General features: G+C 50.5%; 48 protein-coding genes, 2 tRNA genes and 1 pseudogene (2 of these 51 running past the window's edge). 31 read left to right on the top strand and 20 right to left on the bottom strand.

Annotated elements, in window-relative coordinates; translation table 11 throughout:
* The 5 genes in view from lysA to BLR73_RS10225 are tightly spaced (at most 29 nt apart) and all read left to right on the top strand, a layout consistent with a single transcriptional unit that may run on beyond the window.
* Positions 1 to 521, top strand: partial view of a diaminopimelate decarboxylase gene (gene lysA / locus BLR73_RS10245; protein WP_091861738.1) — the final stretch only. 640 nt of this gene lie to the left of the window's left edge; the window shows 521 of its 1,161 coding nt (coding positions 641-1,161); the start codon falls outside the window, past its left edge; it ends in the stop codon at positions 519 to 521.
* A gap of 29 nt (positions 522 to 550) precedes the next feature.
* Complete coding sequence (locus tag BLR73_RS10240; RefSeq protein WP_013064473.1) at positions 551 to 1,219, top strand: glycosyltransferase family 2 protein; 669 nt, start codon at positions 551 to 553, stop codon at positions 1,217 to 1,219.
* The gene (locus tag BLR73_RS10235) at positions 1,188 to 2,267 is read left to right on the top strand and encodes a glycosyltransferase (protein WP_033151184.1); all 1,080 of its coding nucleotides are present in this window, start codon (positions 1,188 to 1,190) and stop codon (positions 2,265 to 2,267) included. Before BLR73_RS10240 ends, BLR73_RS10235 begins: the two co-directional genes overlap by 32 nt.
* Positions 2,264 to 4,237: a fructose-1,6-bisphosphatase gene (locus tag BLR73_RS10230; RefSeq protein ID WP_091861736.1), complete on the top strand. Its 1,974-nt coding sequence runs from the start codon at positions 2,264 to 2,266 to the stop codon at positions 4,235 to 4,237. The genes BLR73_RS10235 and BLR73_RS10230 overlap by 4 nt, the downstream gene beginning before the upstream one ends.
* A complete protein-coding gene (locus BLR73_RS10225; protein ID WP_091861733.1) occupies positions 4,234 to 5,451 on the top strand; it encodes a type IX secretion system plug protein in 1,218 nt (405 codons plus the stop codon). Before BLR73_RS10230 ends, BLR73_RS10225 begins: the two co-directional genes overlap by 4 nt.
* Here the strand turns inward: BLR73_RS10225 and BLR73_RS10220 are convergent.
* From BLR73_RS10220 to BLR73_RS10210, 3 genes are read right to left on the bottom strand one after another with little or no spacing between them, the layout of a single operon-like run.
* Positions 5,420 to 7,870: a helix-turn-helix domain-containing protein gene (locus BLR73_RS10220; RefSeq protein WP_091861730.1), complete on the bottom strand. Its 2,451-nt coding sequence runs from the start codon at positions 7,868 to 7,870 to the stop codon at positions 5,420 to 5,422. The genes BLR73_RS10225 and BLR73_RS10220 overlap by 32 nt on opposite strands.
* 44 nt (positions 7,871 to 7,914) lie before the next feature.
* The gene (locus BLR73_RS10215; RefSeq protein WP_091862016.1) at positions 7,915 to 9,621 is read right to left on the bottom strand and encodes an AMP-binding protein; all 1,707 of its coding nucleotides are present in this window, start codon (positions 9,619 to 9,621) and stop codon (positions 7,915 to 7,917) included.
* Positions 9,622 to 9,676: 55 nt separating this feature from the next.
* Positions 9,677 to 10,258: a helix-turn-helix domain-containing protein gene (locus BLR73_RS10210; protein ID WP_013063601.1), complete on the bottom strand. Its 582-nt coding sequence runs from the start codon at positions 10,256 to 10,258 to the stop codon at positions 9,677 to 9,679.
* Positions 10,259 to 10,391: 133 nt separating this feature from the next.
* Here BLR73_RS10210 and BLR73_RS10205 point away from each other — a divergent pair, with 133 nt between their 5' ends.
* The 5 genes from BLR73_RS10205 to BLR73_RS14185 all read left to right on the top strand — a co-directional run bounded on the left by BLR73_RS10205 (position 10,392) and on the right by BLR73_RS14185 (position 15,238).
* Entirely contained in the window at positions 10,392 to 11,309 is a 918-nt protein-coding gene (locus BLR73_RS10205) for a bile acid:sodium symporter family protein (RefSeq protein WP_091861727.1), read from the top strand.
* A 460-nt stretch (positions 11,310 to 11,769) separates the two neighbouring features.
* Entirely contained in the window at positions 11,770 to 12,339 is a 570-nt protein-coding gene (locus BLR73_RS10200; protein ID WP_091861725.1) for an HU family DNA-binding protein, read from the top strand.
* A 75-nt stretch (positions 12,340 to 12,414) separates the two neighbouring features.
* Entirely contained in the window at positions 12,415 to 12,516 is a 102-nt protein-coding gene (locus BLR73_RS14375; RefSeq protein WP_176763670.1) for a smalltalk protein, read from the top strand.
* A gap of 502 nt (positions 12,517 to 13,018) precedes the next feature.
* Complete coding sequence (locus BLR73_RS10195) at positions 13,019 to 14,626, top strand: AAA family ATPase (RefSeq protein ID WP_176763669.1); 1,608 nt, start codon at positions 13,019 to 13,021, stop codon at positions 14,624 to 14,626.
* 12 nt (positions 14,627 to 14,638) lie between these two features.
* On the top strand, positions 14,639 to 15,238 hold the full coding sequence (locus BLR73_RS14185; protein ID WP_143010938.1) for a hypothetical protein: 600 nt from the start codon (positions 14,639 to 14,641) through the stop codon (positions 15,236 to 15,238).
* A 3-nt stretch (positions 15,239 to 15,241) separates the two neighbouring features.
* Here the strand turns inward: BLR73_RS14185 and BLR73_RS10185 are convergent, their stop codons facing one another.
* The 6 genes and pseudogenes from BLR73_RS10185 to BLR73_RS10160 all read right to left on the bottom strand — a co-directional run bounded on the left by BLR73_RS10185 (position 15,242) and on the right by BLR73_RS10160 (position 22,125).
* Positions 15,242 to 16,714, bottom strand: a complete 1,473-nt coding sequence (locus tag BLR73_RS10185; RefSeq protein ID WP_176763668.1) for a M16 family metallopeptidase — start codon at positions 16,712 to 16,714, stop codon at positions 15,242 to 15,244.
* 198 nt (positions 16,715 to 16,912) lie between these two features.
* Positions 16,913 to 17,416 carry a M48 family metallopeptidase gene (locus tag BLR73_RS10180; protein WP_176763667.1) on the bottom strand — a complete coding sequence of 168 codons (504 nt, stop codon included), beginning with the start codon at positions 17,414 to 17,416 and terminating at the stop codon, positions 16,913 to 16,915.
* Positions 17,417 to 17,461: 45 nt separating this feature from the next.
* Positions 17,462 to 17,980: pseudogene (gene msrA, locus BLR73_RS10175) on the bottom strand (peptide-methionine (S)-S-oxide reductase MsrA); the annotation flags it as partial.
* A 76-nt stretch (positions 17,981 to 18,056) separates the two neighbouring features.
* Entirely contained in the window at positions 18,057 to 20,585 is a 2,529-nt protein-coding gene (locus BLR73_RS10170; RefSeq protein ID WP_233456453.1) for a family 16 glycoside hydrolase, read from the bottom strand.
* Positions 20,586 to 20,681: 96 nt separating this feature from the next.
* Positions 20,682 to 20,757: transfer RNA gene (locus tag BLR73_RS10165), tRNA-Pro, on the bottom strand.
* Between the two features lie 180 nt (positions 20,758 to 20,937).
* Positions 20,938 to 22,125, bottom strand: coding sequence for a serine palmitoyltransferase (locus BLR73_RS10160; protein ID WP_073045081.1), 1,188 nt, complete (start codon positions 22,123 to 22,125; stop codon positions 20,938 to 20,940).
* 163 nt (positions 22,126 to 22,288) lie between these two features.
* Here BLR73_RS10160 and BLR73_RS10155 point away from each other — a divergent pair, with 163 nt between their 5' ends.
* The 3 genes from BLR73_RS10155 to BLR73_RS10145 all read left to right on the top strand — a co-directional run bounded on the left by BLR73_RS10155 (position 22,289) and on the right by BLR73_RS10145 (position 23,710).
* Positions 22,289 to 23,326 (top strand): diacylglycerol/lipid kinase family protein, encoded by a 1,038-nt coding sequence (locus BLR73_RS10155; RefSeq protein WP_033151372.1) that lies wholly within the window; start codon positions 22,289 to 22,291, stop codon positions 23,324 to 23,326.
* 45 nt (positions 23,327 to 23,371) lie between these two features.
* Positions 23,372 to 23,563, top strand: a complete 192-nt coding sequence (locus tag BLR73_RS10150) for a hypothetical protein (protein WP_091861708.1) — start codon at positions 23,372 to 23,374, stop codon at positions 23,561 to 23,563.
* Between the two features lie 75 nt (positions 23,564 to 23,638).
* Positions 23,639 to 23,710 (top strand) — tRNA-Cys (locus BLR73_RS10145).
* A 47-nt stretch (positions 23,711 to 23,757) separates the two neighbouring features.
* On the opposite strand, the gene BLR73_RS10140 is transcribed toward BLR73_RS10145, so the two are convergent.
* The 4 genes from BLR73_RS10140 to BLR73_RS10125 are packed head-to-tail and all read right to left on the bottom strand — an operon-like array spanning position 23,758 to position 27,140.
* Positions 23,758 to 24,150, bottom strand: coding sequence for a YkvA family protein (locus tag BLR73_RS10140; protein ID WP_013064268.1), 393 nt, complete (start codon positions 24,148 to 24,150; stop codon positions 23,758 to 23,760).
* 30 nt (positions 24,151 to 24,180) lie between these two features.
* A complete protein-coding gene (locus tag BLR73_RS10135; protein ID WP_091861706.1) occupies positions 24,181 to 25,044 on the bottom strand; it encodes an N-acetylmuramoyl-L-alanine amidase-like domain-containing protein in 864 nt (287 codons plus the stop codon).
* Positions 25,041 to 26,132 carry a DUF4421 domain-containing protein gene (locus BLR73_RS10130; protein ID WP_233456454.1) on the bottom strand — a complete coding sequence of 364 codons (1,092 nt, stop codon included), beginning with the start codon at positions 26,130 to 26,132 and terminating at the stop codon, positions 25,041 to 25,043. The genes BLR73_RS10135 and BLR73_RS10130 overlap by 4 nt, the downstream gene beginning before the upstream one ends.
* A gap of 15 nt (positions 26,133 to 26,147) precedes the next feature.
* On the bottom strand, positions 26,148 to 27,140 hold the full coding sequence (locus BLR73_RS10125; RefSeq protein WP_073045089.1) for a Gfo/Idh/MocA family protein: 993 nt from the start codon (positions 27,138 to 27,140) through the stop codon (positions 26,148 to 26,150).
* 141 nt (positions 27,141 to 27,281) lie between these two features.
* Between BLR73_RS10125 and BLR73_RS10120 the strand changes: the two genes are divergently transcribed.
* From BLR73_RS10120 to BLR73_RS10045, 16 genes are all read left to right on the top strand, one after another.
* Entirely contained in the window at positions 27,282 to 27,896 is a 615-nt protein-coding gene (locus tag BLR73_RS10120; RefSeq protein WP_091861703.1) for a hypothetical protein, read from the top strand.
* Complete coding sequence (gene hisB, locus BLR73_RS10115) at positions 27,893 to 28,963, top strand: bifunctional histidinol-phosphatase/imidazoleglycerol-phosphate dehydratase HisB (RefSeq protein ID WP_091861700.1); 1,071 nt, start codon at positions 27,893 to 27,895, stop codon at positions 28,961 to 28,963. Before BLR73_RS10120 ends, hisB begins: the two co-directional genes overlap by 4 nt.
* Before the next feature lie 70 nt (positions 28,964 to 29,033).
* Complete coding sequence (locus BLR73_RS10110; RefSeq protein ID WP_013064500.1) at positions 29,034 to 30,647, top strand: ABC-F family ATP-binding cassette domain-containing protein; 1,614 nt, start codon at positions 29,034 to 29,036, stop codon at positions 30,645 to 30,647.
* Positions 30,648 to 30,729: 82 nt separating this feature from the next.
* Positions 30,730 to 31,320: a nucleotide exchange factor GrpE gene (locus BLR73_RS10105; RefSeq protein ID WP_176763666.1), complete on the top strand. Its 591-nt coding sequence runs from the start codon at positions 30,730 to 30,732 to the stop codon at positions 31,318 to 31,320.
* A 6-nt stretch (positions 31,321 to 31,326) separates the two neighbouring features.
* Positions 31,327 to 32,487: a molecular chaperone DnaJ gene (gene dnaJ / locus BLR73_RS10100; protein ID WP_091861694.1), complete on the top strand. Its 1,161-nt coding sequence runs from the start codon at positions 31,327 to 31,329 to the stop codon at positions 32,485 to 32,487.
* A 21-nt stretch (positions 32,488 to 32,508) separates the two neighbouring features.
* A complete protein-coding gene (locus BLR73_RS10095) occupies positions 32,509 to 33,822 on the top strand; it encodes a bifunctional folylpolyglutamate synthase/dihydrofolate synthase (protein ID WP_091861691.1) in 1,314 nt (437 codons plus the stop codon).
* 107 nt (positions 33,823 to 33,929) lie between these two features.
* The gene (locus BLR73_RS10090) at positions 33,930 to 35,021 is read left to right on the top strand and encodes an aldose epimerase family protein (protein ID WP_013065033.1); all 1,092 of its coding nucleotides are present in this window, start codon (positions 33,930 to 33,932) and stop codon (positions 35,019 to 35,021) included.
* Positions 35,022 to 35,058: 37 nt separating this feature from the next.
* A complete protein-coding gene (locus tag BLR73_RS10085) occupies positions 35,059 to 36,336 on the top strand; it encodes an MFS transporter (protein WP_028908425.1) in 1,278 nt (425 codons plus the stop codon).
* Between the two features lie 26 nt (positions 36,337 to 36,362).
* Positions 36,363 to 37,526: a galactokinase gene (galK, locus tag BLR73_RS10080; RefSeq protein WP_091861689.1), complete on the top strand. Its 1,164-nt coding sequence runs from the start codon at positions 36,363 to 36,365 to the stop codon at positions 37,524 to 37,526.
* A 182-nt stretch (positions 37,527 to 37,708) separates the two neighbouring features.
* The gene (locus tag BLR73_RS10075) at positions 37,709 to 38,887 is read left to right on the top strand and encodes an aldose epimerase family protein (protein WP_033151381.1); all 1,179 of its coding nucleotides are present in this window, start codon (positions 37,709 to 37,711) and stop codon (positions 38,885 to 38,887) included.
* A 42-nt stretch (positions 38,888 to 38,929) separates the two neighbouring features.
* The gene (locus tag BLR73_RS10070; RefSeq protein ID WP_013064465.1) at positions 38,930 to 40,675 is read left to right on the top strand and encodes a sodium:solute symporter; all 1,746 of its coding nucleotides are present in this window, start codon (positions 38,930 to 38,932) and stop codon (positions 40,673 to 40,675) included.
* Positions 40,676 to 40,690: 15 nt separating this feature from the next.
* The gene (locus BLR73_RS10065) at positions 40,691 to 41,365 is read left to right on the top strand and encodes an NUDIX hydrolase (protein WP_013064006.1); all 675 of its coding nucleotides are present in this window, start codon (positions 40,691 to 40,693) and stop codon (positions 41,363 to 41,365) included.
* Between the two features lie 5 nt (positions 41,366 to 41,370).
* Positions 41,371 to 42,081: an L-ribulose-5-phosphate 4-epimerase gene (locus BLR73_RS10060; RefSeq protein ID WP_013065512.1), complete on the top strand. Its 711-nt coding sequence runs from the start codon at positions 41,371 to 41,373 to the stop codon at positions 42,079 to 42,081.
* Between the two features lie 39 nt (positions 42,082 to 42,120).
* Entirely contained in the window at positions 42,121 to 43,659 is a 1,539-nt protein-coding gene (gene araA, locus BLR73_RS10055) for an L-arabinose isomerase (protein WP_073045169.1), read from the top strand.
* A 96-nt stretch (positions 43,660 to 43,755) separates the two neighbouring features.
* Positions 43,756 to 45,342, top strand: coding sequence for a xylulokinase (locus BLR73_RS10050; protein ID WP_369821147.1), 1,587 nt, complete (start codon positions 43,756 to 43,758; stop codon positions 45,340 to 45,342).
* Between the two features lie 14 nt (positions 45,343 to 45,356).
* Positions 45,357 to 46,949, top strand: a complete 1,593-nt coding sequence (locus BLR73_RS10045) for an alpha-N-arabinofuranosidase (protein WP_091861683.1) — start codon at positions 45,357 to 45,359, stop codon at positions 46,947 to 46,949.
* 15 nt (positions 46,950 to 46,964) lie between these two features.
* Here the strand turns inward: BLR73_RS10045 and BLR73_RS10040 are convergent, their stop codons facing one another.
* Positions 46,965 to 47,792 (bottom strand): SGNH/GDSL hydrolase family protein, encoded by an 828-nt coding sequence (locus tag BLR73_RS10040; RefSeq protein ID WP_233456455.1) that lies wholly within the window; start codon positions 47,790 to 47,792, stop codon positions 46,965 to 46,967.
* Positions 47,793 to 47,887: 95 nt separating this feature from the next.
* Here BLR73_RS10040 and bglX point away from each other — a divergent pair, with 95 nt between their 5' ends.
* Both bglX and BLR73_RS10030 read left to right on the top strand, forming a co-directional pair.
* Positions 47,888 to 50,134, top strand: a complete 2,247-nt coding sequence (gene bglX / locus BLR73_RS10035) for a beta-glucosidase BglX (protein ID WP_013064472.1) — start codon at positions 47,888 to 47,890, stop codon at positions 50,132 to 50,134.
* A gap of 444 nt (positions 50,135 to 50,578) precedes the next feature.
* Positions 50,579 to 51,988 carry a hypothetical protein gene (locus tag BLR73_RS10030; RefSeq protein ID WP_091861680.1) on the top strand — a complete coding sequence of 470 codons (1,410 nt, stop codon included), beginning with the start codon at positions 50,579 to 50,581 and terminating at the stop codon, positions 51,986 to 51,988.
* Here the strand turns inward: BLR73_RS10030 and BLR73_RS10025 are convergent.
* From BLR73_RS10025 to BLR73_RS10000, 6 genes are all read right to left on the bottom strand, one after another.
* Positions 51,972 to 52,211 (bottom strand): sensor histidine kinase, encoded by a 240-nt coding sequence (locus BLR73_RS10025; RefSeq protein ID WP_255397369.1) that lies wholly within the window; start codon positions 52,209 to 52,211, stop codon positions 51,972 to 51,974. The genes BLR73_RS10030 and BLR73_RS10025 overlap by 17 nt on opposite strands.
* A gap of 134 nt (positions 52,212 to 52,345) precedes the next feature.
* Entirely contained in the window at positions 52,346 to 52,768 is a 423-nt protein-coding gene (locus tag BLR73_RS10020; RefSeq protein WP_091861674.1) for an Hsp20/alpha crystallin family protein, read from the bottom strand.
* Positions 52,769 to 52,941: 173 nt separating this feature from the next.
* The gene (locus BLR73_RS10015; protein ID WP_091861671.1) at positions 52,942 to 54,141 is read right to left on the bottom strand and encodes an anaerobic sulfatase maturase; all 1,200 of its coding nucleotides are present in this window, start codon (positions 54,139 to 54,141) and stop codon (positions 52,942 to 52,944) included.
* The gene (locus BLR73_RS10010; RefSeq protein ID WP_091861668.1) at positions 54,131 to 55,786 is read right to left on the bottom strand and encodes a sulfatase-like hydrolase/transferase; all 1,656 of its coding nucleotides are present in this window, start codon (positions 55,784 to 55,786) and stop codon (positions 54,131 to 54,133) included. The genes BLR73_RS10015 and BLR73_RS10010 overlap by 11 nt, the downstream gene beginning before the upstream one ends.
* Before the next feature lie 269 nt (positions 55,787 to 56,055).
* Positions 56,056 to 57,198 (bottom strand): AraC family transcriptional regulator, encoded by a 1,143-nt coding sequence (locus BLR73_RS10005; RefSeq protein ID WP_091861665.1) that lies wholly within the window; start codon positions 57,196 to 57,198, stop codon positions 56,056 to 56,058.
* 33 nt (positions 57,199 to 57,231) lie between these two features.
* On the bottom strand, positions 57,232 to 57,671 hold the 3' portion of the coding sequence (locus tag BLR73_RS10000) for a DMT family transporter (RefSeq protein ID WP_091861662.1). It continues 493 nt past the right edge of the window; the window shows 440 of its 933 coding nt (coding positions 494-933); the start codon falls outside the window, past its right edge; its stop codon occupies positions 57,232 to 57,234.

Below are 57,671 nucleotides of genomic sequence, written 5' to 3'. Positions count from 1 at the left end.
TTATCAGTCATCGCATCCGTGTTGAGCACATCAACGTGGGTGGTGGACTGGGTATCGACTATGCGCACCCCAACCGTGTGCCCATTCCCGATTTCAAGGCTTACTTCGACACCTATGCCAAGAAGCTGAAACTGCAGCCCGGACAAACCCTGCACTTTGAGCTGGGACGTGCCGTTGTAGCCCAGTGCGGTAGCCTTATCACACGTACCTTATATATTAAGGAAGGTGCAGTTAAAAAGTTTGCCATTGTCGATGCAGGCTTCACCGACCTCATCCGCCCGGCACTCTACCAGGCTTACCATAAGATTGAGAATATCACCAGCGACGAAGCACCCGAGGCCTATGATGTGGTAGGTCCTATCTGCGAGAGCACCGACGTGTTTGCCAAGCAGATCGACCTGAACAAGGCTAAGCGCGGCGATTTGCTGGCCATCCGATCGGCTGGTGCCTATGGCGAGATTATGGCGTCGCAGTACAACTGTCGCCGCCTGCCAAAGGGCTACATGAGCGATGAGCTGTAAGCAAAATGTAAAAATGCAAAAATTATAAAATGAATAAAGACGAACGGAGATTCTCTGTTATCATGACCGTGTACGACCAGGCGTACGAGCTGCAGGAAAACTTAACGGCTTTCCTCACGCAGCAGTACCAGCCTGGCTACGAGGTTGTGGTGGTAGATGAGTCTTCTACCGACGAGACGCCTGATATACTCAAGCTTCTTAAAAAAGATTACCCCAACCTCTATACCACCTTCCTACCCAAGTCAGAAGGGCATGCCATGAGCAAAAAGCAGGCCTATAACATTGGTATCAAGGCAGCGAAAAACGATTGGTTAATCTTTGCCAACGCCAGTCATGCGCCCGTAAACGCAGATATTCTGCAGGCCATCAACGATACCTTTGATGACACCGCCGACCTGACGTTAGGCTATCTTACCAAGAAAGGCATTAAACTGCAGGCATTCGTCGATGTAGATGATGCCAGTGACCATATTACACGCATAGAGCGCCGACTCAAGAAGGTGAGAACCCGCAAGCGCCACCACTACCGCTGGGGGCGTTACGATTTCATCGTTATCAAGAAATCGGTGGCCTTCGATGTGCTGAAGTACTTCGAACTCAAGCCATCGTTTGTTCAGCGTCAGGCTTTGCGTTGGCGCATTTTCTGGAAAAACCAGTTCTGCAGATATGAATATATTACATATCTACCCAAAGAATAACGAGCTGATACAACGTCATGTACAGCTGTTGGTAGAGGGATTACGACAGAGTGCCACCGTGGTAGTGGCCGATAACAGCAAATCCTTCTACCAACAGGCTCGCGACGCCCAGGCCGATATCATCCACATTCATGGCGCCAACCAGATGCTGCACACCAAGGCCATGCGTTGCGCCCGTAAGCTTAATATCCGTACCGTAGTAACACCTCACGGACAGCTGCAGCCCTTTGCCTTGCAGATGCTGCCCGCCCAGCAGCGTGCCGCTATGACGCTGGTACAGCGCGAGTTTATCGAGGGGGCCTATGCAGTGATTACCCTGGGCAAAATGGAGCGACAGAGCTTTATGGAGCTGGGGTGGAACCCACGTGTAGAAGAGGTTCACAATGCCGTTACCACCAACACCATCAGTCCTGCCGAGATGGCTGCCCAAACATTTGCCATCTATCAGAAGATACTCGACTCGAACACCCTCGAACTGATGGACGACCTCACCCGTCGTGCCCTCAAGGTGATTATCAAGGCAGGTATCATGGGCGATAAGCGCTGGGTGGAGCAAGAGGCCAAGGAGGTGGATGCCCGCCTGATTGACTGGCGACGACTGCTGATATATGCCGAGCATGAGAACATCAGCAACTATACCGACTACGGTATCCGCATACTCGACTACACATCGCCACTACTCGACGTAGCGAGGATTGCGGCCTATTTCCCCAAGAAATACCATCGCCCCCAGCCCATCAAGGAGCTGATAGGCGATTATCAGGGCGACGAGACCGATTACCTGATGCGCATCATCCGTCAGGTGCTCAAAGCCCCTACTCTGTTGAACATGATGGAGCTGACACGCGAGCTGTATCGCGACAACGTGAACGACGACCAGCTGGCCGAAGCACTCGAAGACGCCAATCTTACCAAGCGTGCAGCCCGATTGATTCAGGTTCTGAGCGAGCAGGTATTATTAGACGAGGGTTACATGCCCATCGACCCGCTCGACGATAAACAGACCGACGTATTACGTAACAATCTGAAAAACCATCTTAAGATATGAAACATCTTACCGGCAATGAAACTGATCTGCACTACTTGCAACTGTTAGCACAATCGTTCCCCACGGTTGCCGACGCCTCAACCGAGATTATCAACCTCGAGGCTATCATGGCGCTGCCTAAGGGCACCGAGCACTTCCTGGCCGATATTCACGGCGAGAGCGAGGCTTTCCGCCATATTCTGAAGAATGCCTCGGGTAACATCAAGCGTAAGGTAAACGAGCTGTTTGGCAACGATATCCGTGAGAGCGAGAAGAAAGAGTTGTGCACCCTGATATACTACCCCGAAGAGAAACTGGAGCTGATTAAGGCTCAGGAAAAAGATATAGAGGACTGGTACCGCATTACCATCCACCAACTGGTAAAAGTGTGCCGCGACGTGAGCAGTAAGTACACCCGCTCGAAGGTGCGCAAATCGCTACCACAGGATTTTGCCTACATTATCGAGGAGCTGCTGCACGAGAGTCTGAGCGACAACGATAAGGCCGCCTACGTGAGCGTGATTGTAAACACCATCATCTCTACAGGTCGTGCTGATGATTTTATCTGCGCCATCTGTAATGTGATCCAGCGCCTGGCCATCGACCAGTTGCATATTCTTGGCGACATCTACGATCGTGGTCCTGGTGCCCACATCATCATGGACACCCTGCGCCAATACCACTCGTGGGATATCCAGTGGGGCAATCACGATGTGCTGTGGATGGGCGCTTCGGCTGGTAACGATGCCTGTATCTGCAACGTGCTGCGCCTGTGCCTGCGTTATGCCAACCTCACTACCATCGAGGAGTACGGCATCAACTTAGTGCCGCTGGCCACTTTTGCGCTCGACGTATATGGCGACGACCCCTGCCTGGAGTTCCAGCCCAAGCTGCTGCCAGGCAACACGATGGACGAAAAGACCAAGCAGCTCACCGCCAAGATGCACAAGGCCATCGCCGTGCTGCAGTTTAAGACCGAGGCCGAGATATTTACCCGCCGCCCCGAGTGGCAGATGACCGACCGTTGTATGCTCAGTATGGTAAACTACGAAAAGGGCACCTGCAACATCGATGGTAAGGATTACGAGATGAAGAGCTGCAACTTCCCCACCGTTGATCCCCTGCATCCTAACAAGCTCACCGCCGAGGAGGCCGACCTGATGCACAAGCTGCACCACTCGTTCCGCATCAGCGAAAAGCTGCACAAGCATATCAACACGCTGCTGTCGCACGGCTGCATGTACACCATCAGCAACAGCAACCTGCTGTTCCACGCCGCCATCCCGCTCAACGACGATGGTTCGCTCAAGGAGATAGAGATCTATCCAGGCAGGAAATACTCGGGCAAGGAGCTGATGCACAATATCGGCATGATGATTCGCGAGGCCTTCCAGAACGATTCGGTAGATAAGGATTACGCCCGCGATTACTTCCTGTACCTGTGGTGCGGTAAGGAGTCGCCCTTGTTCTGTAAGTCGAAGATGGCCACCTTCGAGCGCTATTTCCTGGTAGATAAGGACACCTATAAGGAGGAGAAAGGCAATTACTTTAAGCTGCGTGACAGCGAGGAGGTTTGCGACCGCATACTGGATGCCTTCGGCGTAAAAGGCACCAACCGCCATATTATCAACGGTCACGTGCCCGTACATGCCGGTAGCGGCGAGAATCCTATCAAGGCAGGCGGCAAGCTCATGGTGATTGATGGTGGTTTCTCCGAGGCCTATCACAAGGAGACTGGTATTGCCGGCTACACCCTGGTATATCACTCGCGCGGTTTCCAACTGGTTCAGCACGAGCCGTTCACCTCGGCCCGCGATGCTATAGCACGCGAAATAGATATTAAATCTACCACACAGATTATCGAGATGTCGGCCCATCGCATGCTGGTGGCCGATACCGATAAGGGCGAAGAGTTGCGCGCGCAGATTGCCGACCTGAAGGAGCTGCTTTACGCCTATCGTCACGGTATAATTACTGAGCGCCGCCGATGATTGCCCGCTGCCTGTTAGCCCTGCTGTGGCTGCTGCCATTAGCCGCACAAGCCGAGAACCGCATTAACCAGACCAACATTAAGACGCTGGTTACGATGGTGAACCAGAACTGGCTGAATGCCCCTGTGATGCGCCTGCATAGCGACGATGTGCTGACGGTAGAGTTCGACGAACTCTCGCACGACTACCATCGCTACGTGTATCGCCTGGAGCATTGCGAGGCCGACTGGACACCAAGCGAAGAGCTGTTCGAGAGCGACTGGCTTTCAGGTTTCAATGGCAACCCCATCGAGGATTACGCACACTCCATAAACACCATCGTACCCTACACCCACTACCAGCTGCAGCTGCCCAACGACCGCTGCCAGCTGCTGATGAGTGGCAACTACCGCCTGTATATTCTGGACGAGGACGACAACAACCGCGAGGTATTGGTAACCGAGTTTATGGTTACCGAGCAGAGCATGCGCCTGAGCCTGAGCAGCACCCCTAACACCGATATCGACACCCGTGTGAGTCACCAGCAGGTTGCGATGGCGCTCGACTATGGCAGCCTGCCCGTTACCAACCCCGATACGCAGATTTACGCCGTAGTGATGCAGAACCACCAGCAGCGCAATATGCGCCAGGGCATAAAGCCCAACATCACCACCCGCAACGGTCTGGAGTGGAGCCACAACCGCGAGCTCATCTTCGATGCGGGCAACGAGTATCGTAAGTTCGAGGTGCTGGATGTGAGTCATCCCACCATGGGTATCGACCACATTACCTGGGATGGCGAGAACTATCAGGCCTACACCTTTGTAGATGCCCCCCGCCCCAACTACCTGTACGACGAGGATGCCAACGGCGCCTTCTGTATCCGCAACAGCGACTACCACGAGGTAAGCACCACTGGCCAGTATGTGTGGGTAAACTACCGCCTGCGTGTACCACGCCAGGGACCTATCTACATCAGCGGCCGCTGGACTACTGCTACAGGTGCCGACGACTACATGCTGTATTACGACCCCGTGAACGAGCTCTACACAGCCAGCATCCTACAGAAGCAAGGCTATTACAACTACCAGTACACCACAGCCGATGGGCAACAGTTAGCCAGCGAGGGCAACTATTACCAAACCGAAAATCAATATCAAGCTTTAGTTTATTACAAGGGCACTACCGACCGCACTTGGCGCCTTAGCGCTTTCTGCGATACTGGTCGGGAGTAACGTGGTGAACCTGGAAGAACTGCGATATCAGGAAGTTTACCGAAATAAATCCGCACTTATCAGCTATCACCTCAAGCGGCTCCTTGGTGTTACGCAACATGCGCTCGGCTTGCTGCAGTCGGGCCTGCTTAATCAGTGGTCGCGGACTCTTGAATATATTGGTGGTAATCACCTGATAGAACGTCTTGGCATCCATGCCGGCGGCATTGCTCAGTCGGCGCATGGTCATCTTTTTCTTCTTGCGCTCAAACTCTACCACATGGGCAATCTTCTTATATATCTTCAGGAAGTCTTCATCCAGTTCTACCTGCGGGTCGGGCTGTGCCGAAGTGTATTCCTCAACCACTGGCTCCAGTACCTCGGCGCTGGTGTTACAACGGTCCACAAAAGCGTAGATACGGTTAATCAGGCCAATCTCCTCGCTGTTACGCATAGCACGCAGGTTGGCATTCTTCATATAGTAGAACAGGTTAATACCCGCCATCACTACCAGCACAAAGGCCAACAGTCCGAACATACCTACCGAACGCCACCAAGGCTCGTTAATCTCGATGGTCCACTCGTAAGGTCTGGTATCCCATACATCGGGTGCTAACGAAGCCTGTACCTGTATGGTGTAGTGTCCTGGGCGCAGCGCTATCAGCGGCAGGTGTAGCAGGCCATCCTTGTCAACCATATCCGAACTGAATGGCGACAGTACGCGCCACTCCTCGTCGAGCCCCAGCACACGCACGCGATAGAACGTCTGTTGCGGACGGAAGTAGTTCAAAGCCGAGAACACCAGCGTCAACGAGTTCTGATTGTAATTCAGATCCAGGCCCCAGACACGACTCAGGGCACGATCCAGTATGCGTTTCCCGTCAATCTCGGTAGTAGGGTTCACATCTATACCGTTAACCATCAGCTTTATCAGCTTAGGATAAATCTTAAACGGATAACTGTTGTCGAGTGTCGACATCTTGGTAGGATCAAACAGCACCACATGGTCGAGCGACTGCATGGCTATCTGCCCGTCGGGCAGCAGCATGGCCTTACCATTCACAAACACCTCGTTAGGCACATGGTCGTACTCGTTGTAGCTGTTGATAAAGTGTACCTTGCCATCCTCGTCAAACAGCACTACCGATATACCATAGCTGGTAGCCACCCAGATGTGGTGGGCTTGGTCTTCTACTATCGAGTGTACAATATTGTTGTACAAGCCATCCTTGGTGGTGTAAACCTGTGGCAACAGGTCGCTTTCGCGGCGATACACCTGCAAGCCCTGCGATGTGCCCACCCACGTCCAGCCTCGCGAATCCTTAAACACGCAGTTCACAGTGCGGTCGCGGAATTTTGGCCACTGGTTTACGTTACTCATCATAGAGCCCAGCTGGTTAGCTATCGGGGTGCCCCAAGCATAAGCATGGAATGGCTGTTTGTAAGGCATCGAGTAAAGAATGCCGCGACTCTCGGTACCGGCCCACATACCACCCTGGCGGTCGAAGGCAATCACGTTGATATCGGTTTCGAGCGGCTGCCCGGACACAATACTCAGTGCCTCGAAATGGGTAGTCTCGTAGCTGCTCTCGTGTACTGTCCAATAACCGTATTCGCAAGGCACATACAGCAGCGAGTCGTGCTTCACCAAACTGTTCAGGTGGTAAGGTGTGCGCAGCAGTTCGGTCCACTCCTTGCGTGGCACGTCGTACTGCATCAGTATGGCCTCCTTCGCACCGTTACGTATCTGGTACACCTTGGTGCTGTCCATCATTACCAGCGACGAAGCCGCATAGTGGCGGGCCATTTCGTCGTTATAGGGTCGGTTCTCGGTCAAGCGCTTACCCTTGGCAATATCGTACATCTCCATCAGTCCGTTCTCGTAGAACAGCATCAGGAACTTGTCCTTATACACCTCCAGGTCCTGTAGGTTCAAGCCCGCACGCGGCTTAATATACTGCTTGGTTGCAACCGAATACAGTCCGTTAGCCGTCAGCAGCCAAACCACACCCGTACGGTCCACAAACAAGTCCATCACGCGCTCTTTCACACCAAACTCGGCAAACACATCCTCAATGCTCGACACAAAGCGTTCGGTAATCAATTCTACACAAGTAACGCTACCCGTGTTCTTCAGCCAGATGTGGTGATACTTGTCGAAGTACAGATGGTAATTACCACGATACTCCGACAGGGCGTAGATGTTCTCATCCAGCGGGTCGATATACGAGAACGAGGCGCCGTCGTAGAAGTTAATCTGACCTGCGGTGGTAATCACCAGTCGGCCAGTCTTGGTGCAAAGAATGGTTTGGGCACCGTTATCGGCCAAACCGTTAGCTGCGGTATAATTACGGAAGATACGCGGTGACACATTAACAGCCCCTGCAGTCAATATCGACAGCAGCACTGTTAGTAGTATTATCGCGTATCTTCTAGTCATTGGTTCTTATTATCAATTGTCAATTTTCAATTCTCAATTGTGGTCTAGACCACCTCAATTCCTTGTTCCTCACATAGTTTCAGGCTCATCTCCTTCAGTTTGAATTTCTGGATCTTACCTGATCCCGTGAGCGGGAATTCCTTGATAAAGAACACGTACTTTGGAATTTTGTATCGGGCTATCTTGCCTCGGCAGAACAGCTGCACATCCTCGGGCGTCATCTCCACACCCTCTTCCAGGATGATAAAGGCACCCACGGCCTCGCCATATTTCTTAGATGGCACAGCAGCCACCTGTACATCGCGAATGCCAGGCATGTGATACAGGAACTCCTCGATTTCGCGTGGGTAGATGTTCTCACCACCACGAATAATCATATCCTTGATACGACCCGTAATCTTGTAGAAGCCCTGCTCGTCTTTCACACCCAGGTCGCCCGAGTGCAGATAGCCGTTCTTGTCGATCACCTCGGCCGTAGCCTCTGGATTCTTATAATAGCCCTTCATCACATTAAAGCCCTTACAGCACATCTCACCCTGCACGCCAACGGGGCATTCCTCGCCGGTCTCTGGGTCGAGCACCTTCACATCTACAAATGGGAAGTCGCGTCCCACAGTAGTACAACGCTGCTCAAAGGTGTCGTTCAGGCAGGTCTGCGTCATACCAGGCGAGCTCTCGGTCAGTCCGTACACGCTGGTAATCGTCATATACATTTTTTCGCTTACCTGCTTCATCAGCTCGATAGGACAGAGCGATCCAGCCATGATACCTGTACGCAGACAGCTCAGGTCGAACATGTCGAACATCGGGTGGTTCAGCTCGGCTATGAACATCGTAGGCACACCGTAAACGGCGGTACAACGCTCTTTGTGTATCGAGGCCAGCACTACCAGTGGGTCGAACTTCTCAACCATCACCTCGGTACAGCCGTGAGTCAAGCAGTTCATCGTGGCCAGCACCACACCAAAGCAGTGGAACAAGGGCACGCATACACACAACTTATCATCCTGTGTAAAGCCCATATTCTCGCCGGTAAAGTAACCATCGTTCGAAATGCCGTAGTGCGTCAGCATCACACCCTTGGGGAAACCTGTGGTACCGCTGGTGTACTGCATGTTGCACACATCGTAGCAGCTCACCTGCTTCTTCATCGTGTTCAGTGTCTCGTCCTCCACGTTCTGTCCCAACAGCAGCAGCTCAGCGGTGTTGTACATACCGCGATACTTCTCCATACCTATATATACTACGTTCTTAAGGTAAGGGAATCGCTCGCTGTTCAGATGTCCGCGCTCGCAGGTCTTCAACTCTGGCAGCATGGTGTAGGTCATATCCACATAGTTACAATCCCATGTACCATCGGTAATGCACAGCACTTCCATATCCGAGTCCTTACACAGATACTCCAGCTCGTTCTGCTTGTAGTTGGTGTTCACCGTTACCAGCACGGCACCAATCTTAGCAGTAGCATACAGGAAGGTGAGCCAGTCGGGCACGTTAGTAGCCCAGATACCCACATTCGAGCCCTTCTTAACGCCGATAGATATCAGGCCCTTGGCCAGATTATCCACACGCTCGTTAAACTTGCTCCAGGTAAAGCGCAGGTCTCTATCCGAATATACTATGTATTCCTTATCAGGAGTAGTCTCAGCCCAGTACTCCAGCCATTCGCCCAGAGTTCTTTCCCACAGCTTGTATCCCTCCGAGCCAGTCTCGGCTGGATAAGTTCTATCAGGCAGCGGTCTGCCCGCCATATCGTATTTTACATCACTCATAATGTTCAATGCTCAATGTTCAATGTTCAATGAATTAAAATGGTATGTAAACTACTGCCAGAATCTTTGCACTCTTGCCAGGGGCACCGTGTACGTGGTGCTTTACAATCGAGTCGTAGAAAATGCTGTCGCCCTCTTTCAGGGTGTAGGTCTCTTTACCATACACAATCTCTACTTCACCCTGCATCACGTAGATAAACTCCTCACCCTCGTGGTCGCTCAACTGAAAGTTGGGGTTCTCCTCGGGGTTAATGTCAATTACGAATGGCTCCATGTGGCGACCAGCCTTCTGCTGTGCCAATGGGTGATACTCCATGTGCTTACGTGCATCAGTAGCGCCGTTGCTAAAGCTGATGCTGCTATCCTTCTCACGATCTTCGGCGCGACAAACAATAGGTCCAAGGGCATCGTTATCATCCATAAAGGTACCTAGGCGAACACCTAAAGCACGAGCAATCTTAATCAGTGGACCCAGCGAAGGCAGGTTCACATCATTCTCAATACTCTCTATCTGCTCTACGGTAAGTCCGCTGCGCTCAGCAATCACGTCGATGCTGAGATTCTTGGTTTCTCTAAGGCCCTTGATTTTTGCGCCTACAACTGAATGATTATTCATCTTACTTACAAATATTTTTTTACCTATTATTTCAAGGGCAAAAGTACATATTTTAATTGGAAAACAAGCGTGTTTTAATAGATTTTAACAAGAAAGTTGTACACTCTGCTAAAATTGTTGTACCTTTGCAGCCATGAAACGCATTTGTAACTTCATAGCCCGTTGGATGGGCGCATTGGTAGTAGTGGTGGCAGCAGTAGCACTGCTGGTGCCCCAGAGTCTTAACTGGATAAGCACCTATACTATTAATCCCATGTTAGGTGTCATCATGTTCGGCATGGGTCTTACCCTATCGCCAGCCGACTTCCGTATCGTGCTCAGTCGCCCCAAGGACATCCTGTTAGGCTGCCTGGCCCAGTTCACCGTTATGCCGCTGCTGGCATTCCTTATTTCGTGGGCATTGCAGCTCCCTAACGAGTTGGCTTTAGGCGTCATCCTCGTGGGCTGCTGTCCTGGTGGCACCGCCTCCAATGTCATCACCTATCTGGCCAAGGGCGATTTGGCCCTCTCGGTAGGCATGACCGCCTGCTCTACCCTCCTGGCGCCTGTGCTCACCCCGTTGCTGGTATGGCTCATGGCAGGCACCATGGTCAATGTAGATACCATCGGCATGCTTACCAGTATTATATATGTAGTCATTGCACCCATTGTGGCAGGCCTGTTGTGCCAGCGTTTCATGCCCCGTGCCACCCGCAGCGTCACCCCCTATCTGCCAGCCCTCTCGTCGGTGGTTATCGCCTTGGTAGTAGGCATCATCGTCAGCCATAATGCCAGTCGCCTGCTGTTAGGAGGCGCCATTGTGGTAGCAGCCGTCGTATTGCACAATCTGTTAGGTCTCAGTGTAGGCTATGCCATCGGCCGCCTGCTGCGCCTACCCCATCCCAAGCGTGTGGCCCTCAGCATCGAGGTAGGCATGCAAAACAGCGGTTTGGCCTCATCCTTAGCCGTACTCCATTTTGCCGCCTACCCCCTGGCCACCATCCCCGGTGCCATCTTCAGCGTATGGCACAACATCAGCGGCGCCCTCGCAGCAAAACTCTATGGCAGATAGCAGTCCAAGCTACACCACCAAGTGGAATGATATCCCAGAAGCAGAATAACTTTTGCAGTTTTGCGGTTTTGCAAACTTGACTTAAAGGTTTTTAGAAATCTATAATACTAAGTCTATTATTATATAATATATATATTATATAATAATAGAGATATTTTACTAAAATATCCAATACCTTAATGTCAAGTTTGCAAAAGTGCAAAAGCGCAAAACCATCATCAGATAGAAAAAGTAGTTTTATGGACTAAAATAACTACCAAAATATTTGCACAATTCAAATATTTTTTGTACCTTTGCAATGTTGTTAAAAGGCAACAAAAAAGAGCGCTCAAGCCATAGAAAATTTTTTAGTAGGCCTACCAGAAAATTTTAGATGGCTACACCCGCTCAAACACGACTAAGGAAGAGGTTTTAAGGAAAAGGAAAGATTGTAACAACCCCTTTAATTTAAAACAAAATTATGGCACTTAAAGTAAAGGCAGTTGAGCGACTGCTTAAGTTTGACAAAGAGAAAGAAGGTAAGTATCGTTATGTACTGAGCCCCGACCTGTACTCTAGTCTGGATCAGGACAAGGTAATCAAGGAGGCTGCCAGTCGCAGCGGTGTGATGGAAGGCGTGATGCAGGCCTGCTGGAATGCTGCTGGCGAGGTAATCAAGGCCTGGGCCACCGAAGGACATTCGGTTGCCATCCCCGGACTGGGTACCATGCGTTTCGGCCTGCGCGGTAAGGCAGTTGAGAACGTAAACGAGGTTAAGGCCGGACTGATCAACACCCGTCGTATCATCTTTACTCCAACGGTTAAGCTGAAGGAGGAGTTGGCTAACACCGCTATCCAGATTACCTGTATCGACCGCAACGGCAAGGAGGTGAAGCGTGTAACCAGTAGCGACAGCGGCGACGTGGAGGATCCTGAGAACGAGAATGGTGGCAACACCAATCAGGGTGGCAATCAGCCAAGCAATGGTGGTGGTAACCAGGGTGGTAACACCGGCGGTGGCAGCGGTAGCCACGAGCCGATTGGAGACTAAGAGCTTGGGGCTTAGGCCCCAGCCTATCCATTAAAGATTAAACATGAAACATTAAGAATTAACCTACTAAACATTATGAGTAAGAGAGAAACAGTAAAGTTCATCGTACAGATGATAGCGAGTATCGCCACAGCGATTGTAACGGCCCTAGGCGCCACGAGCTGCATGGGCATTTAAGTAAGAATCAGAGGGCGTGCTAAACAACAGGCACACCCTCGATTTTGTTTATGTTGTACTTGACCATCTATTAAAACTCTTTTTTCGACCGATTTTCGCGAAAAAATTTGGAAGTTTCGGGGAAATTATCTACATTTGCCGCCGATAAACATAATTCTATCACAAAACAAACAAAATTTTAAAAGCAAAATGAACAGAATGACAATCGATGCAATCATGTGCCGAGCGGTTCTAAGACGAGGGTAAAACCAAATCTGAGAATCGACAGGTGGATTGTGCGTTGTCGCCTTGCGATCTTTGAGGCTGCGCCTCGAGGAGTGAATGCGTTCTTTGACATTTTGCTACAATGTTTGGATGATGTGATAGAGAAATCTGAAAGGAAACCTCTATAATACCAAGGGGCAGGTGTGTAAAAACGTCTGGCCCGATGACTCTTGCGCCCCTTTCACACACAGGGGCATACCTATTTTATATATATGAACGATGTATTGATTTTAGTTTTATGAGAAGCTTGAATAGACTGATTAACGACTTTAGATACCAGACAAATCTTACTATCTGGAAACATATGAACGCTATGGCGGTTAACTATGCCGTCTACTCTAATCGGATAAAGGGCTTTGCCCCGTACTTATACAACTGCGATATTTATATTTATGCCGACTCGATAAACATGGTGGTGGTATGCGTGGACAGCAACAAGCACCGCAAAAAGCAGTGTTACGACGAGACGCAGAACATTGACATGATGATTTACGAACCTGGCTGCGAACCGCGCGAAAGCACCGTTTGGAAGTTGAAGGAAACGATGGAAATCATGAAAGGCAGACTGGAGAATGCACTGGCCAGCCTGAATGTGTACGGGATTCTGATAACAGAGGATGCTATCAACAATGCGTTTGAACTGGAGGATGACTGGGAGAAGAACCACATTAAAGTGATTAGCAACTGTAGTCATCTGAACCTGCGCAAGGCTGATGTAAACGACGATGACGACCTGGCAGGAAAGGTGTACTTCGACATTGTGAACGACGAAAAACTTGATTTGAAACGGACGAAGAAAATCAAGAGCGAATATGGGGATGACGAGGAGTTTGAAAAGGCCGTACGCGACTTTATAAATGGTACTTACGACTACGACGAGGTAGACGAGGAAGAGGAGGAAGAGCCAGCGAAAGAGGAGCCTGAAGCAACGCCGAAGCAGAGCGAAACGATAGACCAGAACCTGGGGCTGAGCGTGAATGTGAAGGTGCTGCCTCCGATTGATAACCCTCGCGAAGAACTGGACAAACTGGTGGGATGCGACGACATTAAGCACCGCATGGACGAGCTGGTAGCACTCACCTGCTACAACAGGGCCATGCAAGAGATGTTTCCCAACAGCAAGCAGCACGAGGTATCGCTGCACAGCATCTTCCTAGGTCGTCCGGGCACAGGTAAAACCACCGTTTGCAAAATATTCGGTTCGCTGCTGCATTACACGGGGGCCTTATCGAAAGGGCATGTGGTGGTGTGCGATCGCGGCACCTTTATCGGCACGCTATGGGGCGACGAGGAGCGTTCGCTGCGACAGGTGATAGAAAAGGCGATGGGGGGTGTACTGATGATTGACGAGGCTTATCTGCTGAACGGCAAGAACGAGAACGACCCGGGCAAGCTGGTGATACAACTGCTGATGAACATCCTGGCCGACGAAACGCAGCGTGATATCGCCATCGTGCTATGTGGCTACAAGGACCAGATGCTGAAACTGCTGGACATGAACCCAGGACTGCAGTCGCGATTTCCCAACAAATTCGAGTTCCAGGACTTCAGCGTGAACGAACTGCTGGAGATAACCAAAAGCAGGATTAAGGACTACGAGTACCAGTTTACTGATGGGGCTTGGGAAAAGTATCGCAACATGATGGCGCAGGCTTATCAGGTTCGTGATCCGCAAACGTGGGGTAATGCCCGATTTGTGGCCAACCAGCTGGAGCGCATCTACATACAGCATGCCACACGATGCGTGATAGAGCAGCCTGAGGGCAAGCAGAACTGGCGCCTTATAACGCCAGAGGATATCGTGCCCATCGAGGTTCCACGTCAGAAAGCAAAAATCGGTTTTTAGTTTTTTATTGGTATGAGAAGAAAGATTCCTTATCGGGTGTGCAGGTGCATGCCCGATGGTGTTGTGACGCATCTTGAAGCACGGCTGTTGAGGGAGATTGTAAACAGGGAGATTCACCCGATACGCTGTGCCGAGAGTTGCAAGGTGAAGTACAAACGTGGCATGCGGATAGGTGACTTGTGTGCCGAAACGGGGCACTTTGGGTGGGCGCGAAAGGTTTGGCGCTTTACCGCCATGCTGATAGAGAGCAAGGACTACGATGACTGGCGGTATGTATGGTTCGACAACAACCGGGTGAAGCTTCGCGATGTGGTATCGGAAACAGAGTATGAGCTACTTGAACGCAGATGTGCCGCCCTCTGGGGGAAGTTGGGTTTTAAGGAGTATGCCTGGTGGGACGAACGAACCGAACGCCTTACCAGCACCAACTTTGGCACCAGCTATTATTACCTGTTTGCCGAAAAGTACGACGGCTACTACGACGACCCCATTGGCGCATGGGAGGATATGCTGGAGCAATACCAAGCCGAGCAGGAAACAGCAAGAATATTCAGCGAAGGGCAAGGCGATTACTATCCACGCATGGATAATTATCGCCTCACCTCGCTTTAGTGCTTACTTACCAGTCAAGAAAGCTTCGAGCTTAGCTTTGATGTCGGCATCGGGATAGCCATTTGGAGTGACACACACAACGCGCAGATCGGCATTGCTGAACAGTTCCTGGCAGCAGTTGCGGATATCCTGATCGCTCACCTCGTGCTTGAAATACTGGTAAGGCATAGTCTCCTTGAGCAGTGGTTTGCCATACACGAAATTATTCTTAATACAGGTATGAGTGTCGAGCACCGTATAGTTACGAACACGGGCTAACTCCTGCTGCTGAAGCTGCTTTCGCTTTTCGATGGGCAACTGGGTGATATGGGCCTGCACGCCGATACGCATGACATCATTGAGATTTTGAATAACCTCATCAGCAAAATCGCCAAACTGTTGCTGGTCGGCATTAGGCTCTAAGCCCTTTACGACAGTCAAGGTGAATACTGGGCGGTTGAAAAGCTTGTGGTTATCATCGAACGCCGACACGACACGTGCATTAAAAGCTGTACCAATCACCTCGCCAAGACGATTGTAAGCCGCAGCCTTACGAAGATCATCGAGATTCTTTGTATCGGATGGCGCCACACGAGGCTTCAGGAAACAGAACTGAATAATACATGCAGGCACATCCTGCTGGATCATCAGCACCAACTGGTTGCTCAGCTGGTTAGGGGTTGGTTCGGGAGCGGGCATACTGGGGCGGCTGCCGAACTGCTGCTTGATGATATCAACAATATTGGCGGGTGCCTTGCCAAACACATACAGGCACTGATTCTGCGGCACATACCAGCGCTGGTAGTAGGCTTCGAGCTGCTGGAGCGTAATGCTGCGGATGCTGGCGATTTGTTTGTTTATCAGTTCATCGAGGGTGCATCCATCTACGAAGGCGGCCTTGAAGTAGTTGGCCTCGGACAGGGCAAGATTGTAACGGCTGTTAGTAATCTCGTTGATGGCCAACTGCTTCTGGCGCTCCAACTCGGCAGCCGAGAAACGGGCATTGCCTGCAATCTGGGCCAGCAGCCCCATACACGACGCCGCGTAGGTGCGCTCGTTATTTAAACGGAACAGATTATACTCTGTGCACCTGTTCTCTATTTCGGAACAGTAGGCGGCCACATTGGGCACAAGGCCATTAACGGCACGGAAATCGGGGAGTGACTGCAGATTTAGTTCGTCGAGCTTATCCTTCAGCACACCGGCAGTGCCGGCAGTGAGGTTCTCGGAGCAAAGCATCCGGCGTAATAAGAGCGCGATGCCAGGGATATCACCCTCGTCGTCGGTACCTGATTTCTGGATGAGTCGCATTTCAAGTTTGTTAACAGGAACACCGTTGTCGCATAAATAATAGCGGAAACCATTGGCGAGAACGCCCTGCTTGATGTTTGAAGGGTTGGTTACGACGAAATCGTTGTACTTAACACTTCCCGACTGAGCCGATGCCTGAACGGTGAATGCACAGGCCATCGCAAAAAGTAGAATTTTTGTTTTCATCATTGTTGCTTATTATAGATAATATTCAGTTTTATAAGTTTTTTACGGTGCAAAGGTATAGCAATCCGACAATTAACACAAGGCATATAGCAGTTGTATCATGAATTAACCCTCATGATAAAACAGCTTAAAATCTAAAAACACATGATAACCAGCCATTTACGGATACAGCTATCAGCTGCTGTACCTATAAATGTATTATGATTGTATAAGGCGGGTTTGCTTGCGAGCGGCGCGCCAACGGGGGAAATACTGATCCATGAGGGCGTGGAAACGGGCATTGTGGGTGGGCTCTAACAAATGGCAGAGCTCGTGAGCGACCACATGCTCGATACACCACTCGGGGAGCAACAGGGTGTAGATAGAGAAACAGATGGCATGGGTTTTAATGTTGCACATGCCCCAACGGGATATCATGGCCTTGTAGGTAATGGCGGATGTGGTGACACCCATCTGCTGGGAATAGCGCTCTACCATGGGCTCGACAATGGCTTTGAGGCGGGCGATGGCCTCGGTACGCTCCTTGCGGGTTTTAAGTGGCAGCTGACCGTAGAAGGCAGCGCGCTGCTGCTGGCGCTGGAGGGTGCGCTTACGGGCCTGCTCAATCCAGTCGAGATGCTCGGCAATGAACTTCTCAACGGTCTTCTTGGGCAGTCCGATAGGTGCAGAAACATGCACATCGCCATTTTTGGCGATGCGCATGGATAATCGGCTTGTAAACCTATATGTAAGCTTTACTTGCATGTATTACTGCTGCTTGCTCTTATCCTTGGCCTGCTTGGCAAACTTAAAGAGCTCGAGGGGCAGGTGGCAGTAGCCATCGGGATTCTTATCCAGGTAGTCCTGATGATACTCCTCGGCCGAATAGAACTTCTGCAAAGGCAGTTTTTCTACAGCCAATGGCTCAGCGTACTGGGCCTGCTGCTCGGCAAAAACCTTCTCGATGACAGGCAGATCATTGGCATCCTGATAATAAACGCCTGTACGATAGCGGGTACCCTCGTCGTGGCCCTGCTTATTCAGACTGGTAGGATCGATGGCCTTGAAGAACATCTGCAACAGGAACTCGAGACCAACTACCGCGTCGTTGTACTTGATACGAACGGTTTCGGCGTGGCCTGTGGTATCGGTATAAACCTCCTTATAGGTTGGGTTCTCGGTGTGGCCGTTGGCAAAGCCCACTTCGGTTTCGATCACACCTTCTATCTGCTTAAAGAAGTGCTCTGTACCCCAGAAGCAACCTCCAGCCAGGTAAATCTCTTTTTCCATTTTTATTATGCTTTTGTTAAATCCGGGTGCAAAGATACTACTTATTTCTGAAAAGCCAGCGAAAGTTACCTACTTATTTTTTGTGGATGACGAGCACGCCAGCCGACAATGCGGGTACGGCGAGCACTACATCGGTGCCTTCAACCTGAGCCTGGGCCTGCTTGAGGGCTATAGCGTGCTTGTTATCCATACTGTTGGCAACGGTAAGCGAGCCGGGGGCATAATACTCGAACGGTGCACGCTCTACCCCAGCCCAATCGCCCTTGATACGCAGGGTGGCGGCAGAATCGGTAGGATTAACCACCTTGACGATGACATCGGCGCCATTCTCGGAGAGCGTGGTGCTTACACTTACATCGCCCGTTTCGCCGCTATAGGCCAGACGGTACTTTGAGAAGTGATTGTACCAAAGCTCGGTAACCTGACAGTTGGGAGCCTTGAACAGATCCTTATAGTCGAAATTGATAAAGGCGTTGTTCCAGTCGGGGGCATCGGTACGGCGGATAAACAGGGCTGCTGCACCCATGGCCACTACATCGCGGGCCTCGCACATATTGAGGAAACCGCCTGCAAAGAGGCCTGTACGCCAGTCGATACTGTTGAGGTTCCACTCGGAGATAAAGAGTTTGATGTTGGGGTTAGGACCATCGGCAATCATCTTGGCGTAGTTGTCGTACTGCTGCCCCAGGCGCACAGGACCGCTGGCATAGCCACCCTGCTGCTCGTAATGATGCAGACTGAGGTAATCGAAATACTGACCGCTACGCTGGATGAACTGCTCGTCCTCGCGGAAACCACCACAGGCGATAATCTTGATGCTGGGATCGACCTTACGCATGGCGGTGCTGAAATCGCGTACACACTGCTCGTAGCGCTCGATACCCATCTCCCACATCTCATTATCAATCTCCCAGTACTTCACGTTGTAAGGCTCTGGATGACCGTTGGCAGCACGCTTGGCACCCCACTCATCAGTAGCAGGGGCATTGCAGTAACGCAACCAGTTAACGGCATCCTGCAGTATCTGATTGTACTCGCTGGCGGGGCGCTCGAACTTAACGCTTACCACGATAACAGGCTCGGAGTTAACCTCGCGACAGAAACGGATAAACTCGTCGGTACCAAAGCAGTTCTGATCGTAATCCATCCACATCCAGTGGTCCCAACGCTGACGGTTCTCCTGCGGACCGATACCCCACTGCCAGTCGTACTGGGCCACATAACCGCCACCAGGCCAGCGCAGACAGGTGGGATGAAGCTCCTTAACGGCCTGCAGGATGTCGGGACGGAATCCACCCAGGTTGATACCACTCTGGGTGGTCATGGTGGCCATATCAACCTGTACGCTACCATTGTTAACCACGATGGCGAAATCGCCGTCGCAGCTGGTTTCGGGCTCTAAGGTAAAGGCGTACTTCTGCCAGCTTTTACCTACCTTACCCAGCGATTGGCGGGCCACAAACTTGCCATTGGTATCGCGCAGGCCTACGATGAGCTCGCCCTTGCCCTTAGCATAGATAGAGCCTACGTATTTCTCGCCCTTAACAATATTCTGAGGGCCTTGGAAGATACCTGCCTGGCCTTTGGTGGCAGTAATCAGCTGCGAATAGCGCATGTTGATGGCATCGTCCTTCACCAATCGGAACTGTCCACCATCGCCAAAGGCGGTCCACTGCTGGGCAACGGCGGGTATCTGCACATCGCCAGGGGTGCCTTGGAACAGCACCTTGCCATCGGTAGCGGTGAGCTGGATGTTGCGATAGGTGGCCTCGGTATAGTTAACCCAGAAGGTAATGAAATGACGATCGGCTACCTCTAAGCCATCGTAGGTGAGCACCTGCACATCGTCCCAGAACACGGTAACACGGTTGCTACGACTCTCGATACGCAGCTTGTGCCACTGCTGACTCTCGTTAACCTGCTCCTTGGTGGCAGGGGCCGACACCAATGGTACGAGCGTGTTGATACGACGGGTACGACCGCCCCAGCCTGGCACCTCACGTTCTTCCATGCGGCAGATAGAGAAATCGGCTGTAGCGGCCTGCTGCTGGAGGGCTGCACGGGCTTCGCCCTCTTTGGCAGCCTGGATCTGAGCCTGTGTTTGGGCGGGAGTGAACATCCTGCTCTCGTAATAAGGATCGTGTATGCGCAGATAATAAGGTGTGCCATCGGCCTTGTTGCGGAAGGCAAAGCGGATATCCATCAGTCCGCCACTCCAACTGCGACGGGCCAGCTTATAGGCGCGCCAGTTTACATCCATCGTGAGATTAAAATCGCTGGTGCCGATGCTGTCGATCTTGAGCGGCTGCTCGTAGCGGGTTGGCGAGTGCAGCACCTGATGATCGTCCATAAACCAACCATCAAAGTAGCCATCGCGCGGATGGATGCCAGGATACTGCTCGGGTTCGAACGAGCGCTCCTGTATCAACTCCTGCCACACGCCATTGTTGGCACTGAAGTAGATGTGCTCAAAAAGCTGTCCGTAAAGCATCTCATCGATGATGCCCGACGGCTTTTTGCTCTGAACGGTGATCTGATACTCACTCTGGGCACTGACAGTTAATCCAACAGCCATGAATGCCAACAAAAGGGTTTTCTTCATCTTACTTTTTTATTTATAGTTATTCAAAAATTTAGTCGGTAAACATAAAAAAACCGCCAACTATAAAAGCTAGCGGTTAAAATCATTTTTTTGCTTTGGTCGAGGTGACAGGACTCGAACCTGCGACAGCCTGGTCCCAAACCAGGAACGCTACCAACTGCGCTACACCTCGGTCGTTTTTTTGTTTTGCGGGTGCAAAGGTACGAAGAAAATTTGGAATACAAAAATATCAAAGCCAAAAAGTGGTGTTTATTTACGTATTTTAACAAATAAGCTGTTTTCATCCCCCAAAACACAAAAAAGCCTCCCAATTTGGGAGGCTAATTATCAATTGTAAATTATCAATTGTCAATTACTTGATAATCCCCTGCTCTACGAAAATCTTCTTCAGAGCAACTACAGAACGGTCGACCTGTTCCTTAGTGTGAGTTGCCATCAGAGCGTAGCGCACCAGTGTATCCTGAGGTGCACATGCAGGAGGAATTACGGGGTTGATAAACACACCAGCCTTGAAAGCCAGAGCGGTTACCAGGAATGTCTTATTAACATCGCGCACGTAAAGAGGAATAATAGGACTCTCGGTCTCACCAATCTCGAATCCTTCCTCGCGGAAACGCTTCAGGGCATAGTTTGTAACATCCCACAGAGCCTGGATGCGCTCGGGCTCCTGCTGAATGATGTGCAGAGCCTCGAGAGCTGCAGCTGTAGCAGCAGGTGTGTTAGATGCCGAGAAGATATAAGTGCGGCAAGTGTGACGCAGATAGTTGATGGTATCCCAATCAGAAGCGATGAAACCACCGATAGAAGCCAAACTCTTAGAGAATGTACCCATGATCAGATCAACCTCGTCAGTAAGTCCGAAGTGGTCGCAAACACCACGTCCCTGCTTACCGAATACGCCGATACCATGAGCCTCGTCAACCATGATAGAGCAGTTGTACTTGTGCTTGAGCTCAACGATAGCAGGCAGGTTAGCCAGGTCGCCCTCCATAGAGAACACGCCATCAACCACAATCAGCTTAACAGCCTCCTGAGGCAGCTTCTGAAGCACGCGCTCCAAGTCGGCCATATCGTTGTGCTTGTAGTGCAACTGACGGGCGAAAGCCAAACGACGTCCATCAACGATAGATGCGTGGTCGCGATCATCGCAGATAACGTAATCGTCCTTGCTCAGCAATGCAGGGATAACACCCTGGTTTACTGAGAAACCTGTTGACAGGCACAGACAATCGTCCTTACCAATAAACTTTGAGATTTCCTTTTCGAGCTTAACATGCAGATCGAGTGTACCATTAAGGAATCGGCTTCCGGCACAACCAGAGCCATACTTGTCGAGTGCTGCCTTAGCTGCATCAATAATACGCTGGTCGCCAGTCAAGCCTGTATAGGCATTAGAGCCGAACATCAGCACCTTGTGGCCACCCATCTCAACTTCCGTTCCCTGCTTTCCTTCAATCTCGCGGAAATAGGGATATACGTCAGCCTCCATAAACTTCTGTGGCTCACGATAATGCTTGAATCTTTCTTGTAACTGTCCCATTCCGATATAGGTATAGTCTATTATTTTCTAAATTTCAGGGTGCAAAGATACACATTTTTCGGTAAAACGTGCAAGTTTTTACTAAGAAATAGTTAGTTTTTGCTATTTTTCTTGTCTTTAGGGGTATTTTTTCGCCCAAATTTCGTAAATTTGCACCATAATTATGACGAAAAAGAGAAAAATTACATTTATTTTGAACCCTAAATCGGGAACCACTTCGAAGGCCGAGGTTCCTGCCTTGATAGGACAGATTATCGACAAGGATCTGTTCGACACCGAAATATGCTTTACTGAATACCGAGGACACGCTGCTGAGATAGCAAAACATAAGGCCGAAGAAGGCGTTGACATAGTAGTGGCTGTGGGTGGCGACGGCACCGTAAATGAGGTGGCACGATCGCTGGTACACACCAATACCGCACTGGGCATTGTGCCCTGCGGCAGCGGCAACGGCCTGGCCCGTCATCTATGTGTGCCCATGGAAATCAAGAAAGCCATCGGCATGATTAACAGTTGTAAGATTGATTCGTTTGATTATGGTGTAATTAACGGCATGCCCTTCTTCTGCACTTGCGGCATGGGTTTCGACGCCTTTATATCGCTGAAGTTTGCCGAAGCAGGCAAGCGCGGTCCCATCACCTACGTAGAGAACGTGCTGAAAGAGGGACTGAAATACAAACCCGAGACCTACGAGGTGAGCGACGATACGGGTGCCAAGAAGTACAAGGCATTCCTGATTGCCTGCGCCAACGCCTCGCAGTATGGTAATAATGCTTACATTGCCCCAGGCGCCACCATGAAGGATGGCGAGATGGACGTGATTATCATGGAGCCATTTACAGCACTCGACGCACCACAGATTGCCGCCGACCTGTTTATGAAAACCATGCATAACAACTCGAAGATTAAGACTTTCCGCACCAAAACGCTGCATATCTCCCGTAAGCAGCCAGGTGCCATACACTACGATGGCGACCCGATTATGACGGATGCCGAGATAGATGTGCACATTGAACCACAGGGTATTAAGATACTGATTAATCCTGAGGCTGAAGAGGATGCCGGACAGCCTAATGCTGTACTGAATGCCTTTAGCGACTTCTTTAATAATATAAATAATGTACGCGAGGACATTGAGCGACAAGGGCACCGCATTCAGGTAATCAACAAAGTTTTGCTACGTAAACTTACAAAACTTTGATCATTCTTGCTTAGGCAAGCGTACTAAAGAAACGATTAGAACATTATGCAGCAGATTGTTGTTTATTTCATCTTAGCTTGCGCGATTGTCTATGCCGCGTGGTGGGTTTACCAGCGGCTGCAAAAAGCCAATGATCCGTGCGAAGGTTGCGACGGATGCCAGCTAAAAGAGCTGAAAGAACACGTAAAACAGTGCAAGAAACAGAAAAAAGCAGTTGCTGCACGAAAAAGTAGCTAAAAAATTTGGTAGTCTCAGAAAATCTCAGTACCTTTGCACCCGCATTTGAGAAAATGTCAGTCATTCTTTTTACCTGGTGCCTTGGATGAGTGGCTTAGTCAACGGTCTGCAAAACCGTCTACGGCGGTTCGAATCCGCCAGGCACCTCTGAAAAATCCTCAGCAAACGCTGAGGATTTTTTTGTGCCCTGATGCTTAATCTTCAGGTGCGAGAATATCGCCAATCTCTTCGATTTCTTCCTCGTCGAACCAGCGGCTAAGCTTACTCTTGGCCTGCTCAACAATCTCGGGGTCGATACCTGTCCAAACCTTCTTCAGCACGTACAGCAGCACGGCCAAGTCGTCGGTAAGTCCGGCAATGGGGATGGCATCGGGAATCACGTCGAGCGGACTGATCATGTACCCCAGAGCACCAATGATGATAGCCTTGTCGGCCTTGCTCACCTTGTCGCTCTGCAGGGTGTAATAAAGTATCAGTGCCGCATAAACCAGTTTAGCACCAGCGCGCTTAGCAATACGCGCAATCTTCTCGGCAAATTCTGTCTGCGAAAACTTGTTCGCATAACTCATAAAATCGGGTAATTCCATCTTTTACTCTCCTTTGGTTAAGTTACTATTTTATTTTGTTATTCTGATAATTCTGATTCCAGTATGCGAGGAATGTTTCTTAAGATACTGATAGAGCGTCATGGGCTCTAACACCACCTTGTGATGCAACTGCGAGGCATTTAGCAGATGCAGTCCGTCGGCACGCCATACGGCAAAACCCAAGTGGGCGATATCAAGTCCGGCTTTATTACAGGTAATAGCAATAATATCGCCATCCTTGATAGCCTTACGCAGCAGCTGACTCTTTCCCACCAGCTTTTTGGGGATATAGCGGTACTTAGCACCCGACACCTGGCGCTCCTGCTTGGCGATAGCGCTTACATACTCAGGATGCTCCTTCAGGGCCTGATAGCTCTTGGGATGGGTGCTCATATAGTTAACCTTGACGGTTTGTACAGCAGTAAAGGGTGGATTGGGCGCCTGCACCTCACTCACCACCCCATCCCGGGTATTATCGGTAATCCACTCGGTAAAGTAATGCAACCTGCTGGGATAGCCATTAATCACGCCACCACGATAGCGCAAACCCACCAACGCCTGCTGATAGGCCAGCCACGAGTAATCCTTGCGCTGAGCACAGAGGGTAAGGGCTGTAACGGTTTCTACCAGTGTGGTGCAATCCAGCTGACGGGTGTTTACCACCAAGCGCTCCTGCTTATCGCCTTCGAGGGTATGAGCCACATAGGGAATGCCCACAAACTTCTGGGCAAAAAACAGCGGCATACAGGTAGATGCGGGCTGCTTCTTGGCCTCGGCCAGCAAGCGGCAGATAGTGGCGCTATCCTGGGGCAGCGCCTTTACGCTGCCAAAACCTGCGGCATAAGATGTGAGGCAGGCGGTAATACCTATGATGATATATATGATACGTTTCATGCTTTACGATATTTCTTTTTCAACAAAAAATTATAGCCTATATAGGCATTGAACGAGCCAAAGATATTATTGGCTGTGAATCGCGAGGTGCGATAGTTGTTGGTGCGCAGGATAGCACTCCAACCGGCATACCAGCGGGTATTATTGTAAACCATACCAAATCGGCCAATACCATCCATATTCACCTTATCAAAGCTGAAGCCCTTCTTCTCGTCGGCTATCTCGCCATAGCTCGACTTATAGCAGAGGGCAAGCTGGGCGCTGGCACAGAACAGCCAGTTTTTGGCAAACACCCAGTTATAGGCGTAGCCACCCGATATCATGAAGTCGCTGTACTTGATATCCTTGAACATCAAGCCTGAATCCAGCTTCAGTTCCTGACTACGATCCATGCGCGACTTGAGTGTGGTCTGCAGCTTATCGTAGTCCATATCGAGCGTGTTCCTGGTAAAGCCGATACCCGCCATCCACGAACCGCAGCTAATCTTCTGACAGGTACTCTGACTGAAGGCTGCCGGATAAGAGAAGCGTCCGTGATTAAAGATGTAATAGGCACTGGCACCGGTGATACCCACATTCACGCCATCGAAAGGCACACCCTCGAACAAGTCGCCATTCATACCGTAGCCCAAACGCACATCGCGTATTTTGTAATCGTTACCCGTACGGCGATAGAAGATGTCAACACCCACCTGCGACGAGTAGATACTCAGGTCGAACTCCTTACGCAAGCCACTCTGACTAAAGCCGATATTCTTGATATCGAACGTGTAGCCCAGGAAGAACCAACGCCAGCCAAAGTAAGGACCGATTTTGGTAAGTCCGTCGGGCGACAGCTTAATCTGCTGACCGTTGCTACTCAAAATAAAGCTCTCGTAAGTACGGGTTATCTGCCCCATCACCGTAAACTCGTAGTGCTGGGGTTCGATATATTCATCGTTCAGGCGGTCGAACTCGCGTACAGTTCGACGTATCAAGCCTAATTCATTCTTTGTACCAACAGTATCTACAGACAGCGTGTCGGGCCCAGCAGCCAAAGCGCTCAGCCCCACCATCATCCATAACAACACCATCAGTCCCTTCTTCATATCACAAAAAAACAATCAGAATTTGCCCAGAATGCGGTCCATCACCCAGTTAACAGGCGTGGCCGACACGCTGGTACACTCGCAAACGCCAAGGCCCTGCAAATGCTCAATCATATTCTTAATAAGCGGATATTGCACGTAAGGCGGATTGGGTACCGTAATGCGCTCTTCGCCCTGATTGGTTTGCAGGCGGATGGGCGTATAATCGAACACCGAAAAACTAACCTGTCCCTCGGTTCCGATAATCTCGATACAATCCTCGCGAGCCGACTCGTGGGCCACATAACACCACGAACCGCTACCCGGCAGACCATTCTCGAACTGGAAACAAGCACTTACCGAATCTTCGGCTTTATACAATCCGCCACGATTACTGCAGATGCCTCGCGCTTCGAGAATCACGCCAAACAAATCCTGCAGGATATCAAGCTGATGGGGCGCCATATCGTAAAAATAGCCACCACCTGCAATATCCGGTTGCAAGCGCCAAGGCAACGGCTCGTGATTGGCAATCGCCTCCAAATCGGCCTGACGTGGGGGTTCTGTATAGCGTATCTGCACATTCAGTATCTTACCAATTCTTCCACCTTCGACAATCTCTTTTACCTTCTGGAAATAAGGCAGATATCTGCGGTAGTAAGCTACAAAACAGGGCACGCCGGTCTGCTCACTGATGCGGTTGATACGGGCACAATCCTCGTAACTGGCTGCCAGCGGCTTCTCGACATACACGGGTTTACCAGCCTTCATAGCCATAATGGCATAAGTGGCATGACTGGAGGGCGGTGTGGCCACATAAACAGCATTCACATCAGGATCATCAATCATCTCCTGCGCATCGGTATACCATTTGGCAATACCATGCTGAACGGCATAAGTACGCGCATGCTTCTCGGTGCGACTCATCACAGCCACCACACTCGAGCCTTCAACCTCGCTGAAAGCGGGACCGCTCTTCTTCTCGGTCACTTCGCCACAGCCTATAAAACCCCATCTTAATAACTTCATTATTAAAAAATTTGCTGCAAAGATACTAAAAAATAGGCACGAATTACACGAATTTTCGCGAATTTATTTATTTTTTCGCGTTAATTCGTGTAATTCGTGCCAAAAAACGTTATCTTTGCACGCGAAAAAATGATATTTGCAATGGATACAGAGAAAAAAAAGATAGAAATGAAGGTGCGTAGCAGTCAGGCTTGCATTCGCGACGGCTACCAGTTGTACAGTGCTAACTTTAGAAAGATATTCCATGCCACTTGGTGGCTGGCCATCGGCTTTGCACTCCTGGCGGCTGTGGCTCAGGCTTTGCCTGTACTGATTTCACCTACCCTACTCTTACCCGCCTCGATACTGGCCATAGTAGCCGTAGGCCTCTGGCTGGCTGCAGCCAAATGGCGCCTGAAGAAGTTGCAGATGCTACCCCCGGTAACCCTGCGCTACGGCTCGTGGCTGGCGCACGTAGGTAAACTGCTGTTAGTAAGCATAGTATGTCTGGTTATCGTAGCCGCTCTAGCACTATTAACCACCCTGCCTACGGTGATACTGATTACTGCCAACTGGCAGTCGCAGGTAGGCATGCTTTACGGCGACCCATCGGGTATGCCCGAGAACGTAAAGTGGCTGAGTATCGCGGTATTCGCCATAGCAGGCTTTATCCAAGCTTACGTATGGCTGACGATGGTGCTGCCCATGTATCTGGTTAAGATTTCAATGTATATGCAGGACAAAGAGAAAGACGAATTCAACAAAAAAACAATATGAAAAAGATTTTATTTATCGACCGCGACGGAACGCTGATTGAGGAGCCTGCCGATGAGCAGATCGACAGCTTTGAAAAGCTGAAGTTTGTAAAAGGAATGATACGCAACCTGGCCTTTATCCGCGAGAAACTGGACTTTGAGTTTGTAATGGTTAGTAATCAGGATGGCTTAGGAACAGAGAGTTTCCCCGAAGATACTTTTTGGCCCGTGCATAATTTCATCCTGCAAACACTCGAGGGCGAAGGCATTACCTTCGACGAGATTCTGATAGACCCTCACTTCCCAGAAGACAACGCACCAACCCGCAAGCCCAATATCGGATTGGTAGAAAAATATATTAACAATCCAGACTACGACATCGCCAACTCGTACGTGATTGGCGATCGCGAAACCGACCGACAATTTGCCCAGAACATCGGCTGCAAATCGCTGATTCTGAGCGACGAGGGTATCACCTGGAACAAGATAGCTGAACTGCTGTTTGCCGGCGAGCGTATAGCTGAAGTTAAGCGCACCACGAAAGAGACCGACATCTGGGTAAAAGTAAACCTGGACGGATCGGGTAAGTGCGACATCAGCACAGGTCTGGGATTCTTCGACCACATGCTGGAGCAGATTGGCAAGCATGGCATGATAGACCTGACCATCCACACCAAGGGTGACTTGGAGGTTGACGAGCACCACACCATCGAGGATACAGCCATCGCCTTAGGCGAATGTATTCTGCAGGCTCTGGGCGATAAGCGTGGTATTGAGCGCTATGGTTACTGCTTGCCGATGGACGACTGCCTGTGCTCAGCCTGTCTGGATTTCGGCGGTCGCCCCTGGCTGGTTTGGGATGCCGAATTCCATCGTGAAAAGATTGGCGAGATGCCCACCGAGATGTTCCTGCACTTCTTCAAGAGTCTGAGCGACGCATCGAAGATGAACCTGAACATCAAGGCCGAAGGACAGAACGAACACCACAAGATTGAAGGTATCTTTAAAGCATTGGCAAGAGCTCTGAAAATGGCTGTGCGCCGCGACATTTATCACTACGAACTCCCTTCAACGAAGGGAATGTTGTAGAAAATTTGGTAATTTCAGATTTTTTTCGTACCTTTGCAGCCCAAATAACATAAAGGTTTAAGAAGTTAAGATGATTACAGTTACAAATCTGGCAATCCAGTTTGGAAAGAAGGTTCTCTACAAGGATGTGAACCTGAAGTTTACAAGTGGTAACATTTACGGTATTATCGGCGCAAACGGTGCTGGTAAGTCAACCCTTCTGCGTGCCATCAGCGGCGAGCTCGAGGCCAACAAGGGTACCATCGAGATGCAGCCAGGCGAGCGCCTGAGCGTGCTGGAGCAGGACCACTTTAAGTATGATGAGTTTTCAGTGATGAACACTGTGCTGATGGGACATCAGCCACTCTGGGAAAACATGAAAGAGCGTGAGGCTCTGTATGCAAAACCCGAAATGAGCGAGGAAGACGGTGTACGTGCCGCCGACCTTGAGATGGCTTTTGCCGAGATGAACGGCTGGGAGGCCGAAAGCGAGGCAGCACAGCTGCTGCAGAACCTGGGCGTTGCCGAGAGTCAGCACTACAAGCAGATGAGCGAGATTTCGAACAACGAGAAGGTACGTGTGATGCTGGCAAAGGCTCTGTTCGGACACCCCGACAACCTGTTGCTCGACGAGCCTACCAACGACCTCGACCTGGATACCGTTCAGTGGCTGGAGGAATACCTGAGCAACCTGGAGCAGTGCGTGCTGGTTGTGTCGCACGACCGTCACTTCCTGGATGCCGTTTCTACACAGACCGTAGATATCGACTTTGGTAAGGTAACCCTGTTCTCGGGTAACTACTCGTTCTGGTACGAGAGTTCGCAGCTGGCTCTGCGTCAGGCTCAGAACCAGAAGATGAAGGCTGAGGAGAAGAAGAAGCAGCTGGAGGAGTTTATCCGTCGATTCAGCGCCAACGTAGCAAAATCAAAGCAGACCACATCGCGTAAGAAGATGCTTGAGAAGCTGAATGTAGAAGAGATTACACCATCAACACGTAAATACCCAGGTATCATCTTCCAGATGGAGCGTGAGCCTGGAACACAGATTCTGGAGGTAGAGGGACTGAAGGCTGTTGACAGCGACGGTACAGTACTGTTCGACAACGTGAACTTCACCATCGAGAAGGGACAGAAGACCGTATTCCTCTCGCACAATCCAAAGGCTATGACCGCCTTGTTCGAGATTATCAACGGTAACCGTCAGGCCGATGCAGGTACCTACAAGTGGGGTGTTACCATCACCACCGCCTATCTGCCATTGGATAACACCGAGTTCTTCCAGAGCGAAATGAATCTGGTTGACTGGCTGAGCCAGTGGGGACCAGGTAACGAGGTAACCATGAAGTCGTTCCTGGGACGAATGCTGTTTAAGGAAGAGGACGTACTGAAGCATGTAAACGTACTGTCAGGAGGTGAGAAGATGCGTTGTATGATTGCTCGTATGCAGCTGAAGAATGCCAACTGTCTGATTCTGGATACCCCAACCAACCACTTGGATCTGGAAAGTATTCAGGCATTCAACAACAACCTGATTAACTTTAAGGGAAACATTCTGTTTGCATCGCACGACCATGAGTTTATCAACACTGTGGCCGACCGCATTATCGAGCTCACTCCAAAGGGCACCATCGATAAGCTGACAACTTACGACGAATACATCTACGACGAGACCATCAAGGCTCAGAAGGAGAAGATGTACGTGTAAAAATTGACAGTTGATAATTGATAATTGATAATTAGGCACGGTTTTTGCAATACGACAAGCAGAAACTTTAAACAACGCTATTATGACAGAAAAAGATATCAACATCGAAAACGAGGAGAACCTGAACGAGGCTCCCGTTGAAGACACTGAAAAAGAGACAGCAGAGGCAACCGAGAATCAGGAGGCTGCTGCCGACGAGGCTGCAAAGGAAGAAGAAGAGGTTGACCCTCTGACAAAAGCCCAGCAGGAGATTGAGGAGCTGAAGACACAGTTGCTCTACAAGGCTGCCGAATTTGAGAATTACCGCAAGCGCACACTGAAAGAGCGTGCCGAGCTGATTCTGAACGGTGGCGAGAAGGTTATCTCGGCCATTCTGCCTGTACTCGATGATATGGAGCGTGCCATTGCCAATGGCGCCAAGACCGACGACCCACAGGTACTGCGCGAGGGTGTGGAACTGATTTACAGCAAGTTCGTAAAGACTCTCGAAGGTCAGGGCGTAAGCAAGATTGAGACCAAGGATGCCGACTTTGACACCGACCTGCACGAGGCCGTAGCGATGGTTCCTGGTATGGGCGACGACAAGAAAGGTAAGGTTATCGACTGCCTGCAGGAGGGATATAAACTGAACGACAAAGTAATTCGCCACGCCAAAGTGGCAGTTGGACAATAATACAATATGGCACAAAAAAGAGACTACTACGAGGTGCTGGGCGTACAAAAAAGCGCCACAGAAGACGAAATTAAGAAAGCGTATCGTAAGATAGCCATTAAGTACCACCCCGACCGTAATCCTGGCGACAAGGAAGCCGAGGAGAAATTTAAGGAGGCGGCCGAGGCATACAATGTACTGCACGACCCAAAGACACGTCAGCAGTACGACCAGTTCGGATTCGACGGACCTAACATGGGCGGCGGTTTCGGCGGTTTCAGTGGCTTCGAGACCAATATGAACATGGACGATATCTTCTCGATGTTCGGCGATATCTTCGGCGGTCACGGCTTTGGTGGCTTTGGCGGTGGACAGCGTCGCCCACAGCAGCATCGCGGCAGCGACCTGCGCCTGAAGGTGAAACTTACACTCGAGGAGATTAATACTGGTGTTACCAAGAAGTTCAAGGTTCGCAAGGATATCCCTTGTCCACATTGTAGCGGTACTGGTGCCGAGGCTGGCAGTCAGAAGGAGCAGTGCCCCACCTGTCACGGTCAGGGTTACATCACTCATACCACCCAGAGCATCTTCGGTATGATGCAGCAGCAGAGCGTTTGCCCCACTTGCGGTGGCGAAGGCATGGTGATTAAGAACAAGTGTAAGCACTGCGGCGGCACAGGCGTTGAGAAGGGCGAAGAGGTTGTAGAGATTAACATCCCAGCTGGCGTAGCCGAGGGTATGGTTGTAAATGTGCCTGGCAAGGGTAATGCCGGCAAGCACAACGGTACATCGGGCGACATCCAGGTGTTTATCGCCGAGGAGCCACACGAGACATTTATACGTGATGGTAACGACCTGATTTACAACCTGTTGCTCGACTTCCCAACAGCTGCACTTGGAGGCGAGATTGAGATTCCTACCATCGAGGGAACCAAGCTCAAGGTAAAGCTCGAGAATGGCACCCAGCCTGGTAAGACCTTACGTTTGCGCGGTAAGGGATTGCCCGTGGTTCAGGGCTATGGTAGCGGTCGTGGCGACCTGGTGGTTAACATCAGCGTTTACGTGCCTAAGACCTTGAGTAAGGAAGAGAAGCATGCCATTGAGCAGTTCAAGGGCAGCGACAACTTCAAGGGCGACAAGCAGACACGCGACTCGATCTTCCAGAAATTCAAGAATTACTTTAATTAATATATAATAAGGTATAAAGCTATGACTTATCAGGAAACGTGTGAATACCTTTACAGTCAGCTACCCATGTTCGAGCGTCAGGGAGCAGGCGGGTATAAGGAAGGACTGGAAAACAGTCATGCACTCGACAAACATTTCGGTCATCCACATCAAAAGTATGTTACTATTCATGTGGCTGGTACTAACGGAAAGGGGTCGTGTGCTCACACGCTTTCTGCTATTTTGCAGATGTGCGGCTATCGTGTAGGTTTGTACACATCGCCACATCTGGTTGACTTCAGCGAGCGCATCCGCGTAAACGGTCAACCCATCAGCGAGGAATACGTGATCGACTTTGTGGAGAAGGAGAAGAGTTTCTTCGAGCCCATCAAGCCCTCGTTCTTTGAGCTTACCACAGCACTGGCCTTTAAGTATTTTGCTGAGATGAAGGTGGATATCGCCGTAGTCGAGGTGGGTTTGGGCGGCCGATTAGACTGCACCAATATCATCACCCCTGCCCTATCCGTTATCACCAATATCGGCATGGACCACACGCAGTTCCTGGGCAATTCGCTCGAGCAGATTGCTATGGAGAAAGCAGGTATCATCAAGAAGGATGTGCCCGTAGTTATTGGCGAGACCACACCCGAGACACGTATGGTTTTCGAGACGGTTGCCGTTGAGAACCACGCGCCCATCGTATTTGCCGAGGATCAGAACCAGATTATCTCGGCCTCGAACAGTGCTGCAGGCTTTGAGTACAACACCAAGGACTTTGGCATTATCAAGGGCGAGCTGGGTGGCAGCTATCAGGAAAAGAACACCAATACCATCCTTTGCGCCGTACAGCAGCTGGAAGCTCTGGGCTACATGCACGCATGCCCATGCGAGACTAATAAGCCCTGCATGAACCGCGAGGTGCGACAGGGATTCCTGCATGTTTGCAACCTGACAGGCCTGAAGGGACGTTGGCAGAAGATCAGCGAGGCCCCACTTACCATCTGCGATACCGGTCATAATGTGCCAGGTTGGACTTATCTGAGCGAGCAGCTCAAGTCGATAAAGTGCAATCACATGCACATTGTATTCGGTATGGTTGACGATAAAGACATACAGGGTGTGTTGGCATTACTGCCCAAGAATGCTACCTATTATTTTACAAAAGCGAACAATAAACGTGCCGTTTCGGAGAACGTTCTGAAGCTTTATGCCCAGACCATGGAGCTGCAAGGCGAGGCCTATCCCGATGTAAAATCGGCTTACGAGGCAGCTAAAGCTGCAGCCGAGAATAACGACTTTGTGTTCGTTGGAGGTAGCAGTTATGTGGTAGCTGACCTGCTAAAGAACTGTATTTAGATTTTTTTAAGACTGCAAAAACTTTTTTTTCGCTGAAACGTTCGTTAGTTTGATTTTTTTTCTGTTACTTTGCAGAAAATTAATTTTTAACTAATAAACATATTCATATGGCGAACACTACAGAGACAGTGAATCTGTGCGGCTTGAAGCGTGAGAACTTCCAGGCCACAATCAACGGTAAAAAAACCGACTTGTATATTCTTAGAAACCGTAAAGGATTCGAAGTTGCCATCTCAAACTATGGCGGTGCCATTTGTGCTATTATGGTTCCCGGCAAGGATGGTAAAGTAGCTAACGTTATCCAGGGTCACGACAGCATCGAGCAGCTGACCAGCGGAAACGAGCCTTATCTGTCGACTCTGATCGGCCGTTGGGGTAACCGTATCTGCAAAGGCCAGTTCATTCTGAACGGCAAGGAGTACCAGCTGGCTCTTAACGATGGACCTAACCACCTGCACGGCGGTTCAGTAGGTTTCAACGCTAAGGTTTGGGACGCCCGTCAGATGGGTCCTCGCTCTTTGGCTCTGCACCGTATCTCTTCTTATGGTGAGGAAGGTTTCACAGGCGAGCTGGATGTAACAGTAGAATTTACCTTTACCGACAACAACGAACTGGTAATCGAGTACCTGGCTACTACCAACAAGAAGACAATCGTTAATCTGACACACCATGCCTTCTTCTCACTGGCTGGTACTGCCGATCCTACACCAAGTATCGACGATCAGATTTGCGAGATCAATGCCGACTTCTATCTGCCTACCGACGCTACTGCTATCCCAACAGGTGAGATCCTGAAGGTTGAGGGCACTCCATTCGACTTCCGCAAGCCAAAGGCATTCGGACAGGACATCAACGCCGATCACGAGCAGATTAAGTTCGGACACGGTTTCGACCACAACTACGTACTGAACAAGCAGGAAGAGGGCGAGCTCTCATTCGCTGCCAAGGTTACCGACCCAAAGAGCGGCCGTACTATGGAGGTTTACACCACTGAGCCAGGCTTGCAGCTTTACACAGGTAACTTCCTGAGCGGCTATAAGGGCGCTAATGGTTGCACCTTCCCACATCGTTCAGCTGTCTGCTTCGAGGCCCAGCACTTCCCCGATTCACCTAACCGTCCATACTTCCCCAGCGTAGTATTGAATCCAGGACAGCGCTACAAGCAGAAGACCGTATACCGCTTTGGAGTGGTAGAATAAGAAATTATCCAACATTTTAAATAAATAGACGACAAATATGACTGAAACAAACAAGAATGGCAAGGTGATTGCCATTGTCACTATGTGCTTCATCTTCGCGATGATCAGCTTTGTAACTAACATGGGCGCTCCCTTTGGCAACATCTGGGGTTTCGAGTATCCTTTTGCCAAAGCTTGGGGTAACCTGATGAACTTTGCGGCTTACCTGTTTATGGGAATTCCTGCAGGTAAAATGCTTACGAAATACGGATACAAAAAGACAGCCCTGATTGCTCTGATCGTGGGTATCGTTGGTTTGTGTTTCCAGTATCTCTCAAGCCTGGTAGGCGCAGGTACTTACGTATTCACATACGATAGCATTCCTGTAGCCCTCAACCTGGTAATCTACCTGCTTGGTGCATTCATCTGCGGTTTCTGCGTATGTATGCTCAACACCGTAGTTAACCCTATGCTGAACCTTCTTGGAGGTGGCGGTAACAAGGGTAACCAGCTCATTCAGGTGGGAGGTACTCTGAACTCACTCACCGGTACACTCACACCGCTGTTGGCAGGTATCCTGGTAGGTACTGTAACAGCCGAGACCAGCATGGGCGACGTTGCTCCACTGCTGTTTATCGGTATTGCCGTATTCGCCATTTCGTTCGTTATCATCAGCCGTGTTAGCATTCCAGAGCCCACACTCGGAAAGGTATCTCCTAAGTACGAGCGCAGCCCATTGGCATTCCGCCACTGCGTGCTGGGTGTTATCGCTATCTTCTTCTATGTAGGTATCGAGATTGGAATTCCTATGGAGCTGAACTTCTACGTAACCGATCTTGGTTTCGAAGGTGCAGCCGCCATCGGTGGTACACTGGCTGCTGCCTACTGGTTGCTCATGATGATTGGTCGTGCTTGCTCGAGTGCTATCTCTGGTAAGGTTTCTACCAAGCTGCAGCTGTCAACAGTTAGCGCTGTTGCTATCCTGCTGCTCGTAGTAGCTATCTTTATGCCTGAGAGCGTAACCATCTCGTTCAGCGGACACGACGTACCTGCCAAGGCCTTCCTGATTCCTGCTTGCGGTCTCTGCACCTCAATCATGTGGGGTGGTATCTTCAACCTCTCGGTTGAGGGACTGGGCAAGTACACTGAGGCTGCCTCGGGTATCTTCATGACAATGGTTGTTGGTGGTGGTGTGATGCCTCTCCTTCAGGAGGCTATCGCCAAGTCAGCCGGTCCTATCTTCAGCTACTGGCTCGTCATCGCTATGTTGGCCTATATTCTGTTCTACGCACTCGTAGGTTGCAAGAACGTGAATCAGGACATCAAAGTCGATTAATATTAACCCTTTAAATTTTAAAGCTTATGGACATTGAATTTGTAAGAAGCCGCTTCATCAAGCACTTTGATGGAAAGACTGGTAACGTATATGCATCTCCCGGACGTATTAACCTGATTGGTGAGCACACCGACTACAATGGTGGTTTCGTGTTCCCAGGTGCTGTCGATAAAGGTATTGTAGCCGAAATGCGTGCTAATGGTACCGACGACACTGTGATGGCATACGCTATCGACCTGAAAGACCGCGTTGACTTCAAGCTCTCTGACCCTGCAGGTCCTAAGGCCTCTTGGGCTCGTTACATCTATGGTATCGCTCTGGAGATGAAGAAGCTGGGTGTTCCCGTTAAGGGCTTTAACATCGCTTTTGCCGGCGACGTTCCCCTTGGTGCTGGTATGTCATCATCAGCCGCTATGGAGAGCTGCTTTGCCTGTGGTTTGAACGATATCTTCGGCGACAACAAGGTTTCGCAGTGGGATATGGTACTGGCCGGTCAGGCTACCGAGCACAACTACTGCGGTGTTAACTGTGGTATCATGGACCAGTTTGCCTCAGTATTCGGTAAGGCTGGTTGCCTGATGCGCCTCGACTGCCGCAGCCGCGAGTTTGAGTACTTCCCATTCAAGCCCGATGGCTACCGTCTGGTACTGCTCGACTCAGTAGTTAAGCACCAGCTGGCTGGTTCGCCTTACAACGATCGCCGCAACAGCTGCGAGAACGTAGTAAAGCACATTCAGGCTAAGCACCCAGAGGGTAAGTTCGAGACCCTGCGCGACTGCACATGGGAGCAGCTGGATGAGGTTCGTGCCGAGGTAGGCGAAGAGGACTACAAGCGCGCTAAGTTCGTTCTCGGTGAGAAGGACCGCGTACTGGCAGTCTGCGACGCACTGAACGAGGGCGACTACGAGAAGGTTGGTGAGCTGATGTATCAGACTCACGCTGGTCTGTCGAAGGATTATGAGGTATCTTGCGAGGAGCTCGACTTCTTGAACGATATCGCTAAGGAGAACGGTGTAACCGGTTCACGTATCATGGGTGGCGGATTTGGTGGCTGCACCATCAACCTGGTTCGCAACGATCTCTACAAGAAGTTCATCGACGACGCTAAGGCAAAGTTCAAAGCTAAGTACGGACACGAGCCAAAGGTTTACGATGTAGTAATCGGCGACGGTTCACGCAGAATTTGCTAACTCCGAACCAACAAAAAACACATTTTTGTGTTTATAAAGGTTAAATATTGGGGGTAAGGTGTGTTTTTTACACCTTACTCCTTATTTTTTTTGCATTTTTGTTTGTTAGTTCAAATTATAATTGTAATTTTACACCCAAATTAGCATTAACAATAACGTAATAATTAAAAACAAGTAAAACAATGAAAGCATTGAAAGCAACATTGATGGGAGTTGGTGCAGCTGCACTGATGCTCTCATGTGCAGGAAGCCAGCAGGCTCCACAGCTCACGGTATCGGGTTTGAACCCAGCCAAGTTCGACACTACTATTCAGTCAAAGCCAGTTAAGCTTTACACACTGAAGAACGAGAATGGTATGGAGGTTTGCATCACTAACTACGGTGCCCGTATCGTATCGCTGGTAGTTCCCGACAAGGATGGTAAACCAACCGACGTTGTTCTCGGATTCGACAACATCGCTCAGTATGCCGATACCATCAACACCCCATCTGATTACGGCTCAAGCGTAGGTCGTTATGCTAACCGCATCAAGAACGGACAGTTCCTGCTGAAGGGCGACACCGTACAGCTGCGCACCAACGATGGTCCTAACTCGCTGCACGGCGGTGGCAACACCGGTTGGATGCACCAGGTTTACGAGGCTGAGCAGATTGGTGACTCAATCCTGAAGCTTACCATCGTAGCTGCTGATGGCGAAAACGGATTCCCCGGCAAGGTAATGGCAGTTACCACCTACAAGCTTACAGCCGACAATGTGCTGGATATGACTTGGGAGGCTGAGACCGACAAGCCAACTATCATTAACCAGACCAACCACAACTACTACAACCTTAGCGGCGACTTTACACAGCCCGCTTACGACATGGTACTGTATGTAAACGCTGATAACTTTACTCCCAGCGACAAGCTTTATATCCCCACAGGCGAGATCAAGTCGGTTGAGGGCACTCCAATGGACTTCCGTCAGCCACACGCTCTGGGCGACAGCATCAACTCGCAGTTCGACCAGATTCAGAACGCTACAGGTTACGACCACAACTACTGCCTGAACACCTTCAAGGACGGTAAGGGCGACGACACACAGGTTTGCGCCAGCCTCTACAGCCCCAAAACAGGTATCCTGATGGAGATGTTTACCAACGAGCCAGGTGTACAGGTTTACAGCGGTAACTTCCAGGGTGTAGGTGCCGATAAGGACATCGCCCGCAAGCATGGCATCACCTATCCAAAGCACGTGAGTGTTTGCTTGGAGAGCCAGAAGTATCCCGACTCACCTAACCATCCTGAGTGGGTACAGCCAACCCTGAACCCAGGCGAGAAGTATTACAGTCATGCAGCTTACAAGTTCTCAATCAAGTAATACGGAGTTCCTAATTATTAACTAATATCAAATTTTATTTCCATGAATTGGAGTTCACATGAATTTATCTGGCTCGACTGGGTTGTACTCATCGTCGGCCTATGTGGAGTGGTGGCAGCCGTATGGTATGCCATCTGGAAAGACAAGAAAGCCCAGCAGGGCGAGGATTCTTCGGCTTACCTTTTTGGTAAGGGTGAGCCATGGTATGTAATTGGTATGGCCATCTTTGCCGCCAACATCGGTTCAGAGCACCTGGTAGGTCTGGCCGGTACAGGAGCAAAGGATGGTGTGGGTATGGCTCACTGGGAGATGCAGGGTTGGATGATCCTGATTCTGGGTTGGCTGTTCGTACCTTTCTATCAGCTGCTCATCAACAAGATGGGTAAGATTATCACGATGCCCGACTTCCTGAAGTTCCGCTACACTCAGCGCACAGGTTCTTGGCTCAGTATCATCACCCTGGTGGCCTACGTGCTCACTAAGGTGTCGGTAACCGCTTTCACCGGTGGTATCTTCTTCAAGTTCTTGCTGGGCATACCTTTCTGGTATGGTGCCATTGGTCTGATTGCCATCACCGCCGTGTTCACCGTATTCGGTGGTATGAAGGGTGTGATGACCCTTTCAACCATCCAGACTCCTATCCTGATTGTTGGTTCGTTCCTGGTTCTGTTCCTCGGACTGAACATGCTGGGCGATGGCAGCATCACCGCAGGATGGAGCGAGATGATGCGCGTATGTAACGCAGCCCACGATGGTTTCGGAACCACTCACATGTTCCACCCCGACCCAGCCGATCCTATGTATCCTCAGTTCCCTGGCTACGTGGTATTCCTGGGTGCCTCGATCATTGGTTTCTGGTACTGGTGTACCGACCAGCACATCGTTCAGCGTGTACTTGGTCAGGTTCCTGGCGAGGACAATAAGGAGGTGATGAAGCGTGCCCGCCGCGGAACTATCGCAGCCGGTTTCTTCAAGATTCTGCCTTGCTTTATGTTCCTGATTCCTGGTATGATTGCCTATGCCCTCTCGCTGAAGAGTGGTAGCGGTATCGAGATGGATATCATGAACCACGAATCTACTGACGGTGCTTTCGCCATGATGGTTAAGAACATTCTGCCTGCCGGTATCAAGGGTATCGTAACTATCGGTTTCGTATGTGCACTGGTAGCTTCGCTGGCCGCATTCTTCAACAGCTGCGCCACCTTGTTTACCGAGGATTTCTACAAGCCCATGAAGAAGGGTATGAGCGAGGCTCACTACGTATTTGTAGGTCGCTGCGCTACCGTTGTTGTAGTGCTGTTGGGTCTGGCTTGGATGCCTATCATGATGAACATGGGTAACCTCTACTCTTATCTGCAGGATATCCAGTCGCTCATTGCTCCTGCGATGGTAGCAGTATTCACCCTGGGTATCTTCTCGAAGAAGATTACACCAAAGGCTGGTGAGTGGGGACTGATTGGCGGTTTCCTGATTGGTATGGTTCGTTTGGTTACCAACGTTGTTACCGAATCGGGTAAGGCAGCCATGGATGGTGCTTTCTGGGATGCCACCACATGGTTCTGGCAGACCAACTGGCTCATTTTCGAGTGCTGGCTGCTGCTGTTCATCATCGTGCTGATGGTGGCTGTAAGCTTCTTCACACCTGCACCTTCGAAAGAGCAGATTGATGCCATCACCTTCTCTTCCGACTTCAAACAGTCGATCAAGGAGAGCTGGGGTGCATTCGATATCATCGGAACTCTCGTTGTTATCGGCCTGTGTGCATCGTTCTACTTCTATTTCTGGTAAAATAGTAATAAGCAAATGACATTTTATAACGAACATTCAAAAGTCTGGTTGTCGGTCGACTGTATCATCTTCGGTTTCGATGAAAAGAAGCTGAAGGTATTGATCGGTCGCCGCAAGATGGACCCGGGACGTGGCGAATGGAGCCTCTACGGAGGCTTCGTTGGCGCCACCGAAAGTGTGGACGAAGCTGCTTCGCGTACACTTTTTGAGCTGACAGGCTTGCGTAACATCTACATGCGCCAGATTGGTGCCTTTGGTAAGGTGGACCGCGACCCAGGCGAGCGCGTAGTATCAATTTCGTACTACGCCCTGATTAATGTGATGGATTACGACGACAAGCTGCGCCAGGAGCATGGAGCCGAGTGGATCGACGTTGAGGAGATTCCACAGCTTTATTCCGACCACAACGAGATGGTAAGCAAGGCTCGCAAGCTGGTTCAGCAGAAAATGTCGCACGAACCCGTAGGCTTCAATCTGCTACCCGATCTGTTTACGCTCACCCAGTTGCAGACGCTCTACGAGGCCGTTTATGGCACCGAGCTCGACAAGCGCAACTTCCGCAAGCGTGTCAAGGAGATGGACTTCATTGAGAAGACCGAACTGATTGACAAGAAAAGTTCAAAACGCGGCGCTTATCTCTATCGTTTTAATAAGCGCGCTTATAACGAAGATTCAAATTTCAAACTGTAAGAACAATGTTAGAAGAACTGAAAGAAAAAGTATTCAAGGCCAATCTCGACCTTGTAAAGCAGAACCTGGTAATCTTTACCTGGGGTAATGTCTCAGGTATCGACCGTGAAAAAGGACTTGTTGTTATCAAGCCCTCTGGTGTTGACTACGATGTAATGAAAGCCAGCGACATGGTTGTTGTAGATTTAGAGAGTGGCAAGGTGGTCGAAGGCGATCTTAATCCATCGTCCGACACCCCCACACACCTTGTATTATATAAGGCATTCCCTAACATCCAGGGCGTGGTTCACACCCACTCTACCTATGCCACAGCTTTTGCTCAGGCAGGTCGCGATATTCCTAACATCGGCACCACTCACGCCGACTATTTCTACAAGGATATCCCTTGTACCCGCGATATGACCGAGGCAGAGGTAAAGGGAAACTACGAGCTGGAGACAGGTAACGTGATTGTAGATGAGATTCTGAACATCCGTAAGATAAACCCTGATCACACGCCCGCTGTGCTTGTGAAGAATCACGGTCCATTCTCATGGGGAACCTCACCCGACAATGCCGTTTACAATGCCAAGGTGATGGAGCAGTGCGCCAAGATGGCTTTCGTAGCCTTCTCGGTTAATCCCAACCTCACCATGAATCCGCTGCTGGTTGAGAAGCATTACATGCGCAAACACGGCCCCAACGCGTACTATGGCCAAAAGGGACAGAAACATTAAAAAGAATCATACATTATTAACTAATAACAACTTAAGAATATGAAAGGTTTTGAGAATTTTGAAATTTGGTGGGTAACTGGCGCACAGCTTCTGTACGGAGGCGACGCTGTAGTTGCAGTTGACAGTCACTCAAAGGAGATGGTTGAGGGTTTGAACGCTTCAGGCAACATCCCCGTAAAGATTGTATATAAAGGCACAGCCAACAGCTCAAAGGAAGTAGAGCAGGTGATGCTGGCTGCCAACAACGACGAGAAGTGCGTGGGTATCATCACATGGATGCACACCTTCTCACCAGCCAAGATGTGGATCAAGGGTCTGCAGCAGCTGCAGAAGCCCCTCTGCCACTTCCACACACAGTATAATGCCGAAATCCCCTGGAACGAGATCGACATGGACTTCATGAACCTGAACCAGAGTGCTCACGGCGATATCGAGTTCGGACATATCTGCACTCGCATGCGTGTAGCCCGTAAAGTGGTTTGCGGCTACTGGAAGGACGAGAAGGCTCAGAAGCAGATTGCCGTTTGGGCTCGCGTGGCAGCAGGTGTGGCTGATGCTCACAACGTGCGCTGCCTGATGTTCGGTATGAACATGAACAACGTAGCCGTAACCGATGGCGACCGCGTAGAGTTCGAGCAGCGCCTGGGCTACCACGTGGATTACTACCCCGTAAGCTCGCTGATGGAGTATTTCAAGAAGGTTACCGATAAGGAAGCCGACGAACTGGTTGAGGAGTACAAGAAACTCTACACCATCAAGATTGATGAGAGTGGCGAGGAGGTTTACTGGGAAAAGGTGAAGAATGCAGCCAAGGCCGAGATTGCCCTGCGCCGTGTTCTGAAGGACGAGGGCGCTACAGCCTTCACTACCAACTTCGACGACCTGGGCGATGCTAACATCGACGATCCTAACTTCTGCGGTTTCGACCAGATTCCTGGTCTGGCTTCACAGCGCCTGATGCAGGAGGGTTACGGTTTCGGTGCCGAGGGCGACTGGAAGACAGCCTGCCTGTATCGCACACTGTGGGTAATCCAGCAGGGCATGCCTACTGGTTGCTCATTCCTCGAGGACTACACTCTGAACTTCGCTGGCGACAAGAGCTCTTGTCTGCAGAGCCACATGCTTGAGGTTTGTCCTCTGATTGCTACCGACAAGCCCAAACTCGAGGTTCACTTCCTGGGCATCGGTATCCGCAAGCAGCAGACAGCCCGTCTGGTATTCACCTCAAAGACAGGTGCTGGTATCAAGGCTACAGTTGTTGACCTGGGTAACCGTTTCCGCCTGATTTCTCAGGAGGTAGAGTGCATCGAGCCACAGCCCATGCCAAAGCTGCCCGTAGCTTCGGCTCTCTGGGTTCCACAGCCCACCTTCGAAATTGGTGCTGCAGCCTGGATTCTGGCAGGTGGTACTCACCACAGCGCTTTCTCTTACGACATCACCGAGGAGTACTGGGAGGATTTCGCCGAGATGCTGGGCATCGAGTATGTTCGCATCAACAAGCAGACCAACATCGCCGACTTCAAGCAGACGCTCCGCAACAACGAGGTATATTACATGCTTAATAAGGCGCTTCGATAATAATAATTAGCAACGGACAACAGGACTAACAGGATTGATTATAATTGGAAGAATAATCCTAAAGTCCTGTGGTCCGTTGCAAAAAAAAAGATCAATATGACAGCAAAAGAAACTATTCAGGCAGGTAAGGCCGTTCTCGGTATCGAGTTTGGCTCAACCCGCATAAAGGCCGTCCTCATCGACGAGGACAACGAGCCCATCGCACAGGGTTCACACGAGTGGGAAAACCAGTTGGTAGATGGTCTGTGGACCTACTCTACCGAGGCTGTATGGTACGGTCTGCAGGACTGCTATGCCGAACTGCGCAAGGACGTACAGAAGCAGTACGACTGCGAGATCGAGGCCCTGGCAGCCATCGGCTTCAGCGCCATGATGCACGGCTATATGGCCTTCAACAAGGACCAGCAGATTCTAGTTCCTTTCCGCACTTGGCGTAACACCAACACCGGCAAGGCTGCTGCCGAGCTCTCTAAGCTCTTCAACTACAACATCCCCCTGCGTTGGAGCATCTCGCACCTGTATCAGTGCATTCTCGACAACGAGGAGCACGTAGCCGACATCAAGTACCTCACCACCCTGGCAGGTTATGTACACTGGCAGGTGACAGGCGAGTTTGTACTGGGTGTAGGCGATGCTTCGGGTATGATTCCTGTTGATCCCGCTACCAAGACCTACGATGCCGAGATGGTTCGCAAGTTCGACGAGCTGATCGCCCCCAAGGGTTTCTCATGGAAGTTGCTCGACATCCTGCCTAAGTCATTGAACGCAGGCGAGAATGCCGGTTTCCTCACCCCCGAGGGTGCCATGAAACTCGACGTGTCAGGCCACCTGAAGCCAGGCTGCCCCGTATGTCCTCCTGAGGGCGATGCAGGCACAGGTATGGTAGCCACCAACGCCGTTAAGCAGCGCACAGGTAACGTATCAGCCGGTACTTCATCATTCTCGATGATTGTGCTCGAGAAGCCACTCTCTAAGCCTTACGAGATGATTGATATGGTTACCACACCTGATGGTAGCCTCGTAGCCATGGTACACTGCAACAACTGCACCAGCGACATCAACGCCTGGGTAGGCTTGTTCAAGGAGTATCAGCAGCTGCTGGGTGTGCCCGTGGATATGAACGAGCTCTACGGCAAACTGTTTAACAAGGCCCTCGAAGGCGATACCGACTGCGGTGGTCTGATGGCTTATAACTACGTATCAGGCGAGCCTGTAACAGGTCTGGCCGAGGGTCGTCCTATGTTCGTGCGCTCTGCCGGCGACAAGTTCAACCTGGCTAACTTTATGCGTGCCCACCTGTATGGTGCCATCGGCGTACTGAAGATTGGTAACGACATTCTGCTGAAGGAAGAGAAAATCAAGGTGGATCGCATCACCGGTCATGGCGGCTACTTCAAGACACCAGTGGTTGGTCAGCGCATGCTGGCTGCTGCTCTCAACTCACCTATCTCGGTGATGGAGACTGCAGGCGAAGGTGGCGCATGGGGTATCGCTCTGCTGGCAGGCTATCTCATCCGCAAGAACGGTAAGAACCTGGCCGACTACCTCGAGGATGTGGTATTCGCAGGCAACACCGGCACCTCGGTTGCTCCTACAGCCGAAGATGTAGCTGGTTTCGAGAAGTATATCGAGAACTACAAGCGCTGTCTGCCTATCGAACAGGCCGCTGTAGATAACAAGTAATTTTTATCAACCACATGAAAAAGTTTATTTTTACCGCGACTATCGCACTGGCTTTTGCCACATCGGCATCAGCCGCTGAAAATGTGAAAGCTACGGTTCATGCCGATCAGGCTGGAGCCAAGATCAACAAGGAGATCTACGGTCAGTTCTCCGAGCACCTGGGCAGCTGTATCTACGGTGGCCTCTGGGTTGGCGAGAACTCTCAGATTCCTAACATCAACGGCTATCGTAAGGATGTGTTCGAGGCTCTCAAGGCGCTGCAGATTCCTGTACTGCGCTGGCCAGGCGGCTGCTTTGCCGACGACTACCACTGGATGGACGGTATCGGTCCAAAGTCAGAGCGCCCCTCTTTGCGTAACAACAACTGGGGTGGCACCATCGAGGACAACTCGTTTGGTACCCACGAGTTCCTGAACCTGTGCGAGATGCTGGGTTGCGAGCCTTACATCTCGGGTAACGTAGGTTCTGGTACCGTTAAGGAGATGGCACAGTGGGTTGAGTATATGACCAGCGATGGCGATACTCCAATGGCTCGTCTGCGCCGTGCTAACGGACGTGATAAGGCCTGGAAGGTAAAGTACTTCGGAATTGGTAACGAGGCCTGGGGCTGCGGTGGTAACATGAGTCCTGAGTACTACAGCGACGAGTTCCGTAAGTTCAACACCTACCTGCGCGATCAGGGCGGCAACCGCCTCTATCGTATTGCCTCAGGTGCCAGCGACTACGACTACAACTGGACCAAGGTTTGTATGGATAAGATTGGTGCCCGCATGCAGGGTATCTCTCTGCACTACTACACCTGCACCGGTTGGAATGGTCCTAAGGGTTCGGCCATCAACTTCGATAACGATCAGTACTACTGGGCACTGGGTAAGTGCTTAGAGATCGAGGAGGTAATCAAGAAACACAAGGCCATCATGGACGAGAAGGATCCTCAAAACAACATCGGCCTGCTGGTTGATGAGTGGGGAACCTGGTGGGACGAGGAGCCCGGCACTATCCCTGGCCACCTGTACCAGCAGAACGCCCTGCGCGATGCCTTCGTAGCAGCTCTGAGTCTGAATGTGTTCCACAAGTACACCGACCGTGTAAAGATGGCTAACATTGCTCAGGTAGTCAACGTGCTGCAGTCGATGATTCTCACCGATCAGGAAGGCACAGGCCACATGGTTCTCACCCCAACCTATCACGTATTCCAGATGTACACCCCATTCCAGGAGGCTACCTATCTGCCTGTTGATCTGCAGAGCGAGACTGTGCAGTGCAGCACAGAGTACTGGAAGGAAAAGCAGAAGACCAGCGACAACACCACACGTCCCTGCCCACTGCTCTCTGCATCGGCAGCTAAGACCAAGGATGGCAGCATCGTTCTGGCCATCACAAACGTAAGTCTGGATAAGGATCAGACCGTAGATTTCAACTTCGCTGGTTTCAATGCCAAGCAGGTTAGCGGCCGCATCCTCACCTCAAAGAATGTAGCCGACTACAACGACTTTAATCATCCTAACGTGGTTGCTCCAAAGGAGTACAAGGACGCTAAGATTAAGAAGGGCGTGCTTACCATGAAGGTGCCAGCTAAGTCGATTGTTGTGGTAACACTGAAATAAAAAATTGCCTCGCACTTAAAATGTGCAAGGCAATGTAAGCAACTGATAGTAAAGGGTACGGGCCAAGCGCTCGTGCCCTTTATCATTGGGATGCAGGCGGTCGTTCTCGGCACTCTTAAAGTACTGCGCGTGCTCGTCCATCAGCGGGTACAGACCACTCATAGCGCCCCAGTCAATCACAGGCAGCGCCCAAATCTCACCAGCCTGTTTTACCGACTGCACGTAGGCATCCACATACTCACCACACTGGTTGGTATAATCCTCGGTAGGCTGCCAGTTCTTGTCGTTGGCATAAAAGCCAGCACGGTGGATAGGTGTCAGCAGTATGATCTGCTTGGTGGGATACATGCGCTTTACCTTATTTAATGCGATGTTGATACGTCCGCGATACGTACTGTCGGTCATCACCGGATAGCGATGCAAACGGTCCACGGGGTGCTTCTGTTCGTGTATGCCAGCCACCACCTTCTCGGGTTTCTGTGTGAACCACTCGCCTATGGGCACACCCGCATTGTAATCGTTGGTACCAATAAAAATCATAATGGCATCAATGCTGTCGCCATGCTCCTCGTAGCACTTATCCGCCTGTCGTGGAATATCGTTCCACTGGCGTCCGCTCACCCCATATACGTAAGGCTTGATATCCAACCAATCGGCCAGATAGCCCCAATACTTTATTTTCGAACCATTGTTACGCGGGTCGGTAATCGAGTCGCCAAAGTAAGCCACACGCTTACCCTGCCAAGGATGTGTAAAAACAGTTTGCGAAAAAGCCTGAATGGCAAAAGCAGCACACAGCAGCACCACCATCAATCGTAGTTGTAGATAATTTTTGTTGTACATCGTTATTAATTTGTTTTTATTATTCGCCGCAAAGGTAATACATTTTGCAAACTTTTTTGTACCTTTGCCCCAAAATCTTTAATTAAAACCCATTTATGAAACTAAAAAGACTACTTGTAGGAGCCCTGCTGCTCCTCTCTGGGCTGCACGTTACGGCTCAGGACACCAAAATGAATGATTTTATCAGCCAGCTGATGGCCAGGATGACCGTCGAGGAGAAGTTAGGACAGATGAACCTGCTGCCAGGCACATCGGCAACCACAGGCGAACTGAAGAACAGTCCGCTGATGCAACTGATAGCCCAGGGCAAGCTGGGCACCATCCTGAATCAGAAAGGTGTGGATGGCATCCGTCAGCTACAGGATGCCGCCGTCAAGAAGAGCCGTCTGGGTATTCCCCTGCTGGTGGGTATGGACGTGATTCATGGCTACGAAACCATTTTTCCTATTCCCCTGGGCATGTCGTGCAGTTGGGACCTGGCTGCCATCGAGCAGGCTGCACGCATCGCAGCCAAGGAAGCCACAGCCGATGGCATCTGCTGGACCTACAGCCCCATGGTGGATATCGCCCTCGATGCCCGCTGGGGCCGTATTGCCGAGGGTAATGGCGAGGACCCGTTCTTAGGCTCACGCATTGCCGAGGCATTGGTACGCGGCTATCAGGGCAACTATGGTCCTGAGAACATGATGGCCTGCGTAAAGCACTACGCCCTGTACGGCGGTGCCGAAGCCGGTCGCGACTACAACACCGTAGATATGAGTCACATACGCATGTACAACCAGTTCTTCCCACCCTACCAGGCAGCCGCCAAGGCAGGGGCTGGCTCGTTCATGACATCGTTTAATATCGTAGATTACACCCCTGCCACAGCCAACCGCTGGCTTATCGACGATGTGCTGCGCAAGCAGTGGCAGTGGGATGGCTTTGTAGTTACCGACTACGGCGCCATCGCCGAGATGATGAAACACGGTCTGGGCAATCTCCCACAGGTATCGGCACTGGCCCTGAAGGCAGGCACCGATATGGATATGTGTGCCGAGGGATTCATCGGTACCTTAGAGCAGTCGCTCAAGGAGGGTAAGGTCACTATGGCCGAGATCGACCAGGCCTGCCGTCGTGTGCTGGAGGCGAAATACAAGTTAGGACTGTTCCAGAATCCCTACCGTTTCCTTGATAAGAAACGCCGCGCCACCGACATCTATACCACCGAACACAAGCAGGCAGCCCGCAATCTGGCAGCCGAGAGTTTTGTGCTGCTTAAGAACCAGGACCAGCTGCTACCACTCAAGAAACAAGGCAAGATAGCCCTTATCGGTCCGATGGCCCACAACCGTGCCAACATGGCTGGCACCTGGGCACCTACAGCCGACAACAGCAAGTACATCACCCTGAAAGAGGCTATGGAGCAGGCGCTGGCAGGTAAGGCCACCGTGAGCTATGCCCAGGGCTGCAACTTTACCAGCGACTCTACGCTGCAGAAGGATGGTGGTTTTTATCGCGCCACCCCGTTCAAGGATAGCGAACTGTTGAAGCGCGAGGCACTGGCCATAGCCAAGGATGCCGACGTGATTGTGTGCGCTATGGGCGAGAGTGCCGAGATGAGTGGCGAGAGCAGCAGCCGCGCCACACTCGAGATGTTTGATGTGCAGCGCGAACTGCTCCAGGCCCTGCTGCAACTGGACAAGCCCGTAGTGGTACTCAACTTTGCAGGCCGCCCCACCGTGCTCAGCTGGGAGCAGGCCCATGTGCCCGCCATCCTGCAGGTATGGTTTGGTGGCAGCGAGGCAGGCGATGCCATCTGCGACGTACTGTTTGGTGATAAGGTGCCCAGCGGCAAGCTCACCACCTCTATGCCTCAGGTCACAGGTCAGGAGCCACTCTACTACAACTATCTACCCACCGGTCGCCCTGTAGGCGAGGATCGCAAGGAGTTCCAGAAGTTCGGCAGCAACTACTTCGATGTACGTAACGACCCACTCTACCCCTTCGGCTACGGTCTGAGCTATACCACCTTTGCTTATAGCGATGTAACGCTTAACGGCCGCACAGCACAGGTAACGGTTACCAATACCGGCAACTACGATGCCGACGAGATTGTGCAGCTGTACATCCACGATGTGGTGGCCAGCATCACCCGCCCCGTAAAAGAGCTGAAGGGCTTTGAGCGCATTCACCTGAAGAAGGGCGAAAGCAAGGTAGTGAAGTTCGAGATTACCGACGACCTGCTGAAATTCTACAACAGCCAGTTGGAATATGTGCTGGAACCAGGCGACTTTGAGATTATGATTGGTCCCGACAGCAGTCTGAAACATCTGAAGAAAGCCGTACTTACCATACAATAAAAAGAGAAGCGCGACACCTTTTTGCAGGTGCCGCGCTTATTCTTTAAGTGTACCATATAGATGGCATTTGTTTCGGTGTACTGGTCTCGACTAACTTATCGTCGATCTGTAATTCTTCGTTTTTTGTTTCGTTCTTAGTTGTCATAAGCATTCCTTTTTGGTGATTTTTAGTTGGTACAAATATAGGCAATTTTCCCGTTCATTGCTCTTCCAACCGCATTAATTTAGTACTTATTAACTATAAGAACGCTGTTTGTAGTATTTACATTCAGATTTTATTCAGCAAGCCTCCTTACGAATCCAACCAGCGCTTCACGCTGGCTACTTTGTTTTTCATAAGAACCATCGGGTTAAAATATAACAAATTCGGTAAAATTCCTTAATAAGCTCGTATATACAGGTAGATTTTTCGTATTTTTGCCGAAAAATTTAAAATTTGTAAATATGAAAACCAATTTTTTAGTATTATCAGCAGGTCTGTGTTTAGCATCTATTCTATCCTCATGCACAAAGGATACAATCCCCACTTACGAAGAAGCACAAAAAGCGGCATACACCAATAGTTTTGTGACCAAGTATGGCCAGATTAGTCCCACACAGTCGTGGGATTTCACTACAGGCGAGCCAAACCTCGCTAAAACCCGTGGTGTATCTACTATCAACGTAGAAGTTTTGGAAAAAGGAGTCGACTGGGGGGATGTGTCGAAACTGAAGCTCAAGCACTTTACGTTTAGCAATGCGGTATGGAACTATGATATTATTCAAAGTGGCATCCAAAAGAATGCAGACTTATTCTACGCTATCAATAGTGAGCTACCCGAGAAGAAAATTTGGGTGGGCAACGAAGTTGCATTAGTTTCACCATCCAGCTCGTTCTATATCTTCCCCTTGCTCAGTGGTGGTCTTAATCGCTACGACCTGAAGGTGAAAGTGGGCAACGAAGATCCTGTTATTATTTTCAGTAAGGACTACAACTTTTTCCAGACCATTAACGGCATGACCACACCTGATGGTAAGACCGTTAATATGCGTGGTGTAAAGATTGAGGCTCCCGTGGGCACACCAATCGAGATTTATCTGGATAATGTGAGAAACGAGAATAACAAACAACTGCCAACCGTTGGTACCACCAATGGTCACGCCGTATATATTGATGTGCCCGACAACGTAGAACTGGAGCTCGACGATATCGAACTGGCCGACAATCATATTGCAAAGTACATTGGTATCGAGGATGCCATTGCTGGCACAGACAACGATTACAACGACCTGGTGCTGGCTGTTGTGGGTAATCCCGATGTGCCTCAGGAGAAAGTCATCACCGAGAACCAGTATCAGGTGACTACTTGCCGCGCCAAGCGTTATATGATTGAAGACCTGGGTGCCATCGGCGACTTCGACTTTAACGATGTGGTAGTAGATGTAGAGGAATACACCGTCTATACGCATAAGGTAACATCCGAGAATGGTGTTAAGACCAGCGACGAGGTTATCAGCACTACCACCGCTCCCACCAAGGCATTCATCCGTGCTCTGGGCGGCACCATCGACTTTGAGTTAACCATCGGTAGCACCAAGTGGGTAAAGAGTGAGTCGGATTACGACACCGCTACGATGTACAACACGCAGGGCAACATCGACTACTCGAAAGCCCTGGCTGAGTTCGAAGTGAGCGGTTATAACTACGACAATAACAACATCACCTTCCGAGCCAACGGCAAAGACGGCCGAATGTACACCGTCTCGTTCCCCAAGACCGGCGAGGCCCCAATGATGATTGCCGTAGATCCATCCACCAACTGGATGACCGAGCGCACCAGCATCCCCAGCTCATGGTTCACCAAGGGAGTGTAAACACAAAGCGGGCACCTGCGGTGTAGGTGGTGTCGAGAACCACATCACCTCCCAAGCGGCGTGCCAAACTGCGAGCCACTGTGAGTCCGATGCCTGTACCATCGTAGTATTCATTAAGCTGCACGAACTCATCGAAAATGCGCTCGGCCTCGGCAGCAGGTATGCCGATACCCGTATCTTCGACGATGAACTGTATGCCGCCGTCAACTACACTAAGTTTCAAAACTACACGTTGTTTCTCAAAATGAAATACAAACATTTTATCCAATAATTCTTGGAAAAAGATGCCAACGAAAAAAGGGAGCAACACCGCTGATGGATGTTGCTCCCAATAGTTTAAGATGCCACGTAATCACTTTATGAAACCTCGATAGCTTTCGTAACTTTCTCCTTAGGTTCGGTCTTTGGCATCGTAATCGTTAGGATGCCGTCCTCAACCTTAGCAGAAATCTTCTCCTTTACCACATCATCTGGCAGCGTGTAGTTCTGCTCGTAGTTCGAGTAGCTGAACTCGCGGCGCAGATAGTGATGGTGCTTGTCCTCATGTTTGTGTTCAGCCTTGTTTTCAATGGCGATGGTGAGGTTGCCCTCGTCGTTGATGGCTACACGGCAATATTCTTTCTTTATGCCTGGAGCTGCAAGTTCCATGGTGTAGGCCTTCTCACTCTCCTTGACATTGACTGCGGGTGCTGTACTGTTGGCACGAGGCATAAAATCAGTGTTCAGGAAATCGTCAAATACTGTTGGGAACCAACTGTTTTTAAACATTACTGGTAACATAATCAATACCTCCTAATTATACTTTTAGTTCAACAATGTTATGAGCACCTTTGCTTTTTAGCTCCAGCGCTCACATACCAAAGTGCAATATACGTGCCCAGTGCCAATTTGTCGTATATATGTGGACAGGATGGCATTGTTTTTAAACCATGATAAACATTACTGCCAATTCTTTAAACTCGTTTAAACATTGATTTATGAATGGGCAAAAAAAGTGTTTTGATTTTCTGCGAAATGTAGCGGAAAAACATTTTGTAGCCGGGGCAGAGATAGTTGCGGCGTTCGGGACCGTTAAGGGTGATGCGCTCTACCAGGCGATCCTTGGGGCAGCCACCGAAACAGAGATGGGCTACATCGCAATGCAGACAGGCGGAGGGCAGGCTGTCGAGCTTATACTCGCCAAACTTGCGGTTGGTTTGCATCATATCGTGGAGCGAACCCTGCAGGATATTGCCAATGCGATACTCGGGAAACACATAGCGGTCGCAACGGTACAGGTCGCCATTCTTCTCAATCACACCACAATGGCCGCAAACGGATTCGTGAACACACAAACCGGCTGGGCGGTGGGTAAGGTTGCCAATGGCAGCCTCGATAACCTGCACATACTTGCGACCTACATCACGGCGGCTCCACTCATCGAAAACGGTACAGAGGAACTTGCCGTAGGCTTCGGGCTGCACAGAGAAGGGGGCCAGGTTGCGAGGCTGATGGCTATAGATGCCTGGGGGCAAAGCCACATTCTTATGGCTATCATTAAGCGGCAGGCTCTCGACAACTGGCAAAAACTGCATGTAGTTGCTAAAGCTTCGTAAAAACTGATACACCTCGGCAGCATGTGTGGCGTTGGCGGCATTTACGGTGGTAAGGGTATTGAAGTCGACACCGTGTTTTAGCAGCAGGTCGAGACCATGCATGGTGCGACTATAGGTGCCCTCGCCCCGTGCATCCTTGCGATAGATGTTGTGCAGATGTTCGGGACCATCGATGCTGATGCCGATACGGAACTGATGATTGCGGAAGAACTGGCACCACTCGTCGGTGAGCAGTGTGCCGTTGGTTTGCAGGGTGTTAAGTATTTGGCGGCCCTCGCCGTATTTCTGTTGCAGCGCCATGGCCCGCTCAAAAAAGGGAATACCGCACATAGTGGGCTCGCCACCATGCCAGGCAAACTCTATCTCGGCATAACGTCCGTGGATATCAATCACCTGACGGATGTAGTTCTCGAGCACCTCATCCGTCATAAGCGAAGGGCCAGCGGCATGGCCACCACCCTTCGCTAAATAATAACAGTACTGGCATCGCAGGTTGCAAGCCGCACCAATGGGCTTTACCTCGATGGCATAGTGTCGCAAGTCGTCACTACTGGTCATACTTATTCTTATCGTACATATCTACACCACCCTTATAGCCTTTCTTGGTTTCGCTACCATCGTCGGTACCAATCTCGCGCTGTATCAGGGCGTTCAGTTTCTGGTTCATCAGCTCTACCAGTTGCTGGTTGGCGTTATTATCCTTAGGCCATGCCAGGTTCTCGGTCTCGTCGGTACCGCACATCAGCAGCTCTACATCGTTGTCGGCCCACAAGGCTTCGTAATCGGCTGGTGTGTTGAACTTAACTGGTGCAAAGTAACGGGCAAACTTATAATCGGGGGTGATGATGCCACGTACAAAACCGCGCTTGTTCATATCGGCACGATAGGCAGGCTTCAGGCTGGGATTCATCACGTAGTCGCCATCAATCATGGATATCATCTCGAAACAGAACAGGGCACCCTCGCTGTTACGGATGTCGGTAGCGGGATTCTTCACAGCAGGCATAAGCGAGTGGCCGTGGAGCTCCTGAGTGATAGCACTAAACTGCTGCACGTTGCCAGCTGTAGCAATATCAACAAATGTGGGTGCCAGGTCGAGATGCGAGGTAAGGTTATAACAATGGCGACCGCCCTTCATCTCGGGGTGATAGATAATCAGGGGCACGTGGATGTTGTTCTCGTAGATATTACCACCCTTACCCTTCAAGCCGTGTTCGCCTTGCATCTCACCATGATCGCTGGTGTAGATAACGATGGAATTATTAAGCAGTCCGGCTTTTTCGAGATACTTGAGCAGCACCAGCATGTGGTTGTCCTCGTCCTGAATGGTGTTAAAGTAATAGTCGCGGAAGGTGTGCCATCCTGTGGTGTCGGTTGGCGATGGACCTACCCAGTCCTGCCACTGCTTGTTGTACTCCTTATGTGCAGCAGGGCGACCAGGTTTGTCGAACGACTCGTTCCACGATGCAGGAACAGGCACATTGTAGCTCTTTTTATAAACAGGATCGTCGGGTGCAGGTGTAGCCTCGCCAGCGATGTACGTGCCCGGTGTTTCGTTAAAGTACATGATATCATGTGGGTTCAGGAAGTTTACAGCCAGGAAGAAACTCTGGCCGTCGTTGTTCAGCTGCTTACCTTTGTTTTTCAGCCAGTCGATGGCATGGTCGGCAATGGTGCCATCCTCTTTATAGCCCTCCCAAACCGAACCGTACATATCACCTTCGGTCCAGTCGCTAAAGCCGTACTCCTCAAGCGACTCGGTATCTTCAGAAATGTGCCACTTACCCTTAAAGGCGGTATAGTAGCCGGCATCGCGCAACATATCGCCTACGGTAGGCAGGTCGCGCGACATATCGTTTACAAAGGCATAGTTGGTGTTATCCAGCATACAGGTTTCGGTGATGTGGCGGCCGGTGTAGATAACCGAGCGGCTTGATGTGGAAACATTGGCACAGGCGTAATGCTTCTCGAACGTGGTTCCCAGCTTGCGCAGGCGTTCGCGAGCGGCATAGTCGCTACCAGCAGGATACTGCTCCATATAGGCTTCCTGGTCGGTAGTGATAAAGATGATGTTGTACTTGCCGTCGGCATTAGGCGTAGGCGTGATTTTGTTTGCAGGGTTGTCGGTCGCATCCAAACAACCAACCAGCAGTGCACTTGTAGGTAGCAGCACCAGCGTTTTCTGAATGTTTTGCTTGTTCATTATCTATCGTTTTTAGAGGTTAAATCATGGCGATCTTTAGGATTGAAAAAACTGTTTACCTTATATAAAAGGTAAAATACGATAACGGCGGTAACACCGAAAAGTACGTAAAGCAGAATCTCTAAAGCCATCATAGGTGTAATAATTAATATTAGCGGATGCAAATATACACCCGCAGGCAGCAAACCACCTTTCCCCTCATCAAAAATATGCTGAGAGGAAAGCAGAAATACGCTAAAAGGAAAGAAATACGCTGAAAGGAAAGCCCCCTACCCTTGCTGGCGATAGGCCGAAGGCGACTGTTTTCCTAACTGTTTGAAGGCTTTGGTCATCGAGGCCGGCGAAGAGAAACCACACTCTTCGGCTATCACCAGTAGGCGCTCATCGGGCTTGGCAGTAATCAAACTGATGGCATGCCGCACACGATGCTGGCAAATCATATCGTAGAACGACTGGTAACCGCTGCGGCGTATCACCTCCGACAGATAGGTGGCATTGGTGCCCAGGCGTGCCGTCAGCAAGTCGCTGGTGATGTGCTGCTCGGTAAAGATACGCTCCTTGGTGAGCAGGTCGTCCAACTTACGGCTCAACTGCATAAAGCGCTCATCGGTTAAACGGAACGTGCCTGCCACAGGTGCTGGTTCAGCCATATCATCGGCTGCAGCCTTAACGATTTCATCGGTACGGTCGGCATAGGGCTGTCGCCAAGGGTTAAGCGTAAAGATGCAGAACCAGATGTTCATACCCGTAAAAAACACGTCGCGCACCGCTTTCACGATGGCATTATCAGCATAGAAGTTGATAGCCATCAGCACACAGATAAATGTGGGCAACCACTGGACGTACTGGGCAAAACGCACGGGGAAATCATCGCTATCGGCATAGGTGTCCTCGTTGGCACGGCGCACGGCCTGTCCTATCTTGAGTGCCATGTGCACCGACAGGGCGAAATAGGCAGCAAACACCACGCTGACAGCCACAAACGCCAAAGGACGATAACCATCGGGCAGCTTCACCATGCCCAGGGCCTGTAGCAACAGGGGGGCCAGCACAAGGGCTGCCGGCATAAACAGCCAGTACCATTTGTGATCCAGCACGCTGGCACGGGCCGCATTTCGCGCCGCAAAGAAATAGCCGTGGCACATCACCAGCATCTGCAGCGAGAAGAACAGCACGGCAAAGGCATTTACATACAGCAGGGCATCGGCATCGCCCACCTGCAACAGGTAGGGCAGCTCCATAATCTGCATCAGGTACAGCACTCCTACCGACCGCTGGGCAGGAAACAGCTCGTGGAAATGCGCGTTGTAGGCTTTGGGGCGATAGTACCACTTAAGAATCCATCCGTACAGGTTGGTGAGGATAAACGCCAGGTTGACTGCAAACAGTAGTAAATATTGAGTTGTAGGCATAAGGTTATGAGTTTTGTTTGTTATTGTACGATTTTAAACTTTTCCTTTATTAATAATGTATATACCTGCCGTGGTGAGGGTGGCGGCCAGGATGTACTTAGGCAGGAAGGGCTCGCCCAGACAGAGGCACGAGGTAACGGCACCTACCACAGGGATGAGCGAATTCCAGATGGCTATCTTACCAACGGGATTGCAGGTAAGCAGCTTGTTGTAGAGGGCAAAGCCGATGGTTGAGATGCCGATGAGCATGAGCAGATAGAACAGTCCGAGCAGGGTTACATGGGGCAGCGTGCCACCCAGCAGCAAGCCGGGGATGATGAGCAGGGCACCACCGATGCCCAGACTGTAGCCGGTTCCCACAAACACATCCACGCGCTGGTTGACACCTCGTGTCATCAGTCCTGCAAAGGCACCGCACAGGGCATTGAGTATAATCATACCATCGCCCAGCAGGGTGAACTGGCCACTACCCT

Source organism: Prevotella sp. khp1, from assembly GCF_900102205.1.
Classification (GTDB): domain Bacteria; phylum Bacteroidota; class Bacteroidia; order Bacteroidales; family Bacteroidaceae; genus Prevotella; species Prevotella ruminicola.
The sequence above is the reverse complement of the archived record's forward strand: the minus strand, read 5'-3'. Positions and strand labels throughout refer to the sequence as shown.

Coding starts and splice junctions, on each gene's coding strand:
- hisB (WP_091861700.1), top strand. CDS start 27,893: ATGAAAAAGATTTTATTTATCGACCGCGACGGAACGCTGATTGAGGAG.
- BLR73_RS10040 (WP_233456455.1), bottom strand. CDS start 47,792: ATGTACAACAAAAATTATCTACAACTACGATTGATGGTGGTGCTGCTG.
- bglX (WP_013064472.1), top strand. CDS start 47,888: ATGAAACTAAAAAGACTACTTGTAGGAGCCCTGCTGCTCCTCTCTGGG.
- BLR73_RS10075 (WP_033151381.1), top strand. CDS start 37,709: ATGAAAGCATTGAAAGCAACATTGATGGGAGTTGGTGCAGCTGCACTG.
- BLR73_RS10220 (WP_091861730.1), bottom strand. CDS start 7,870: ATGACTAGAAGATACGCGATAATACTACTAACAGTGCTGCTGTCGATA.
- BLR73_RS10170 (WP_233456453.1), bottom strand. CDS start 20,585: ATGAAGAAAACCCTTTTGTTGGCATTCATGGCTGTTGGATTAACTGTC.
- BLR73_RS10130 (WP_233456454.1), bottom strand. CDS start 26,132: ATGAAGAAGGGACTGATGGTGTTGTTATGGATGATGGTGGGGCTGAGC.
- BLR73_RS10005 (WP_091861665.1), bottom strand. CDS start 57,198: ATGCCTACAACTCAATATTTACTACTGTTTGCAGTCAACCTGGCGTTT.
- BLR73_RS10205 (WP_091861727.1), top strand. CDS start 10,392: ATGAAACGCATTTGTAACTTCATAGCCCGTTGGATGGGCGCATTGGTA.
- BLR73_RS10215 (WP_091862016.1), bottom strand. CDS start 9,621: ATGGCGGGCAGACCGCTGCCTGATAGAACTTATCCAGCCGAGACTGGC.
- BLR73_RS10085 (WP_028908425.1), top strand. CDS start 35,059: ATGACTGAAACAAACAAGAATGGCAAGGTGATTGCCATTGTCACTATG.
- BLR73_RS10155 (WP_033151372.1), top strand. CDS start 22,289: ATGACGAAAAAGAGAAAAATTACATTTATTTTGAACCCTAAATCGGGA.
- BLR73_RS10105 (WP_176763666.1), top strand. CDS start 30,730: ATGACAGAAAAAGATATCAACATCGAAAACGAGGAGAACCTGAACGAG.
- BLR73_RS10125 (WP_073045089.1), bottom strand. CDS start 27,140: ATGAAGTTATTAAGATGGGGTTTTATAGGCTGTGGCGAAGTGACCGAG.
- BLR73_RS10235 (WP_033151184.1), top strand. CDS start 1,188: ATGAATATATTACATATCTACCCAAAGAATAACGAGCTGATACAACGT.
- BLR73_RS10030 (WP_091861680.1), top strand. CDS start 50,579: ATGAAAACCAATTTTTTAGTATTATCAGCAGGTCTGTGTTTAGCATCT.
- BLR73_RS14375 (WP_176763670.1), top strand. CDS start 12,415: ATGAGTAAGAGAGAAACAGTAAAGTTCATCGTACAGATGATAGCGAGT.
- BLR73_RS10240 (WP_013064473.1), top strand. CDS start 551: ATGAATAAAGACGAACGGAGATTCTCTGTTATCATGACCGTGTACGAC.
- BLR73_RS10015 (WP_091861671.1), bottom strand. CDS start 54,141: ATGACCAGTAGTGACGACTTGCGACACTATGCCATCGAGGTAAAGCCC.
- BLR73_RS10045 (WP_091861683.1), top strand. CDS start 45,357: ATGAAAAAGTTTATTTTTACCGCGACTATCGCACTGGCTTTTGCCACA.
- BLR73_RS10120 (WP_091861703.1), top strand. CDS start 27,282: ATGGATACAGAGAAAAAAAAGATAGAAATGAAGGTGCGTAGCAGTCAG.
- BLR73_RS10135 (WP_091861706.1), bottom strand. CDS start 25,044: ATGAAACGTATCATATATATCATCATAGGTATTACCGCCTGCCTCACA.
- BLR73_RS10010 (WP_091861668.1), bottom strand. CDS start 55,786: ATGAACAAGCAAAACATTCAGAAAACGCTGGTGCTGCTACCTACAAGT.
- BLR73_RS10200 (WP_091861725.1), top strand. CDS start 11,770: ATGGCACTTAAAGTAAAGGCAGTTGAGCGACTGCTTAAGTTTGACAAA.
- galK (WP_091861689.1), top strand. CDS start 36,363: ATGGACATTGAATTTGTAAGAAGCCGCTTCATCAAGCACTTTGATGGA.
- BLR73_RS10020 (WP_091861674.1), bottom strand. CDS start 52,768: ATGTTACCAGTAATGTTTAAAAACAGTTGGTTCCCAACAGTATTTGAC.
- BLR73_RS10065 (WP_013064006.1), top strand. CDS start 40,691: ATGACATTTTATAACGAACATTCAAAAGTCTGGTTGTCGGTCGACTGT.
- dnaJ (WP_091861694.1), top strand. CDS start 31,327: ATGGCACAAAAAAGAGACTACTACGAGGTGCTGGGCGTACAAAAAAGC.
- BLR73_RS14185 (WP_143010938.1), top strand. CDS start 14,639: ATGAGAAGAAAGATTCCTTATCGGGTGTGCAGGTGCATGCCCGATGGT.
- BLR73_RS10180 (WP_176763667.1), bottom strand. CDS start 17,416: ATGCGCATCGCCAAAAATGGCGATGTGCATGTTTCTGCACCTATCGGA.
- BLR73_RS10195 (WP_176763669.1), top strand. CDS start 13,019: ATGAGAAGCTTGAATAGACTGATTAACGACTTTAGATACCAGACAAAT.
- BLR73_RS10150 (WP_091861708.1), top strand. CDS start 23,372: ATGCAGCAGATTGTTGTTTATTTCATCTTAGCTTGCGCGATTGTCTAT.
- BLR73_RS10230 (WP_091861736.1), top strand. CDS start 2,264: ATGAAACATCTTACCGGCAATGAAACTGATCTGCACTACTTGCAACTG.
- araA (WP_073045169.1), top strand. CDS start 42,121: ATGAAAGGTTTTGAGAATTTTGAAATTTGGTGGGTAACTGGCGCACAG.
- BLR73_RS10160 (WP_073045081.1), bottom strand. CDS start 22,125: ATGGGACAGTTACAAGAAAGATTCAAGCATTATCGTGAGCCACAGAAG.
- BLR73_RS10140 (WP_013064268.1), bottom strand. CDS start 24,150: ATGGAATTACCCGATTTTATGAGTTATGCGAACAAGTTTTCGCAGACA.
- BLR73_RS10225 (WP_091861733.1), top strand. CDS start 4,234: ATGATTGCCCGCTGCCTGTTAGCCCTGCTGTGGCTGCTGCCATTAGCC.
- BLR73_RS10050 (WP_369821147.1), top strand. CDS start 43,756: ATGACAGCAAAAGAAACTATTCAGGCAGGTAAGGCCGTTCTCGGTATC.
- BLR73_RS10070 (WP_013064465.1), top strand. CDS start 38,930: ATGAATTGGAGTTCACATGAATTTATCTGGCTCGACTGGGTTGTACTC.
- BLR73_RS10185 (WP_176763668.1), bottom strand. CDS start 16,714: ATGAAAACAAAAATTCTACTTTTTGCGATGGCCTGTGCATTCACCGTT.
- BLR73_RS10110 (WP_013064500.1), top strand. CDS start 29,034: ATGATTACAGTTACAAATCTGGCAATCCAGTTTGGAAAGAAGGTTCTC.
- BLR73_RS10095 (WP_091861691.1), top strand. CDS start 32,509: ATGACTTATCAGGAAACGTGTGAATACCTTTACAGTCAGCTACCCATG.
- BLR73_RS10060 (WP_013065512.1), top strand. CDS start 41,371: ATGTTAGAAGAACTGAAAGAAAAAGTATTCAAGGCCAATCTCGACCTT.
- BLR73_RS10090 (WP_013065033.1), top strand. CDS start 33,930: ATGGCGAACACTACAGAGACAGTGAATCTGTGCGGCTTGAAGCGTGAG.
- BLR73_RS10210 (WP_013063601.1), bottom strand. CDS start 10,258: ATGAATAATCATTCAGTTGTAGGCGCAAAAATCAAGGGCCTTAGAGAA.